A 57,671-nucleotide genomic window follows, 5' to 3' on the forward strand; every position below is an offset into this window, starting at 1 on the left:
ATCTCACCCGCCACAAACCCATGCTGCTCGCCAAGCGTACGCAACAGGCCGATGTCGCCGCTGCGTCGATGGCCGAAACGGAATTCCGGGCCAATCCAGACTTCGCGCGCGCGCAGCCGGCCAACCAGCGCCAGCCGCACAAAATCTTCCGCACGCATCTTGGACAGGCGACCGTCGAAACGGATCATGCCCACGCTGTCGGCGCCGAACCCGTACAAGCCTTCGATCTTGGCGCGCGCCAGGGTCAGACGCGGCGGCGGCGCGGCGGGTGCGAAGAATTCACGCGGTAGCGGCTCAAAGCTCACCGCCACTGCCGGCACACCGAGTGCGCGGGCACGCGCCACGGCGTGTTGCACCAGCGTCCGATGCCCCAGATGCAGGCCATCGAAGGCACCGATGCAGACCACGCTTCCGCGCGGGAACAGCGTCCCGCCTTCGACGTCTCTAAACAGCCTGCTCATTCCTCGATCCAAACAGATGCCGGCCCGCCGGCCGACCCTCGTTGATACATAACCTGCAAGTATAGCCGTGCCTGTCAAGCCGTATGGGCACCTTGGCGTGCCAGCGCTTCACCGCTTGCGGTGCGCGGGGATGCGCGATCTCTGGACAGTGCGGGCGGCCGGCAGCGCACGCGTTCGGCTGTCGCCTCAGCCTTCGCGCAGATGCCGCGGCCGCAGCCCCAGCGCCAGCTGCGCGACCAGATACGTCGCCCCGCCACTGCCCACCAGCACCGCCAGCCAGCCGATGCGGCTCCATTTGTCCATCTGCGTAAACGACGGCAGCCACCACAGCAGGCTCAACAGCACTGCCGCCATCGCCGCGCACGCCAACAGCAGACGCAGCGTATAGCCCCCCCAGCCCGGGCGGCGCTGGTACACGCCGGACTTGCCCAGCCAATACCACAGCAATCCCAGATTGAGATAACTCGACAATGCACTGGCGATACCCAACGCCAGATGCAGGCCCGGCTGCTTGCCCAGCGCCTGCATCACACCCTGGGCCTTGAGTTCGGGCGGCACCATGATCTGGTACACCACCGCCAGCAATGCGAAGTTGAACACCATGTTGGCGATCAGCGCCGCCACGCCCGCACGCACCGGGGTGCGGGTGTCCTGGCGCGCGTAGAAGGCCGGCAGCAGCACCTTCAGCATGGCGTAGGCCGGCAAACCGAAGCTCAGACCGTAGACCGACATCGCCGTCATGCGGGTGTCGAACGCGGTGAACTGGCGGTACTGGAACAACGTCGCCACCAACGGTTCGGCCAGCAGCAGCAGGCCGAGCATGGCCGGCATCGCGATCAGCAAGGTGGTGCGGAAGCCCCAGTCCAGCGCGCCGGAGAACGCGCTGCGATCGGTCTTGACGTGATGGCGCGCCAGCGCCGGCAGGATCACCGTGCCCAGCGCCACGCCGAACACACCCAGCGGCAGTTCCAGGAACCGGTCAGCCAGCGACAACCACGACTGCGACCCATCGGCCAGGCGCGCGGCGATCACCGTATCCAACATCAGGTTGATCTGCGCAATCGACGAGCCGAACAAGGTCGGGATCATCAAGGTCAGCACCTTGCGCACATCCGGGTGATTCCAGCCCCAGCGCGGCAGCGTCAGCAGGTCGATACCCTTCAGCGCCGGCAACTGGAACAGCAACTGCAACGCGCCTGCCACCAGGACCGCCCAGCCCAGCGCCAGGATCGGGACCTCCAACCGCGGCGCCAACCACAGCGCGCCGGCAATCATGCACAGATTGAGGATGACCGGCGTCAGCGCCGGAATGGCAAAGCGCTGGAAGCTGTTGAGCGCGCCGCCGGCCAGCGCCGTCAACGAGACGAACAGCAGGAACGGAAAGGTCAGGCGCAACAGATCGACCAACAAACCGTATTTTTCAGGATTGGTGGCCGCACCATCGGAAAACACCGCGGCCAGTTGCGGGGTGAAGATCAGCCCCAGCGCGGTGATCAGCAGCAACATCCCGCCCAAGGTGCCGGACACGCGCGCCATCAGCTCGCGCAGGTCGGCATGCGGGCGGGTCTCCTTGACCTCGGTGAACACCGGCACGAACGCAGTGGCGAACGAGCCTTCGGCGAACAGCCGGCGCAGGAAATTGGGAATGCGGAAGGCCACCCAGAACGCGTCGGTCACCGCATTGGCGCCGAAGGTGGTGGAAATCGCCTGGTCGCGGATCAGGCCCAGCACCCGCGAGATCATGGTCATACTGCTGAATGAGAGCAGGCCTCTCAACATGCCGGGCTTGCTCACTCTGCATCCCTCTTGACAACTGACTTGACGTACATATCCGGGTCCATCATACTTTCGCGCTTGCTTTTTCCACCATACCGATTTTTCAGGAACCCACCACCGTGGCCAATATCAAGTCCGCCAAGAAGCGCGCCAAGCAGACCATTGTGCGCAATGAGCGCAACACCGGTCAGCGCTCGATGCTGCGCACCGCCGTCAAGAAGGTGATCAAGGCCCTTGACGCCAACGATGCTGCAGGCGCCGAAGCTGCTTTCGCCGTTGCCCAGCCCATCCTCGACCGTTTCAGCGCCCGTGGCCTGATCCACAAGAACAAGGCTGCACGCCACAAGAGCCGCCTGACCGCGCGCATCAAGGCCATCAAGGCCGCGTAAGCGATCGGTTTGCGCATTGCCGGGAGCCTGGCTTCCGGCAATACAGAAAAACCCGGCCTTGGCCGGGTTTTTTGTGTGCCTGCGCCTGCACTCAGCCTGCATTGCGTGCATCGAGCTCGTCTTCGCGCTGGCGGTCGAAGAACGCCATCACGTCCTTCATGATCGGGAACGTGCCGTCACGCCCGAGAGCGGACACCAGGTACCACGGCGCCGTCCAGCCCAACTCGGCCACGATGCTCTCTGCGGCGGCACGCGCCTCGTCTTCGAACATCAGGTCGGCCTTGTTGAGCACCAGCCAGCGTGGCTTCTTGAGCAACTCGGGATCGTGCCGTTCCAGTTCGCGTTCGATGGTGCGCACCTGATCGGCCGGCGATACGCCGTCCACACCACCCTCGCCATACACGCCCAGCGCAGGCGAAATATCCACCAGATGCAGCAGCAGGCGGGTGCGCTGCAGATGGCGCAGGAACTGCGTGCCCAGACCGGCACCGTCGGCAGCACCTTCGATCAGGCCCGGAACGTCGGCAATGACGAAACTGCGGTACGCCTCGACACTGACCACGCCCAGATTCGGGTACAGGGTCGTGAACGGGTAGTCGGCCACCTTCGGTGTGGCCGAGGACACTGCGCGGATCAGGGTGCTCTTGCCGGCATTGGGGAAACCCAGCAGGCCAACGTCGGCCAGCAGCTTCAGTTCCAGCTTGAGCAAACGCTCCTCGCCCTCCTCACCGGTGGTGGCCTGGCGTGGCGCACGGTTGACCGAACTCTTGAAATGCATGTTGCCCAGGCCGCCCTTGCCGCCCTTGGCGACCAGCAAGCGGTCGCCGTGCCGGGTCAGGTCGCCGATCACTTCGTCGGTCTGCACATTGATCACCACGGTACCGACCGGCACCACGATGATGCGGTCTTCGCCGCCCTTGCCGTAGGCCTGACGGCCCATGCCGTTCTCGCCGCGCTGCGCCTTAAAGGTGCGCTCATGGCGGAAATCGACCAGCGTGTTGACGTTCTCGTCGGCCACGATCCAGACGCTACCGCCCGCACCGCCATCGCCGCCATCGGGCCCACCCAGCGGAATGAACTTCTCGCGGCGAAAGCCGACACAGCCGTTGCCGCCATTACCGGCGGTGACCAGGATTTCTGCTTCGTCGACTAACTTCATGGGATGACAACCGGGAATGGAGAATGGGGAATCGGGAATTGGCACAGCGAGTGGCCGCCTCCTGCCAGCAAGAATGCTTGCCAGCACAGCCGTGGAATCCGGTCGGGGGGGCAGAATCGCTTTTCCGATTTCCTACTCCCCATTCCCAATTCCCGGCCGTCAAACGAAAAACCCCGCAAAAGCGGGGCTTTCCGTCTTGCCCGTAAGGCATTACCGCCTCATGGACTGGCCTGCATGGAGCGGGCGATTACGCCTCGGCAACCACGCTGACGGTACGACGCTTCTTCGGACCTTTGGTGGAAAACTCCACCTTGCCGTCGACCAGCGCAAACAGCGTGTGGTCACGACCCAGGCCGACGCCGGCGCCCGGATGGAACTGGGTGCCGCGCTGACGCACGATGATGTTGCCGGCGTCGATGGCCTGGCCACCGAAGATCTTCACGCCGAGGTACTTCGGATTCGAATCGCGACCGTTGCGCGAGGAACCTACGCCCTTTTTATGTGCCATGACTGGTTCTCCTTACTTCTTGTCGCCACCGGCAATGCCGGTGATCTCGATTTCGGTGTAGTGCTGACGGTGTCCCTGACGCTTCATGTGGTGCTTGCGGCGGCGGAACTTGATGATGCGCACCTTATCGGCGCGGCCGTGGGCCACGACCTTGGCGGTGACCGAGGCGCCCTTCAGCGCATCGCCCAGCTTGATGCCATCGCTATCGCCCAGCATCAGGATGGTGTCGAACTTGATCTCGTTGCCAGCTTCGACTTCGAGCTTTTCCACGCGGAGCGTTTCGCCCTGCGCGACGCGGTATTGCTTACCGCCGGTTACCAGAACTGCGTACATGACCAGGTGTTCCTCTGTAGTTATTATGGTCGCCTGACTTACCCATGGGGCAGACAGGAGCGGAATTGTACTGGCCTAGCCGGTTTCGGGTCAAGTCGCAAGCGGCCTGGCCGCGACTGGCCCGCATTGGGCTGGTAGAACGCATCATCCGGCCGCCACAACGGCCCCGGCAGACTGGCATTTGGGGCAATTGCCCTCACCTAGGTCGGCGGGTAGGCTGATCGACTGCCACTCATTCCTGCTGAGCACGCTCGCACCACTGCCGGTTCGCCGGCCCGACATCGGATCCCCCATGGCGATGGATTTCATCCGCATCCGCGGCGCGCGGACGCACAACCTCAAGAACATCGACCTCGACCTGCCCCGCGACAAGTTGATCGTGATTACCGGCCTGTCCGGCTCGGGCAAGTCGTCGCTGGCGTTCGACACCATTTACGCAGAAGGCCAGCGCCGCTACGTCGAGTCGCTGTCGGCGTATGCGCGCCAGTTCCTCAGCGTGATGGAAAAGCCGGACCTGGACCACATCGAAGGCTTGTCGCCGGCGATTTCGATCGAACAGAAATCCACCTCGCACAACCCGCGCTCCACCGTCGGCACGATCACCGAGATCTACGACTACCTGCGCCTGCTGTACGCGCGCGTGGGCCAGCCGCGTTGCCCGGACCACGGCTTCCCGCTGGAAGCGCAGACCGTCAGCCAGATGGTCGACCACATGCTCACCCAGGATCAGGAGCAGCGCTACATGTTGCTGGCCCCGGTGATCCGCGACCGCAAGGGCGAGCATGCGCAGGTGTTCGAGCAACTGCGTGCGCAGGGCTTCGTGCGCGTGCGCGTGGACGGCGAGCTCTATGAAATCGATGCGGTGCCGCCGTTGGCGTTGCGCCAGAAGCACACCATCGAGGCAGTGATCGACCGCTTCCGTCCGCGCGAGGACATCAAGCAGCGTCTTGCGGAAAGTTTCGAGACCGCGCTCAAGCTCGGCGAAGGCATGGTGGCGGTGCAGTCGCTGGACGACCCGGCGGCCGCGCCGCACCTGTTCTCGTCCAAGTACAGCTGCCCGGTGTGCGACTACTCGCTGCCGGAGCTGGAACCGCGTCTGTTTTCGTTCAACGCACCGGTGGGCGCCTGCCCCAGCTGCGATGGCTTGGGCGTGGCCGAATTCTTCGACCCCGATCGTGTGGTGGTGCATCCGGAGCTGTCGCTGTCGGCCGGCGCGGTGCGCGGCTGGGACCGGCGCAATGCCTATTATTTCCAGCTGATTGCCTCGCTGGCCAAGCACTACAAGTTCGACGTGGATGCGGTGTGGAATACGCTGCCGGCCAAGGTGCGCCAGGCGGTGCTGTTCGGCAGCGGCGATGAGGTGATCAGCTTCACCTACTTCACCGATGCGGGCGGGCGCACCACGCGCAAGCACCGCTTCGAGGGCATCCTGCCGAACCTGGAGCGCCGTTACCGCGAAACCGAATCGCCAGCGGTGCGCGAAGAACTGACCAAGTACGTCAGCCAGCAGCCCTGCCCCGCCTGCAACGGCACGCGCTTGAATCGCGCTGCGCGCAACGTGTTCGTGGCCGATCGCCCGCTGCCCGAGCTGGTGGTGCTGCCGGTCAATGAGGCGTTGAATTTCTTCCGCGGCCTGTCGTTGCCGGGCTGGCGTGGCGAGATCGCGGCCAAGATCGTCAAGGAGATTGCCGAGCGGCTGGGCTTCCTGGTCGACGTGGGCCTGGATTACCTCACCCTGGAGCGCAAGGCCGACACCTTGTCCGGTGGCGAGGCGCAGCGCATCCGCCTGGCCAGCCAGATCGGTGCCGGCCTGGTCGGGGTGATGTACGTGCTGGACGAGCCCTCGATCGGCCTGCACCAGCGCGACAACGAGCGCCTGCTCGGCACGCTGACGCGGCTGCGCGACCTGGGTAACACGGTGATCGTGGTCGAGCATGACGAAGATGCGATCCGCCTGGCCGACCACGTGCTGGACATCGGCCCCGGCGCCGGCGTGCATGGCGGCGAGATCTGCGCGCAAGGCACGCTGGACGACATCCTGAAATCGCCACGCTCGTTGACCGGCCAATACCTGTCGGGCAAGCGCCGCATCGAGATTCCCAAGCAGCGCCACAAGCCCAACCCGAAGATGATGCTGCATCTGCGCGGGGCCACCGGGAACAACCTGAAGAATGTCGACCTGGACATTCCCGCCGGCCTGCTGACCTGCATCACCGGCGTGTCCGGCTCGGGCAAGTCGACGCTGATCAACGATACCTTGTTCACCCTGGCGGCCAACGAGATCAATGGCGCCTCGCACACCGTGGCGCCGCATCGCGAAGTCGAAAACCTGGACCTGTTCGACAAGGTGGTGGATATCGACCAGTCGCCGATCGGGCGCACGCCGCGTTCCAATCCGGCGACCTACACCGGCATGTTCACGCCGTTGCGCGAGCTGTTCGCGCAGGTACCGGAGGCGCGTGCACGCGGCTACTCGCCGGGGCGTTTCAGCTTCAACGTGCGTGGCGGCCGCTGCGAGGCCTGCCAGGGCGACGGCATGATCAAGGTGGAAATGCACTTCCTGCCCGATGTCTACGTGCCCTGCGATGTCTGCCACGGCAAGCGCTACAACCGCGAAACGCTGGAGATCCGCTACAAGGGTTTCAACATCAGCGACGTGTTGCAGATGACCGTGGAAGATGCGCTGCGCCTGTTCGAACCGGTGCCGTCGATCGCGCGCAAGCTGGAAACGCTGGTCGATGTGGGATTGAGCTACATCAAGCTGGGCCAGAGCGCGACCACGCTCTCCGGCGGTGAAGCGCAGCGCGTCAAGCTGTCCAAGGAACTGTCGCGTCGCGATACCGGGCGCACCTTGTACATCCTGGACGAGCCGACCACCGGCCTGCACTTCCACGATATCGAAGCGTTGCTCGGCGTGCTGCACAAGCTGCGCGACGAAGGCAACACGGTGGTGGTGATCGAACACAATCTGGACGTGATCAAGACCGCCGACTGGATCGTGGACCTGGGCCCGGAAGGCGGACATCGCGGCGGCACCATCCTGATTTCCGGTACGCCGGAAGACGTGGCCGCGCATAAGCCGTCCTATACCGGGCAGTTCCTGGCCAAGATGCTGCCATCGGTGAAGGCGCGCGAGACGCGTCCGGCGGCGATGGCCAACAAGCCCGATGCGCGCCCGCCGCGCAAGGTCAAACCGGAGAAGGTGGCCAAGGCCGCCAAATCCGCCACCAAGAAGACTGCGAAGAAGGCAAGCTGATGAGCGAACACAAGGTACTGGCACGCATTCCGATCAGCGTGCGCTGGCGCGACATGGACAGCATGGGCCATGTCAACAACGCCAAGTACATTTCCTATCTGGAAGAAGCGCGGGTGCGCTGGATGCTGGGCGTGCAAGGCGTGGCGATGACCGACCGCATCGCGCCGGTGGTGGCCGCCACCAATGTCAACTACAAGCAGCCGTTGATCTGGCCCAACGACATCACCGTCGAGTTGTTCGTCGAACGCCTGGGCACCAGCAGCGTGACCATCGGCCACCGCATCTTCGACCAGAAGGACGACAGCAAGCTGTACTCCGATGGCAACGTGGTGGTGGTGTGGATCGATACGCAGACCGGCAAGAGCGCCGCGCTGCCGGATGCGGTGCGCGCGGCCAGCAGCTGAATTCCTATCGGCCCATTCGCTGAGGTTGCAGCGCGAAAGATCGGCGGCGGCTCCGTATGGAGCCGCCGCTTTCATTTCAATGCTGGCGCAAGTGCGCAACAGCCATCAAACACTCAAGACCCGGGCGCGCGCTTGCGTGCTTCCAAGGTGGCCTTGATTTGGCGGCCGTCCTGCAGGGTGAAGCTCACCGGCACCTGCGCGCCTTCCTGCAGTGGCGCAGTGGCGTCCATCAACATCAGGTGCAGGCCGCCCGGCGCCAACGGCACCGATTTGCCGGCCGGCAATGCCAGTTCGGGCACCGCGCGCATGCGGCTGACGCCATTGACCTGGGTGGTTTCGTGCAAGGAGACATCGGCAAACACGCTGCTGTTGGCAGCGGTGATCTTCAGCGGCTGCGCACAGCCGTTATGAAATTGCCCGAACCCGGCCGCCATGCCCATGCCACCGGGCGGCGGGATGCGGATCCAGCCATTCTTGAATTCGGGCAGGCATTGCGCCGACACGCCCGCACTTGCCACCAGCGCCAACGCCGCGAGCACCACGCCGGCACACCTAACCCGCCTGCTTCGACTGCCGTCTATCATGACCTGACCTCCAGGAGCCCCGAATGAGCATCCAGATCTTAGACCATGGCCGTCTTCGCGAAATCCGTCTGGCGCGTCCGCCGGTCAATGCGCTGGACAGCGCGTTGTGCCAGGCGTTGAGCGTCGCGGTCCAGCAGGCGGGCGAGGAAGTCGATGGCATCGTGCTGTCGGGCAGCGAGCGGATTTTTTCCGGCGGCATGGATGTCCCCCATTTGCTGGCGCACGGTACCGACCGCGCCGCGCTACTGGCCAGTTGGACCGCGTTCTTCGATGCGGCGCAGGCGCTGGCCAACAGCCGCGTGCCGGTGGTGGCGGCCATCGGCGGGCATGCGCCGGCCGGCGGCTGCGTGCTAGCGCTGTGCTGCGACTACCGGGTGATGGCACGCAGTGCCGATACCGCAAGACCCTATACGATCGGCCTCAACGAGGTGCAGGTTGGCCTTGCTGCGCCAGAGGGGATTCAACGCCTGTTGCGCCGCGTGGTGGGCGCGCACCGCGCCGAACGCCTGCTGATCTCCGGGCAACTGCTGCCGGCCGAACAGGCGGTGGCGATCGGGCTGGTGGACGAACTGGTCGATGGCGAGCTGGTCACCGCGCGTGCGGTGGCGTGGCTCCAGGAGCTGCAGCAGCTCCCCCGCCAACCGATGTTGACCACGCGCGCGATTGCGCGTGCCGACCTGCGCGCGGCATTGGCGCCGGAGTTGATCCAGCTGGAGCGTTTCATCGATGGCTGGTACGCGCCGGATGCGCAGGCCGCGCTGCATGGCCTGGTGGCGCGCCTGCAAAAGGCCTGAGCCCTGCCTCGCGGCGCCCATTGGGCGGGCCGGTATACTCGCGTTCCGTCGCATGCCCAGGCCAACCCCTTGTCCGCCACCGCCGAACCCGTCGTCTCCGAACTGATCAGCCTGCTGTCGCTGGAGCGTCTGGAAGACAACCTGTTCCGTGGCCAGAGCCGCGACATCGGCACCAAATACGTGTTCGGCGGGCAGGTGCTGGGCCAGGCGTTATCGGCAGCGCAGGCCACGGTCGAAAACGGCCGCCAGGCGCATTCGCTGCATGCGTATTTCCTGCGTGCCGGCAATATCGACCACCCCATCGTCTACGACGTCGACCGCACCCGCGATGGCGGCAGTTTCTCGGTGCGCCGGGTTACCGCGATCCAGCATGGCAAGGTGATCTTTTTCTGCGCAGCTTCGTTTCAGGAGCGCGAAGATGGCGCCGAGCATCAGTCGGCGATGCCGGTGGTGCCGCCACCGGAAGACATCGAACCGGCCGCACCGCTGGCACCGGAAGTGTTGGCCAAGCTACCGGCCAAGGTGCAGCGTTGGCTGTCGCGCGGCGGCCCGTTCGAATTTCGCCATGTCTTTCCGCGCGACGAACTCAAGCCGCCCAAGCGTCCGCCGTTCCAGCAGATGTGGCTGCGCCTGAACGATCCCATCGGCGACGATGTGGGCCTGCATCAAGCGCTGCTTGCGTACGCGTCGGATTTTCAGTTGCTCGGTACCTCGACATTTCCGCACGGCATCAGCTATTACACGCCGAACGTGCAGATGGCCTCGCTCGATCATGCCCTGTGGTTCCATCGCCCATTCCGTACCGACGACTGGCTGCTGTACTCGCTCGACAGCCCCACCGCGCAAGGGTCACGCGGCCTGGCCCGCGGGCAGTTTTTCACCCGCGACGGCGTGCTGGTGGCAAGCACCACGCAGGAAGGCCTGATCCGGGTGGTGCCTGACGGCAGCGCGATTGCCGTGCCGGCCAAGGAGTAGACCTCACGCCGCGACGGTAAGGCACGCTGCTTGATGCCAGCACGCACCCTTGGCCGGGTCGAAGGCAGCCGAGCAACGCGCCCCGCGCACTGCAGACGCCGCAAGCTGGCATGCTTGCCTGCCATGGGCATGCGCATGCGATCACCTGACCACACCACCCGCACCTTGATGTTTCATCTTGAACTGGCGCCTCAACGGTGCCATCTGTTCCGGACCCAACGGCGTTTTCCACCATGCGCAAGATCTTCAGCAGTCAACGTATCGAAACCGCCGAAGGCGTGGCCAATCTGTTGCGCGATGCGGGAATCGAGATCCGCATCAGCAACGGTCGCTCTTATCAGAGCAAGCGCGGCGGCCAGTTCAGCTACCTGGAGCAGAGCAACGCCCAGGCGCAGCCCACCGTCTGGATCGTGCATGCCAACGACCAACCGCGCGCACGCGAGCTGATGCGCGACGCCCGCCTGCTGGACACCACCCGCCGCGACCTGCCGAATGTGGAATACACCTTCCGCGACGGCGAAAACGGCTCCAGCTCCAGTGCGCGCAGCTGGGCCTGGCGTATCCGCCTGGTGTTGCTGCTGGTGATCGGCGCCGTGGCGATGGTGGTGGTGATGCGCCATCGCAGCGCGCCGACGCAACTGGCACCAGCAGCCCAGCCGGCATCGCAACGGACGCCGACGCCAGATGGCGCACCACCGGCAGCAGAAGACGACCAAGTGCGCGTACGGATCCAGCCGACCCGCTGAACGCAGCTGGCCAGCGCGGCCATCCGCTGGTACGACAAGCATGCTCGTCGGCGCGGTCACATCCGTTGCCGGCCTGCGTCATGCTGGCACCAGGACATGGATTGCGCCGATGAACGCCGACACGCTGAATTTGATGTTGCAACGCGACCTGCCCAGCGCCGCGGCTGGCTGCCAGCAGGCTTACGGACGCATCGTGCTTGCCTGCCAGAACACGGTGACTGCGATCGCGCTGGCGATCACCCGCGACCTCGCGGCCAGCGAAGACATTGCCCAGGAGGCCTTCCTGCGTGCCTGGCAGCGGCTGGGGCAACTGCATCAGCCGGCCAGCTTCCTGCCCTGGCTTCGTCAGATCACCCGCAACCTGGCGCGCGACTGGCTGCGCGCCAACCGCCATCGTGCGCTCGGTGGTGGGGCGGCGGAGCTTGCCATCGCGATGGCAGCCGACCCGGCGCCCTCGCCCGCCGACCAGTTGCTGCAGGTGGAAGAAGAGATCGCGGCGCTCGACATCATTTCTGCACTGCCGGAAGAAAGTCGCGAAACGCTGCTGTTGTATTACCGCGAAGGCCAGCGCTCGCAACAGGTTGCCTCGCTGCTTGGACTCAGCGATGCAGCGGTGCGCAAGCGCCTGTCGCGTGCACGTGCCAGCGTACGCAGCGAGCTGCTGCGCCGGTTTGGCGAATTCGCGCGCGGCAGCGCCCCCGGCGTGGCGTTCGCCAGCGCAGTAAGCTCGGCCAGCCTGTTGGGCGCGCCGGGCAAGGCTAGCGCGGCCGTTGTGCTGACCGGCATCGGAGGCGCGGGAAAACTGGGCGCGAGCGGGTTGAGCGGCTCGGCGCTGGGTGGGGGCGGCGCCGCGGGCGCACTCAGCCTCTGGCTCGGCATGCCGGCCCTGTTCGCTGCGTGCGCAGTGCTGGTTGCCGGGATCGGCACCTACTGGTCGTACTGGTACCTGCTGCGCTTCGCACAGAGCGCCAGCGAGGCAGCGGCGATCCGTCGGTTCGTGCACGTCACCACGCTGACCTCGGTGCTGGCGTGCGGCAGCACGCTGGTGCTGAAACACCTGCAGGCGGGCGCATGGGCATCGGTTCTGGCGCTGTGCGCAGGCATGGCGGTGCTCAACTATCAATCCCTGCGCGTCCTGCCACGTGTCATGCGCCCCATGCTCAAGCGCGATGCGCGCAGACGCGGCGTCACCCGGGCACCGCTGTTATACCGCTGCATGTTCAGTCCAGGCGCGATGCTGGTGAGCACTGCGGCTGTCATTGTGCCCGTCGTGCGGCACTACATGCAGTTGGGAATGCTCTGAGCCGACCGGATATCACCGCAGGAGACGATGACACGCCGGTGCGGGCCAAGTGAGCGCAGACGGAGCAACCCTGCGTATGGCAGCCTGGTGGCATGGGCGATGAGAACCGGTTCAGTGCGATGCGCGTGCGGCGGTGAGCCCGTAGCAAGCAACGTCGCATGATCCGAAGTGATGGGTTCGTATCCGACTGTCGCCGTCATCGGGCAGCGCCCGCGCTGCTATAAGCAGGCAGGATTCAACAAGACTACGGAGTCATGAAGTGAAGGCAAGCCTGTTCACCAGTCTGCTGATGATGGTCAGCATGAGCGCGCATGCGGACGGACTCACCAAGTCCCCCGATGGCAAGACGCTATCGGTGAGTTTCGGAGCACCCACCTTCAAGCAGGTGCTTCACTACCGCAAGCTCTACGACAAGAAGCCCTTCCCCGATGCGGAAATCTATTATTTCAGCAACGGCATGTACAAGATCATTTCCCAGGGCGAAAACCATTACGGCGTTTATGTCCTGCAGGGAACGTTCGACGACCAGAGCTACACCATCCGGTTCATTTCCCTGCCCTCGGAAGACTGGGGCAACAAGACCGCGTTCCATCAGCTGACCTTCGTGCGCGGCGACAAGCAGAATGTCTTTATCCAGAACGCCATCGTCGACACCGGCGAAGCGATCGCGCAGCAGAACGGCACCTACACGCTGGAGAAGAACACCGTCTCCAATCCGGTTCCCACGTCCTGGAAGCACGACTGAGCGTTGTAGCCGCGCTCAGCGTCTGCCCCAAACGCAAGCGCCCTCCCGCCAGGCGGAAGGGCGCGGTCGATCGGCGCCTTGTTACGTACTGCAAATCGCGGGGTGAACTCACCGCTCACCCAAGCGGCACTCGCCGATACGCAGCGAGCGCCGCACTCGGCGATGCCTCAACGGTTGGCCGCAGGTGCGCTCGCCGGTGCCGGCTTGCCATCGTCGCCGTGCCTGCCCATCCCACCCGGTCCGTGCCCGCCACGCCACTTGGACGCGGCATCGAACTCGGCCTTGCTCAACTTGCCGTCCTTGTCGGTGTCGGCCTTGGCGAACCACGCATCGCGATGCTGCTGCATGCGCAACTCACGGTCGGCACGGTCGACGAAGCCGTCCTTGTTGAGATCCATCTGGTCGAAGCGCGCAGCGAACTTGGGGTCGGCCTTGGCTTCTTCGCGGCTGATACGGCCGTCCTTGTTGGTATCGAGCTTGGCCATCCATTCGCCACGTCCGCCGCGCCCCGGGCCACGATGGTGCGGGCGCTCGTCGCGCGACAGCTTGCCGTCCTTGTTGGTGTCCAACGTATCGAACTGCGCGGCCAGCGTCGGATCGGCAGCCGCTTCACTGCGGTCGATCACGCCATCGCCGTTCTTGTCGAGCTTGGCAGGCCGCGGCGCATCGCCGGGAGCCGGCACGGTGGCGGCGAATGCGGTGCCAGCGGACAGCGCGGCCAGCACGGCCAGGGCGAGAAAGGGTTTGCGTGACGTCATGAGACACTCCTGAAAGATAGGAACCACACGCGGCACCTGCATGGGCCGCATCGCGTGGGTGGTGCGTGCGGATCATCCGTGCGCTGCCACCAACACCCCCATCAACGAGCCATCGATGCGCGCGTTGACGCCCAGGCCGGACGTATTCATCCGGCGGACAGTCGCCGCTGATGCGACGCTCAGGCGCTATCCTTCGGCCATGGCCATCCATGCCGACACCCACGACGACCTGCGCCTGTTCCAGACCGGCGAGCATGCCTGTGGCTATTGGTCCGACCGGCAGGCGCGCGATCTGGTGCTGGATCCGCACGATCCGCGCCTGGGGGCGATCTATCCGCAAGCGCTGGCATGGGGCTTCCGTCGCTCCGGCGATCTGGTCTACCGGCCGCACTGCGAACGGTGCCGTGCCTGTGTGCCGGTACGCATCGCGGTGGATGCGTTCCACCCTGACCGCAGCCAACGCCGTTGCCTGGCGCGCAACCAGGATCTGATGGTCCGCGTGGTGGCCGCCGAGCGCACCGACGAACAACTGGCGCTCTATCGCCACTACCTCAAGCACCGGCATCCCGGCGGCGGCATGGACGAACATGGCGCCACCGAGTTCGACCAGTTCCTGATCGGCGGCTGGTCGCACGGGCGCTTTCTGGAGATCCGCGAACCGGCCATCGCCCACCTGCCCGGCCGGCTGCTGGCAGTTGCAGTGACCGATGTCACCGAGCATGCGTTGTCGGCGGTCTACACCTTCTACGCGCCGGAGGCGGCAGCACGCAGCCTGGGCACGTTCGCGATCCTGCAGCAGATCCAGTGGGCGCAACGCGAGCGACGCGCGCACCTGTATCTGGGGTACTGGATCGATGGCCACGCGAAGATGAACTACAAGCGCCGCTTCAGTGCACTGGAAGCCTACGATGGTCGCCACTGGCGCGGCTTGCCCGCTCACGCATCGGTCGACTGAACCGCCGGATTGCGACATCGGCGTGTCGCATCCCGCATGCGAGAATCTCGCAATGATCAAACCTTTCCTGCTGCTGACGCTGACCGCCTTGTGCGCGGCCTGCGCCCACCCCGCGCCCTCGCCCAAGATGCAGACCGACACCCTCGCCGCCCGGCCGGCCGCGGCACAGCTGCGCATCGCCACCTACAACACCTCGCTATATTCGGACGAGGCCGGCGGCCTGATTCGCGAGCTGCAGGGCGATAGCGCACATGCGCGCAAGATCGCTGCGGTCCTGCAGCGCGTGCGCCCGGATCTGGTGCTGCTCAACGAATTCGACTTCGACCCGGAACACCGCGCTGCCGATCTGTTCCAGCAACGCTACCTGCAGGTCGCCCAGCCGGGCGGCGGCGAGGCGTTGCGTTATCCTTACCGCTATCTGGCACCGGTCAACACCGGCGTGCCGAGCGGCCTGGATCTGGACAACAACGGCAGCACCGGCGGCGAAGGCCGCGCGCGTGGCAACGACGCGTGGGGCTACGGGCTGCATCCTGGCCAGTACGGCATGCTGGTGTTGTCGCGCTACCCGATCGATGCGCAGGCGGTGCGAAGCTTCCAGCTGCTGAAGTGGAGCGCGCTACCCGGCGCACTGCGGCCGATCGATCCGGCCAGCAAGACGTCGTACTACAGCGATGCCATCTGGGCACAGCTGCGGCTTTCGTCCAAATCGCATTGGGATGTGCCGGTGCGCACGCCGCTGGGCGTCGTGCATGCGCTGGTGTCGCACCCCACCCCGCCGGTGTTCGACGGTGCCGAGAAACGCAACGCCGCGCGCAACCACGACGAACTGCAGCTGTGGCGCGCGTATCTGGACAACGCACCCGAAAGCCAACGCTGGCTCTGCGACGACAAGGGGGGCTGCGGCGGTCTGGATAGCGATGCGCGCTTCGTCATCCTGGGCGATCTGAACAACGACCCGGTCGATGGTGCCGGCCGGCATACGGCGATCCGCGCCTTGATCGACCACCCGCGCGTCCTTCACTACCCCACCCCGCGCAGCGATGGCGGCCCGGAAAAAACCGCCGAATACGCCGCACTGGGCATCGCCCACAGCGGCGACCCGCACCAGGTCACCGGCGACTTCGGCCCGCAGGCCGGCACCATGCGCCTGGACTACGTGCTGCCGTCGCGCCAGTTCACCCTGATCGGCAGCGGCATTTTCTGGCCGGCCAGCAGCGCACCAGAAGCGGCGATTGCCGATGGCAGCGACCACCATGCGGTGTGGGTGGATGTGGCTAAGTAGCTGGGAATTGGGATTGGGGCTTCGGAACAGCAAGTCCTTGTCCGTGTGCAGTATCGGCACCTGGCTTGGAAAGATCCACGCATGAGCGGCTCGTCAGGCGCAGTGCTGCTTGCGGTGACCGATGACGTGGGCGTCACCAGGTATGGTCAGCACCTGACGTCGGGCAGCGTCGAGAGACATGTGCATAGACCCCGAGCGCCCTTGGCGCGTCGACGCAATGCAGCGGTGCGCTGCACTGCGTCTGACGTACGCGCTCAGGCCTGCAGCTGGATCGTCAACGCGGCAGCGGCGACGCGCGCCTTCTCACGCGCCGCATCGATGCTGTCCGCGCGCGCCAGGGTGACGCCGACGCGGCGATGGCCGTCCACCCGGGGTTTGCCGAACAGGCGTAGTGCGGTGTCCGGGTCGCGCAGCGCCTCGGCCACGTTGTCGAACACTGGCACGCCATTGCCGTGCGCCAGCAACGCGCACGATGCCGAGGGGCCGGCCTGACGGATCACGCCGCCGTCCTGCGCGCCCACCGGCAGGCCGAGAATGGCGCGGGCATGCAGCGCGAATTCGCTCAGGTCCTGCGAGACCAGCGTGACCAGACCGGTGTCGTGCGGGCGCGGCGAGACTTCGCTGAACCACACTTCGTCGCCCTTGACGAACAACTCCACGCCAAACAGGCCCCAGCCGCCGAGCTCGTCGGTGATGGCCTTGGCGATTTCCTGCGAGCGGCGCAACGCAGCGGCCGACATCGGTTGCGGCTGCCAGCTTTCGCGGTAGTCGCCGTCCTGCTGCCAGTGCCCGATGGGGGCGCAGTAAGAGGTGCCACCGGCATGCCGCACGGTAAGCAAGGTAATTTCGTAATCGAAATCGATGAAGCCTTCGACGATGCAGCGACCGGCACCGGCACGCCCACCGGTCTGCGCATACGCCCACGCCGCATCGATATCGGCCTCGCTACGCAGGGTGCTCTGGCCCTTGCCCGAGGACGACATCACCGGCTTGACCACGCATGGCACCCCCACCGCGGCGATTGCATCGCGATACTCCTCGAAGGTATCGACAAAGCGATACGGCGAGGTCGGCAGGCCCAGCGTTTCGGCTGCCAGGCGGCGGATGCCTTCGCGGTCCATGGTCAGGCGCGCGGCACGCGCCGTCGGGATGACCTTCTGGCCTTGCTCGCGTTCCAGCGCCACCAGGGTTTCGGTATGGATCGCTTCGATCTCCGGCACGATCAGATGCGGCTGCTCGCTGGCGATCAGCGCGCGCAATGCTGCGGGGTCGAGCATGTCCAGCACATGCGAGCGGTGCGCCACTTGCATCGCCGGTGCATTGGCATAGCGGTCGGCTGCGATCACTTCCACACCGAAACGCTGCAGCTCGATCGCCACTTCCTTGCCCAGTTCGCCCGAGCCCAGCAACAACACGCGGGTGGCGGAAGGCGATAACGGCGTGCCGAAAGTGGTCATGAGCGCGGTCCAGAACGAGAGGGGCCGCCATTCTAACGGTTGCCCACTGCCACGCCGACGAACGGCTGTTGTTTAACTGATATCACATTGATATCTTTTTACCATTCCACAAGGACTCGCGCTCATGAAAGAGAAGCCGATCGGTTCGTTACCCGGCATTCCCGTCGTTCTCGTCGCAGGCGCCGGCCTTGTCGGTACGTCTTGGTTTGTATTGACGAAGATGGCCAACAACAGCGTCACGCTGGGCGCGTTCGTCGCCGCGGTACTGGTCGCGGCGGCGTGCATTTTCATGCTGGCCGGGCTGTACACGCTGGAGCCCAACCAGGCCGCGGTACTGAGCCTGTTCGGCAAGTACGTCGGCACCGTCAAGGACGCCGGCCTGCGCTGGAATGTGCCGTTCTATGCCAAGCGCCGCGTCAGCCAGCGCGTACGCAATTTCGAAAGCGGGCGACTCAAGGTCAACGAGCTGGATGGCAGCCCGATCGAAATCGCTGCGGTGATCGTATGGCAGGTGCTCGATGCCTCCGAAGCGGTCTACAACGTCGACGACTACGAAAGCTTCGTGCATATCCAGTCCGAAGCGGCGCTGCGTGCGATGGCGACCAGCTATCCGTACGACCAGCACGAAGACGGCCAGATCTCGCTGCGCAGCCATCCGGCCGAAATCAGCGAGCAACTCAAGCGGCATCTGGACGAGCGCCTGACCCAGGCCGGCGTGGACGTGATCGAGGCGCGCATCAGCCACCTGGCCTACGCGCCGGAAATCGCCCAGGCCATGCTGCAGCGCCAGCAGGCCAATGCGGTGATTGCCGCACGCTCGCGCATCGTCGCCGGCGCAGTGGGGATGGTCGAAATGGCGCTGTCGGAGCTGCACAAGAATGGCGTGGTGCAGCTGGACGAAGAGCGCAAGGCGCATATGGTCAGCAACCTGCTTACCGTGTTGTGTTCCGATCGCGGGACCCAACCGGTGGTCAACGCCGGCTCGCTGTATTGAGGGCAGCCGATAAAACACCTGCGCTTACTGCCGCCGGGCGCAGCCACGGTTCGGCATCGGCATGCGCACTCGTACACTGCGCTTGTGGGCGCGCCCTCCACGCCACCTGGCGAGCGCTCGCTTCCGTTGCGTCAGCCACTCCGAGATCGATCTGATGAATATCATGGTGCCCCTGGTGGTTGCGCTTTCCGGCTTGCCCGCGCTTGCCATCGCCGCGTCCATCGGCGCCGACGATGACGACCGCGCACGCGGGCTGGGCCTGCGCTGGGCATTGATCAGCCTGGTGATCCTGGTCGGCGCCGCATGCCTGTACTGGGCCGGCGACAATCGCGCCGGCATCTATGCCGTGGTGATCGGCATGCTCATCGGCGTCAACGCGTTGATCGTGTCGATGGTGATGCACCTGCGCCGTCACGGCGGCCGCAGAGACGGCAAATGAGCGAAAAAAAAGCCTACCCGCTGCGTATCAACGCCGATGTGTTGGCCGCCGTGCAGCGCTGGGCCGACGACGAATTGCGCAGCCTCAATGCGCAGATCGAATACGTGCTGCGCGATGCGTTACGCAAGGCTGGCCGGCTACCGAAACCGCAGGGCGAAAAAGAACAATCCGAAAATTGATCACGCGCCTTTGATCATCCAGACGCGACTGCGCACCGGTGTAGCGGTTCGCCCATCTGGGTCGGTGCGGGTCACAGCGCCTGGCCGGACTGGCAGCGCTCACCTGGCAACCGCTAAGCTGCGTAGATGCATCATCTTCAACGTGTACTCCTCAATACCAGCGCGATCGAGCTGTGGCCGGCCGATCTGCTGCGCGCGCGCGGCAATGCGGATGCGCGTGTACTGGCACAGGCCGATTGGCTATTGCGGCGCAAACGCGATGGGCGCTATCTGGCTGCACATCTTCCGCAGGGTCTGATGCCGCTGATCCCGCGGCTGGCACGCGAGCATGGCCTGGACGAAGCATTGGACCGTCTGCAGACCGCAACCGGCCGCATCGGCCAGGTACGCGACGACACGCTGGCGATCGACGGATTGCAGCGCCGGCTGAGCCAGCTGGGGCTCGCCGCCGACGACTATGTGCAACGGACCGGCCTGCAGTTGATTGCCGAACCGGCCGCACTGCAGTTTGCCGGACGCGATCGCTTCGGCCGCCCGCTATGGCTCAGTGCCGGCGCTGCACGCGCATGGCGACAGATGCGTGCGGCTGCGCTGCGCGCAGACATCGTGATCGATGCGATTTCAGGCTATCGCAGCCACGACTACCAACTGGGCATCTTCGAGCGCAAGTTCGCGCGCGGACTCACCCTGGAACAGGTCCTGACGGTCAACGCAGCGCCGGGTTTCAGCGAACATCACAGCGGCGACGCACTGGATCTGGGCACACCGGGCGAGCCGCCGGCCGAAGAGTCCTTCGAAGCCACGCACGCATTCGCCTGGTTGTGCAGCAACGCACACGCATTCGGCTACCGCCTGAGTTATCCACGCGACAACCCGCATGGCATCGTCTACGAACCGTGGCATTGGCGTTGGTCGGCGGGATGAGCCGGTCGAACGTCATGCGCCACGCAGCGCGGCTGGACAGGACGGCCCGTCGCGTCTGCCCCGCGTGCGTTCGCCCTACTCCTGCGAACGCGGTGTCGGCACCTTGGTCGCCACACTGAAGTCGGCAATCTTCCACAGATAGAATGCGGCATAGGTGCGGTACGGGCCCCACCGTTCGCCGCGTGCGGCCAGTTCGCTAGGGGTGGGCATCTGCTCCTGCTTGTCCACGCGCTGCGCCCCTTTGCGCACGCCCAGGTCGTCGATGGGCAGCAGATCCGGGCGGCCCAAGCGGAACATCAGCATCATTTCCACCGTCCAGCGGCCGATGCCGCGCACCGGCACCAGCGCCTGCACGATGGCGTCCTCGTCCATGAAAGCGAGCCTGCGCAGCGAGGGAATCTCGCCTTCGCGTTCGCGCCGTGCCAGATCGCGCAACGCCAGCGCCTTGTTGCCGGAAACGCCGCAGGCACGCAGCGCTGCATCGTCGATACGATCGAGGGTGTCCGCATGCAGCCGCTGCGCACCGATCGCCACTTCCACCCGCGCCACGATGGTCGACGCCGCCTTGCCGCTGAGTTGCTGGAACAGGATGGCGCGTGCCAGCGCATCGACCGGGTCGAAGGGTTTGTGCCAGCCCGGTTGCGGGGCGATCGGGCCGATGCGCTTCATCCACGCACCCAGCGCGCGATCGCGCCGGGACACATGCGCGAACGCAGCCTCCACATCGAATCCGCGGGCATGGCGCGGCATGCTCAGCGCCTCAACGCACCAATGGCCAGCACCACCCAGCCCAGCATCAGGCCCACTCCGCCGACCGGCGCCAGGGTGGTCGGCCACTGCAGCAACGCGCCCCCGACCAGGCTGCCGGCAAACAGCAACGTGCCGAGCAACAGCAGGTGCAAGCCCACCCGGCCCAGCGCACGCGTTTCGGTGGCGCCCAGCACGGTGAGGACCGCGCCATGGCCGAATGCGTACAACGACGCCAGCTGCAGCCGCGACTGCACCACCGCATCGGCAACGCCGTGCGAGGCATAGGCCGATAGACCGACGGCAGTGGCCGCCAGCAGGCCGCCGCAGCAAGCCAGCAGCGAGGGGTGTTTCTTGCGACGATCAAGCAAAGACATGCAGGCAACTTCCATGGCAGCGCCGCAGCGCAAAAAAAAAACGCGCCGCAAGACTGCGGCGCGTTTTCGTCTGGATCAGCTCATCGTGGTGAGACGATTACTTGATGGCCCAGTAGACGTCGTAGGTGCCGTCCTGGGTGAACGACTTGTCCACGCCACCCTTCCACGCTTCGTACGGACGATCGGTCACGTCCATGCCGCTGGTGGCAGCCCAGGCGCGCAGCGAGTTACGCACTGCGTCCAGACCGGCCATGTGGCCTGCGTAGGTCGCAAAGGCCGAACGGTGCGCCGGAACCCGCTGGTACTTCACCGGTGCTTCGGACGGAATATTGAGCTTCAACTCGTCGCCCGTTGCAGCCACCGGGGTTGCATCGGCGGGTGCCGCGGCAGCCGCGTCGTCCTTCTTGGCGTCGGCCTTGGCGTCGGCCTTCGGAGCACCACCAGCGCGCTTGCGCACCGGCTGCACCACGTCGAAGGCGTACTTGTCCGAAGCGAAGTCGGTGGTCACGATGCGCACCGGACCAACCGCCTCAAGGCCGTTGGAATCCATCACGCGCTTGATCCACTCCTGGTTGTCCTTGATCGACTTCTTGATCGTCTCGTTGTCACGATCGATGTTGCCCGCGGTGACGACCAACAGGTCCTCGGCCGGCACATCGACGATCTTGAGGTCGCTCAACACCGGCTTGCCGTCAAGCTCGGCGCGGTAGTCGAAGTTCGGCACGGTGGCCAGCGCAGTCGCCAGACGCGACAGACCCAGCTTCAGGTCGTCGCCCACGTGGCGGCTGACGTACAGGCCGGCATAGCGACCAAACAGGTTCCAGCCGTACTTGACGCTGTAATCCTGGGTGATCTTGACGTTCTTGTTGTTCTTGCCGGTCGGCACCAGGGTGAAATTGGTGACCTTGTCGTAGCCCTTGGTGGGATCTTCGATTGCGATCTCAACACGCTCGTTCTTGACGCTGTTGGTGATCTCCCAGCTGCCGTTGCCGATATAGCCCTCGGTGGAGCTGTATTCGACGCGTGCACCCTTGCCCTCTTCCGGGCCGGCCAGCTTCAGCTGGATCTTCGGGTCACGCAGCACAAGCGGGTTCCAATCCTTGAAACGACGGAAGCTGTTCACGGTGTCGTAAACAATCGTCATCCTGCGGTTGGTCTCAACACTCTCGGACATCTGCCGCTCCGAGGGCAACACCAAGCCCACCACGACAAACAAGCCAGCCACGATCCCCAAGGCGATCAGGAACTCGATAATACGGGTCATTCAGGAGGTCTCCGGGGCCGATCCCACGGCCGGGTTGAGTGAAGCGAAGCCACCATCCTAGCAGGCTTCGAGAAAGATGTTCAGTTGTGCGACGGGTAGCGCGGTCTTGCGGTGTCATTCACCGCGCAACGCAGCGCGTGGGGGATGCGCAATCCCAACCTGCACAAGGGTTTGGGCGATTGCGCGCCGCTATCATGCACATCACGTGCTGCGTGCGTGTGATGTTGCAGTGGCCGGGCGGCACCGGTCCGCCCATTTCGCAGTCCGACCGGCGCCGCAGCGTCCTGAATGCGAGTCCGGTGCCTGCTGCAGGCCGGCTTGGCGTCGAGCTCGCCGGCGCAGGGCCGAGCTCACACCAGCTGCAGTTCGAATGCTTTCAGCACCGCGCGGGTGCGGTCGCGTACGCCGAGCTTGGAAAGGATGTTGGAGACGTGATTCTTGATGGTGCCTTCTGCCACGCCCAGCGAGTTGGCGATTTCCTTGTTGGAAAACCCGCTCGCCATCAGCCGCAGGATCTCGGTTTCGCGGTCGGTGAGCGGATCGGGGCGGTCCAGGCTGACGAACTCGTTACGCATGTGCTCCAGACCCGACAGCAGGCGCTGGGTCACCGCCGGCTGCACCAGCGAGCCGCCTTCGGCGACGGTGCGGATGGCGCCAACCAGTTGTTCCAGCGAGACGTCCTTGAGCAGATAGCCCTTGGCGCCGGCCTTGAGCCCGGCCAGCACCAATTGGTCGTCGTCGAAGGTGGTCAGGATGATCGTCGGCGGCAGGGTGCCGTTGCGCGAGAGCATCTGCAGCGCTTCCAGCCCGGACATCACCGGCATGCGCATGTCCATCAGCACCACGTCCGGCTGGATCTGCGGAATCTGCTCCACTGCCTGCTTGCCGTCGGAGGCCTCGGCCACCACCTCGATGCCGTCGTCCAGCGCCAACAGCGAGCGGATCCCCTGGCGCACCAGGGTTTGATCGTCGACCAGGCACACACGGATCATCACAACACTCCTTGGGTCACGGCCGCAGGCATCAGTGCCGGCGCGCCTGGAACAGCGATGCGCAGGCCAAAGCCCTCACCCCGCCGGGTTTGAATTTCGAGCTTCCCACCATACTGGTTCAGCCGCTCACGCATGCCGCGCAGCCCGTTGCCGGGCGCGACCGCATCGGCGCCGTGGCCGTCGTCGCGGGCGTCGATCAGCACCGTATCGGCATCGCGGCGCACCTGGATCCACAGGTTGCGCGCGCCGGCATGGCGCACCGCATTGGTGATGATTTCCTGGGTACAGCGCAGCAGCACGTGGGCGCGCTCGGGGTCGTCCAGGGTCAGCGGCTGGGCGATGTCCAGGTGGATATCCAGCGACGGCACCTGGGTGACCAGCGGGCGCAGCGCCGCTTCCAGGTCGATCGCGCCGCTGTCGCGCAGGTGGCTGACCGCCTCGCGCACATCGGTGAGCAACAATTTGGCCAGCGTGTGCGCCTGGCGCACGTGCTCCTGGGCCTGGCCCTCGGTGATGTGGCCGGCCACTTCCAGGTTGAGGCTGAGCGCGGTGAGGTGGTGGCCGAGCAGGTCGTGCAGCTCGCGCGAGATGCGGGTGCGCTCGTTGATGCGCGCACTCTCGGCCAGCAACGCGCGGGTGGCGCGCAGTTCGGCGTTGAGCCGGCGCTGCTCTTCGCGCGCATCGGTCTGCTGGCGGGCCACCAGGCTGGTGACGAAGATGAACATCGAAAAGCCGCCGTACAACAGCGACTGCATCAGCGCCGCGAACAGGGTGAAGTCCGGGCGCAGGTAGTAGAACACCGGCAGCACCGCCAGCTGGCTCAGCACCAGCCATAGCACGCCCACGCGCAGCGGCAGCAGCCACGGGATCACCCCGGCCGCCACCATCATCAGGATGCTGCCGAGCCCGGTTCCGCTCAGATAGCTCACTGCCAGCGCGCAGATGGTGAGCAGCAACAGGATCAACCGGTCGTACCAGTGCGCGTGGCCGCCGCTGTTCAAGCCGCGGGTCAACCAGAAGTAGCTGGCGCCGAAGCCGATGAAGAATGCCGACATCATCACCGCCTCGGCCACGCTGCGGTGGTCGCCCTCTTCGGCCGGCGGCCAGTAGGTGTACACCAAGGGCATGACGATCATCGCCCAGGTGAACAGGCCGGCAAAGCGCAGGACGCGCGTGTGACTGAGGTATCCCAACATGCCCGCATCTTAGGCGTAAGCGACCGCGCTGCCCTCTTGCCGGAAGTCATGCATGCCGGCAGGTGCACGGGTGGCGGATGTCGGACCCGCACAGCGCCTGTGCCGACGCGCCGTTGCACGCCGGCACCTGCCGCGCGCCGGCCGATCGCATGCGCTGGGTCGCCGCTTCAGGCCCCGCATGTAATAATCCGACGCAGATCCGATTTCGGGTCGACGCGTTACCCCACGGAGTCCCAATGTCGATCGTCATCCGCGACGTGCGCGAGCACGAGCTCGATTCCGTCCTGGCCCTGAACAACAATGCCGGACTGGCGATCCTGCCGCTGGATTCAACCAGGCTGCAACGTTTCTACGAGCAGGCCGAGTATTTCCGCGTCGCCGAGCGCGACGGCAACCTGGCCGGGTTTCTGGTCGGTTTCGGAAGCGGCAGTGCGCACGACAGCAGCAATTTCGCTTGGTTCCGGGACCGTCACCCGGAATTCTTCTATATCGACCGCATCGTGGTCGCCAGCCGCCGCCGCGGCGGTGGCGTCGGGCGGGCGTTCTATGCCGATGTGCAGAGCTATACCGAGCTGCGTTACCCGCAGCTGGCGTGCGAGGTGTTCCTGGACCATGGCGCAGATGCGGCCTTGCTGTTCCATGGCAGCTTCGGCTTCCGCGAGGTTGGCCAGAACACCATGCCCGATGTGGAAGTGCGCGCCAGCATGCTGATGAAAGACATGTGCAGCTATCGGTGGGTCAAGGAGACCTATGGCGGCAAGTTGCCCGACCACTTGCCGTGGGTGGGCCGGCCGCGTCATGCCGCCACCACCGCTAGCCCATCGACGGGGAGCTGAGTTGTGGCAAGTGTGAATGTGGATTTTGAACAGGCCGGCGAACTGAAGATCGGCCAGGTGGGCATCGCCAACCTGCGTGTGCGGACGCTGGATGTGCCGCGGCTGGTGCAGGAAATGCGCGAGCGCGTGAGCCGCGCGCCCAAGTTGTTCGGCCGTGCGGCGGTGATCCTGGATTTCGGCGGGCTGTCGCAGGTGCCGGACCTGGCTACGGCCAAGGCGCTGCTGGACGGCCTGCGCGATGCCGGCGTGCTGCCGGTGGCGCTGGCCTACGGCACCAGCGAGATCGACCTGCTGTCCCAGCAGTTGGGCGTGCCGCTGCTGGCCAAATTTCGCGCGCAGTACGAGCCGACCGCGGTCAGTCCGCCACCGCCACCGCCGCCGCCCGCACGTGCCGAGCCGGCACCGCCGGCCGCGCGACCGGCGCCGGGCCGGATGCAGCGCACCGCGGTGCGTTCGGGTCAGCAGCTGTACGCGGAGAACTGCGACCTGACCGTACTCAGTACGGTCGGTGCCGGGGCCGAGGTCATCGCCGACGGAAGCATCCATATCTACGGTACCCTGCGTGGCCGCGCTCTGGCCGGCGCGCAGGGCAATCCCGACGCGCGCATCTTCTGCCGCGACTTCCACGCCGAACTGGTTGCCATCGCTGGCCACTACAAGGTGCTGGACGATGTTCCCATGGACCTGCGTGGCAAGGCCGTCCAGGTCTGGCTGGAGCAGGATCAGATCAAGATCGCTGCGCTTGATTGACGCGGCCCAACCACAGAAATATTCGGAGAAATCCTTTGGCTGAAATCATCGTAGTCACCTCCGGCAAGGGCGGCGTCGGCAAGACCACCACCAGCGCAAGCCTGGCTTGCGGGCTGGCCAAACGCGGCAAGAAGGTGGCGGTCATCGACTTCGACGTCGGCTTGCGCAACCTGGACCTGATCATGGGCTGCGAGCGGCGCGTGGTGTACGACTTCGTCAATGTCGTGCACGGCGAAGCCACGCTCAAGCAGTCGCTGATCAAGGACAAGCGGTTCGAGAACCTGTACGTCCTGGCCGCCTCGCAGACCCGCGACAAGGACGCGCTGACCCAGGAAGGCGTGGAAAAGGTGCTCAAGGACCTGGCCGCCGACGGCTTCGACTACATCGTCTGCGATTCGCCGGCCGGCATCGAAAAAGGCGCGTTCTTGGCGATGTATTTCGCCGACCGCGCGGTGGTGGTGGTCAATCCGGAAGTCTCTTCGGTGCGCGACTCGGACCGCATCATCGGCCTGCTCGATTCCAAGACCCGCAAGGCCGAAGAAGGCAAGGCCGTGCCGGCGTTCCTGCTGCTGACCCGCTACAGCCCGGGCCGCGTGGAAGGCGGCGAGATGCTCAGCATCACCGACGTGGAAGAAGTGCTGGGCCTGAAGGCGATCGGCGTGATTCCCGAATCCGGCGACGTGCTCAACGCCTCCAACAAGGGCGAGCCGGTGATCCTGGATGCCGAGTCCCCGGCCGGCCAGGCGTATGACGACGCAGTCGCCCGCATCATGGGCGAGGAGCGCCCGATGCGATTCACATCCGTGGAGAAGAAAGGCTTCTTCAGCAAGCTGTTCGGAGGGTAAGCATGGGCCTGCTCGATTTTCTCAAGAGCAAGAAAAACACCGCCGAGACGGCCAAGAACCGCCTGCAGATCATCATTGCGCAGGAGCGCAACCACCGCGGCGGGCCGGATTACCTGCCGCTGATGCAGCGCGAACTGCTGGAAGTGATCAAGAAGTACGTCAACATCGATGCCGATGCGGTGCGCGTGGATCTGGTCAAGGACGGCGAACACGACGTGCTGGACATCTCGGTCGCCCTGCCGGAAGACGGCGACAAGTAAGCGCCGACAACGGCACCGCGTTCGCACGGTGCCGTTGTTGCATGTGACCCGACCGCGAGCCATTGCGCGTGACCACCGCCCCCACTGCCACACCCACCGCTACCGATGTCCTGTGCGTGGCCGATATCGGCCTGGACGCACCTGCCGCCCTGCTCGCGCGCTATGGCTTGCGCCTGCATCGCGTGGACAGTGGTGCAGCGATTCCAGGCAGTTTCTGGGGCGAACCGGAAGCCGGCATCATCGGCTGCGACGTTTACGTGCGCGACGACACACCGGTGCATTCGCTCCTGCACGAAGCCGGACATCTGATCGTGCTGCCTGCGGAAAAACGCGCCGCCGTGCATACCGACGCCACCGATTCGGTGGAGGAAGAAGACGCCACCTGTTACCTGCAGATCCTGCTGGCCGAGCAACTGCCCGGCGTGGGCAGCGCGCGCCTGATGGCGGACATGGACAGCTGGGGCTATACGTATCGGCTGGGCTCCACCCGTGCCTGGTTCGAGCAGGACGCGGAGAACGCGCGCAGCTGGCTGGACGCACGCGGCCTGTTGCCTGCCTGAGCTTGCGCGGCGCGTTCAAGTGGCTGCCCAACCGCAGCGAGCAGTGGTCAGCAGCGACGGGCATCAGGGCGGTGCGGCGTTCGCAGCAGCCACGGCGAACGTGTGGCACCTGCAGTACCGAGTAGCGGACGCACCGTCTGGCCTGAGCGCAGTCGGTCGAATGATCGGCCTCAGGATCCCGTTGCCGTGGCGCCGGAGAGATCCAGCGTGGCCACCGTGCCCTGCCCTGCATTGGAATCCAGCTGCAGATGCCAGCCCAGGTGCTCGCACAACCGTCCGATCAGCTCCAGCCCGATGCCACTCCCCTGGCGTGCGTTGCCGCGCGCCAGGCGCGTATAGATGGCGCTGATCTCTTCGGGCGTCATGCCATGGCCGGGGTCGGCAATGCGGACCACGCCGGGCGCCGACAGCGAGATGCGAATGATGCCGCGGTCGCTGTTTTCGATGGCGTTGCGCAGCAGGTTGCCGATGGCCGTCTGCACGATGGCGACCGGGGCGACCAGGCTGCACGGCGGCAACGGGTCCACGACCAGTTGCAGATCCTTGTCGGCGCACAGGTGCGTGTGGTCGGCCACGATGTCCGGCAGCAACTGATCCAGCCGCAACGCATCGCTGCTGCGCACCAGCCGGCCGGGGTCCTTGGCCAGCACCAGCAGCAAGGTGATCAACTGCTCGACCGAGGCGCTGGTCTGGGCAATGCGCTGCAGCTGGTGGCGTACCGCCGGCGGCGTGCCGGGTTGCTCCAGCGCCAGCTCCACCGCATTGCCGATCACCGCGATGGGCGTGCGCAATTCGTGGCTGGCGCTGTCGATGAAGGCCCGCTCTCGGTCGACGAACTGGCTGTTGCGTTCCAGATAATCGTTGAGCGCATCGGCAATCACGTACAGTTCGGCGCTGCCCTGTGGCCCGACCGCAATCTGCTGCGCACGCTGCCCTGGACGCAACGCCCCGATGTCGCGCGCAAGTTCCACCAAAGGGCGCACCAGCCGGGCCATCGCATACGTGCCCATCAGCAAGGTGATGCCGATCAGCGCGATGCCAGCGGCCAGCATCCAGCGGGTCAGGAACTTTTCCAGCGCTTCGAAATCGGTGATGTCCAGCACCAGGGCCAGGCGGCCGGCATGCGCGGTGTCGCGCACCATCACGGCACTCTGGCGGCCGGCGATCTCCAGACCGTCGTGCAGGCCGGGATGCAGAGTGCGCAAGACCGGAGGCGTGCGCGCGACATCGTCGACGCGGTACAGCCGCAAGGTGTCCGAGTCCTGCCAGTGATACTCCGGATTCTGCACGCTGCGCTCGAGAATGCTGTCCAGTTCGGAATTGAGCAGCGAGCGCCACACGCCGTGTTCGGCGCGTTCGTGCAGGTACTGCGCGGTACCGAACACCGCCAGGGTCATCAGCAGCGTGTAGCCGAACAACCACACCAGCACGCGGCGACCCAACGGGCGCTGTTTAGACATCGCTGCAGTCGCCAGCGCCAGGTGCATCGGCCGCATCCAGCTGCGCCAGCCGGTAGCCGAGCCGCGGCAAGGTATGGATCAGTTTTTGCGCGAACGGGCCGTCCACGCTGCGACGCAACTCATAGATATGCGAGCGCAGCATGTCGCCGTCGGGCGGATCGTCGCCCCACAACGATTGCTCCAGGCGTTGCCGCGTCACCGCGGCCGGGCTGGCCTGCATGAGCACCTCCAGCAACTTGCGGCAGGCCGGATACAGATGCAGCACCTGGCCGGCGCGCGTCGCTTCCAGCGTGGCCAGGTCCAGGCGCAGGTCGGCCACTTGCAGCAGTTTGCCGCGGCGACGGCCGTGCGCACGCGCCAGCAAGGCTTCGATGCGCACCTCCAGCTCGGGCAGTGCGAAGGGTTTGGTCAGGTAGTCGTCGGCGCCGGCGCGGAAGCCGGCGATCTTGTCCGGCAGTTCGTCGCGTGCGGTGAGCATGATCACCGGCAATTCGGACTGGTGCTGCTCGCGCAGCCGACGCAGCACTTCCGGTCCATCCATGCGCGGCATCATCCAGTCCAGGATCAATGCGTCGTAATGCTGGGTGGTCGCCAGATGCAGGCCGGTGACGCCATCGGGCGCGGCGTCCAGGGTATGCCCGCGCGCTTCGAAATAGTCGAACAGGTTGGCAACCATATTGCGGTTGTCTTCAATGACCAGCAGCCGCATGAGCGGGGTTCCAGGACGGCCCGGCAGGCACAGTGTGCGCATCCTAACCGAGGCCGGCCAAACGCGACCGCTATCGCCGGTACGGCCTTCCAACCGGTTGCGCTTCGGCAGCCGCGCATGGCGATGCCTGCGCTGCGATGCGCGATCACGCAGGCTCGGCTCCGACAAATTTCCGACCCACTTGCCAGATAGTGTCTGCCCGCATTTACTCAGGGCGTGCGCGTGTCGCCTGCCATCGCTGCCTCCTTATCCCGCCAGCGTGCACTGCTGGCCGCGCTGCTGTTGATCGTCGTCAGCTTGCTGGCCGGGCTGGGCATGCGCCAACCCAATCCGCCGGACGAGCCGCGCTTCGTGCTGGCCGCGCGCACCATGGTCGAGACCGGCCAGTGGCTGCTGCCGCACCGTGGCAGCGAGTTGTATGCAGAAAAACCGCCGGTCTTCATGTGGCTGCAGGCGGCCACCTACGAACTGGTACCGCACTGGCCGGTGGCCTTCGTGCTGCCGTCGCTGCTGGCCGCGCTGGCCACGTTGTGGCTGACCTGGGATATCGCGCGCCGGCTCTGGACGCGGCGCGTGGCGGCCCACGCGGTGCTGGCCTTGTTCACGGTGCTGCAGTTCGGCCTGATGGCCAAGCGTGCGCAGATCGATATGGTGCTGGTGGCGCTGACCACACTGTCGTTGTGGGGACTGCTGCGGCACCTGCTGCGCGGGCCGGACTGGCGCGCCTGGACGCTGGGCCTGTTTGCTGCCGGCGTCGGCACGGTGACCAAGGGCGTCGGTTTTCTGCCGCTGCTGCTGTTGCTGCCGTGGATGGCGCTGCGGCGTACGCATTGGCGCGTATTGCCGGCGCGCGCGCTGGCAGGACGCAGCTGGGCACTGGTGCTGCCGGCGTTCGTGGCCGGTACGGCGGTGTGGCTGGGGCCGCTGGGCATCGCGCTGTGGCACAGCGACGACCCGCAGCTGCATGCCTATGCGCACGAGCTGTTGTTCAAGCAGACCGGCACGCGCTACGCGCACGCCTGGCATCACGTCAAACCGTTCTGGTACTACCTGCAGGTGATCGCCACCTTGTGGCTGCCCGGATGCCTGTTGTTGCCGTGGCTGCTGCCGGCCTGGTGGCGGCGACTGCGCCGCGGCGACCCGCGCTATGTGCTGCTGCTGGCCTGGAGCGTGCTGGTGCTGCTGTTCTTCAGCGCCAGCCCGGGCAAACGCGAGGTCTATATCTTCCCGATGCTGCCGGCACTGTGCATTGCCGCGGCGCCGTTGCTGGCGGGGTTGTTGCGCCGGCGCGGCGTGCGGGCGCTGCTGACCGGGTATGTGCTGCTGCTTGCCGTCGCCGGCCTGGCGCTGGGCGGCGGCATTGCGTTGCATCTGCACTGGGCCGAGAACACCGCAGTCAAGCGCGGCATGGAGCTTGCCTCGCTGCAGCCGGTGGGTTTCTGGTTGATCGGCCTGGGCGTGGTCGGCCTGGCGGCGAGTGCATGGTCGCGCGGTAAACGCGCGGGCACCGCGTTGGTGGTGATGACCGCCGCGCTGTGGACGGTGTTCGGCCTGGGGTTGATGCCGGCGCTGGATCCTTATAGTTCGTCCTCACGTCTGATGCAGCGCGTGGGCCAGCGCATCGGCCCGGACGCGCAGCTGGGCATGCTGGCCTGGCGCGAGCAGAACCTGCTGCAGGCCGATCGCCCGGTGACCGATTTCGGCTTCAAGGCGAGCTGGCAGGACCAATGGGCCAAGGCCGGCCCGTGGCTTGCGCAAGCGCCGCACACTCGCTGGCTGTTCGTGCTCAAGCAGGCGGTGCCGGCATGTATCGATCCGGCGCAACGCATCGATATCGGCGAGTCCAATCGCAATCAATGGCAGTTGCTGCCCGGCACGGCGTGGCATGCCGGTTGCATCACCGCTGCGTCCGACGCCGAACAAACCGGTAGCGAAGGCGATGCAGACTGAACGCTTGGTGTCGGGTTAACGGCCGGGCAACCCCGGTCCGACCGCTTTCCGACATCCGGGTTTCGAAGATGTCGGGCATTGACACAGGCCGCCATCTCGATGACAACGCTTCCCATCCGTGCGCCGACCGTGGCGCATACCGCCAGCGGCGTGGAGACGCACTTCCTCGTACGCCATCTGTGGCTGCCCCTGGCCTGCGTCCTGTTGGCGAGCGCGCTGCTGATGGGCGCCGGTGGCGACCAATGGATCGCCGATGCGCTGTATCGGTTGGAAGGCGGCCACTGGTTACTCAAGGACCACTGGTTCACCAGCGGCGTGATCCACCGCGTGGGTAAATGGTTGAGCACGGCAGCCGGAGTCGGCGTGCTGGTGCTGGCCATCGTTGCGTGGTGCAGGCCGCGCCTGAAGGTGTTGCGCTGGCCGCTGACCTACCTGGCCGCTTCCGTCGCGCTGTCGACCTCGCTGGTGTCGCTGCTCAAGTCGTGGACGGCGATGGATTGCCCATGGGATCTGAGCCGCTATGGCGGTACGCAAGCGATGATCGGGCTATTCGAATCGCGCCACGGCATCGCCGCGTCCGGGTGTTTTCCTGCCGGCCATGCCAGTGCCGGTTATGCGTGGGTGGCACTGTATTTTTGTGCGCTGGCGCTCCGTCCTGCATGGCGGTTTGCAGGTTTGTTCATAGGCTTGGCAGCAGGTCTCATTTTCGGTGTTGCGCAACAATTGCGCGGCGCGCATTTTCTCTCGCATGACCTGTGGTCGCTGGCGGTTTGCTGGGTGAGCGCACTGGCGCTGTACTGCGTGATGCTGCAACGGCCGCGTCGCGCGCTTGGATTGGTGTTGCTCTCGGGGGATGCAGCATGAGTACCTGGTTGCCGGAACCGCGCAGGCGTGGTGGCCTGCGCGCGCTGACGTGGAGTACGCGGCCGACGGTGTCGACCGAAGCGTTGGTGCTGCTGTCGAGCCTGTTTTTTGCGTTGGTGTGCAATCAGTTGTTCTGGCGCACGGCCATGGCCACGCATCCGGGCAGCATCGGGTTTGCGATCTCGTTGATGGCGCTGTTGGTGGCTGTGCATGCGCTGCTCCTGGGCATCCTGGTCTGGCGCTGGAATGCAAAGCCGCTGCTGACGCTCTTGCTGTTCACCACCGCGCTGGCCGCGCACTACATGGACAGCTACAACGTCTATCTGGATGCGGACATGCTGCGCAACGTGCTGCATACCGATCACAAGGAATCGCGCGAGTTGCTCACGCCGGGCCTAATCCTGCCGCTGGTGTGCTACTTCCTGATTCCGACCGCATTGCTGTGGCGCACACGTTTGCGCGCACGCAGTGCGGGCAAGGCGGTGCTGGTGCGATCGGGCTTCCTGCTGGTGGTCGCAGTGGTGGGCGCTGCTGGCGCCATGCTCTCGTCGCAGGATATTTCCGCACTGATGCGCAATCACCGCGAAGTGCGTTATTTGGCCACGCCGATCAATTACATCGTGGCATTGCGGCAAAACCTCAAATCCGAATCGCCGATCAAGCGTGCTCCCAAACAGCCGATCGAACACGACGCCATGGCCACGCCGCGCGCGCCGGGCAGCCGCCCGCGCTTGTTGCTGGTGGTGCTGGGGGAAACCGCACGCGCGCAGAACTGGGGACTCAACGGCTATGCCAGACAGACCACGCCGGAGCTGGCACAGGCAGGGGTGATCAACTTCCCCGACATGCATTCGTGCGGGACCAGCACCGAAGTCTCGGTGCCCTGCATGTTCTCGCCCTACGGGCGTCGCGACTACAACGAAGACATGATTCGTGGCCATCAGTCGTTCCTGCATGTGCTGGAACATGCCGGCATTTCGACGCTGTGGCGCGACAATCAGTCCGGCTGCAAGGGCGTGTGCGACGGGTTGGAGATCCAGAAGCTGGACGATGCCACCACACCGGGCCTGTGCGCCGATGGCCGCTGCATGGACGAGATCCTGTTGAGCGACCTGGCTGCGCAGGTGCGCGCAAAGCCTGGCGACCGCGTGGTGGTGCTGCACCAACTGGGCAGCCATGGCCCGAGCTACTTCGAACGGTACCCGGCGCAGTTCGAACGCTTCAAGCCGGTGTGCAAGACCGCGGATCTGGGCAGCTGCGGCCGCCAGGACATCGTCAACGCCTACGATAATTCGATCCTGTACACCGACCATTTCCTCAATCAGGCCATCCACGCGCTGCGTGGCCTGCCGGACTACGACACGGCGATGATCTATCTCTCCGATCACGGCGAATCGCTTGGCGAAAAAGGCCTGTACCTGCATGGCGTTCCGTATGCCATCGCGCCCAAGGAGCAGACCCATGTGCCGATGGTGATGTGGTTCTCGCCGGAGTTCGCGCGCGATCGCGGCCTGGATGAAGCCTGCCTGCGCCACCGTGCAGGGCAATATACCGATCAGGATGCGCTGTTCCCGTCCGTGCTTGGGTTGATGCAGGTCAAGACCAGCGTCTATGCGCCCGAGCGCGACCTGTTCGCCAAGTGCACCGGCACCACGCTGCGCTGATCGCCAACGCCTGCGTCTGCCCGCGCCGCACATCGCATGCGTGGCGTGCGTTGCCCCTTGCCCTGAACCCCGGCGCGCTCTAGCCTTCGCCGGACTTCACTGCAAGGACCACCCGTGAATCCTCGTTTGCTGTTGCTGGCGTTGGCTGTGGCTGCCGGCACCCTGAGCTTGTCGGCCTGCCGCCGGGATGCGGCACCACCGGACACACCTGTGGCGAGCAAGACCGCGCTGGCCGAAAGCGCCGACCAGTTCGTTGCGCGCATCAGCGCCGAATACAAGGCGGCCTATCCGGAAATCACTGCGGCGCAGTGGCTGTCGTCGACCTACATCAACGGCGATTCGCAGTTGCTGGCGGCCAAGGCCAACGAACGCTCGCTGGCGCAGCTGGACCGGTGGATCGAACAATCCAAGCAGTACGCCGGCACACCGATGTCGGCCGACAGTGCGCGTGCGCTGCAATTGCTGAAATTGATGAGTGCCCTGCCCGCACCGCGCGACCCGGCCAAGCTGGCCGAACTCACCCGCATCGCCGCCAAGATGGAAGGCGATTACGGCGCGGGCAGCTACTGCGTGGGCGAAGGCGAGCAGCGCCGCTGCCGCCAGCTCGGCGAGTTGGAGCAAGTGCTGGCCAGCAGCCGCGACTACAACGAACAACTCGACGCCTGGCAGGGCTGGCACAGCACTGCGCAGCCCATGCGCAAGGACTACCAACGCTTCGTCGAACTGGCCAACGAGGGCGCACGCGGGCTGGGTTTCGCCGACGTCGGGGTGCTATGGCGCAGCGGCTACGACATGCCGCCGGCGCAACTGGCCAGCGAAACCGACCGTCTGTGGGAACAGGTCAAACCGTTGTATGCGCAGTTGCAGTGCTATGCGCGCGGCAAACTCGATACGCAATACGGCAAGGACAAGGGCGAGGTCGCCGGCGGCCTGTTGCCGGCACACCTGATGGGCAATATGTGGCAGCAGGACTGGAGCAACCTGTGGGATCTGCTGCAGCCCTACCCTGGCGCCGGTGATCTGGACATCACCTCCGCGCTGGAAAAGCAGTACCAAGGCAACCTCAGCGCAGTGCTGGCGCGCAACACCGGCGGCGATGGTGGCGCGGCCGCACGCTTCAACGCCGAACGCGAGGCGCAGCTGCGTACCGCCAAGCAGATGACCGAACGCGCGCAGGATTTCTACACATCGCTGGGCATGCCCAAGCTGCCGGACACGTATTGGCAGCGCTCGCAGTTCATCAAGCCGCTGGACCGCGATGTGGTGTGCCACGCCAGCGCCTGGGACATGAACATGGGCGGCGAGCCGAACCAGAACATCGGCGCGGACGTGCGCACCAAGATGTGCATCAAGCCGACCGAAGAAGACTTCACCACCATCTACCACGAACTGGGCCACATCTATTACGACCTGGCTTATAACCCGTTGCCGCCGCTGTTTCAGAACGGCGCCAACGATGGCTTCCACGAAGCGATCGGCGACACCATCGTGCTGGCGATGACGCCCAAGTACCTGCAGTCGATCGGCATGGTGGGCGAGCAACAGACCGGCCGCGAGTCGTTGATCAATTCGCAGATGCGCATGGCCCTGAGCAAGGTGGCGTTCCTGCCGTTCGGTTTGATGATCGACCGCTGGCGCTGGGGCGTGTTCGACGGCTCCATCACGCCCGAGCATTACAACCAGGCCTGGTGGGAACTGAAAGCCAAGTACCAGGGCGTGGCGCCGGTCGGCGCGCGCGGCGAAGAATTCTTCGACCCTGGCGCCAAGTACCACGTGCCGGGCAACACGCCGTACACGCGCTATTTCCTGGCGCATATCCTGCAATTCCAATTCTACAAAGGCCTGTGCCAGGCCGCCGGCCATCAGGGGCCGCTGTACGAATGCAGCTTCTACGGCAACAAGGACGCCGGGCAGAAGTTCTGGTCGATGCTGCAGCGTGGTTCCAGCCAACCCTGGCAGACCACACTCAAGGAACTCACCGGCAACGACAGACTCGATGCGGGCCCGATGCTGGAATACTTCGCGCCGATGAGCGAATGGCTCAAGCAGCAGAATCAAGGGCAGATGTGCGGGTGGCAGGCAACGGCCGCCACTCCGGCAACCACGACGACTGCGCCTGCGACGGCGCGCTGATGACGCATGGCAAGGGAAAGCGTCGACCACTGGCCAACCGTCGCTTCGGCAGATTGCTCAGGCGCAGCGCTCTCTGACAGCGAGGTGTTGCGTCGATGATCGGTCAGCGTTGCACGCGGTGGTTGCTGGTCTGTATGACGGCAGGTGGGTGCATCGCAGCGTTGGCGGTGCTGTTGTCGCTGGCGTGGCACCTGACGATTGCTTATTGCTGGCAGTGGCCGGGATCGATCGGCTCGCAACACAGCGCGCAGCTGCCAGCGTTTCCCGCCTGCATGGCGCGGTGGCATCTTGCCACTGATCAAACCGTGATCGCGATGAGCATGCTCATCGCTTTGGCGACCTGCGGCAGGCTGCTGCACCATCTACTTCGGCATCGTCCACCCGCTGTTGCGCGTCCAGTGACACGCCCTGACTGACACCCAACGCTGTCGTGGACAGCAGACGTGTCAGGCAGTGCGTCTAGCAGCGCTTGTTCCAGCAGGATCAGTTGAGCTTGGTGCCGCCCTGCAACCGTTCGCTCAACCTGGTCTTGAACTGCTCGAACTCCATGCCGTCGGCACGGGCTTCGGCGTGCGCGGCGTCCTTGAGGGCGTCCGAGTAGGTCAGCCGCACGGGGGTGCCCTGGCGTTCGTGCAACTCGGCCGCGCGCATGATCAGCGCCAGCACCTGGGCGGCGCTGGTGCTTTCGCCGGCGATGCGGCCATCCATGCCCAGCACCCATTCACCGTCGCGGCGGACGATGCCGGCCAACAGGGTGCGTTGCTGGTCGCGGAGTTCGGCATGCGGTTCGATCGGGGACACCGGCGCGGGATTGGCGGCGGCCTGGTTGCGCTGGCGCTCGGCGGCGCGCTTGCGGGCATCACGGCGCAACTTGGAATCGGTGGACATGCAGGCTCCTGTGAGGTCAGAGGTGGTCGGCCGGCTCCAGAGGCACTGCCTCGGTGGCCTGGCGGTGCCGTAGACGGCGGCCGCTGCGGCGCTCCCAGCGCCAGAATAGCCAGCCCAGCAAGAAAAAGCCGGTCATGCCGATCGCCAGATGCCGCGGATGCTCACTCAGCAGCGGCGACAGCACCCCGGCCACCACCGTATTGGTCATCAACTGCGTGAAGGCCTGCAGCGAAGAGGCCAGGCCGCGCTGCTGCGGGTACATGTCCAGCACCGCCAGCGCCAGGATCGGGAAGATCAGCGCCATGCCCACGCCGGCCAGGAAGATCGGCAGCACCGCCCACGGCAGCGCGATCTGCGCCACCGCAAAGGTGTAGGCCAGATTGGCCAGCGCCGCCGCCCCGCAGCAGATGAAGCCGATGCGGATCTGCCGCACCGGCTGCATGCGCCCGGCCATGCGCCCGGACAGGAACGAGCCCAGCGTCATGCCGCCGATGGTGGGAATGAACAGCCAGGCGAAATCGCCTTCGCCCAGCTTCAGGTGCTGCATGATCAACACCGGCGCCGACGCGATGTACAGGAAGATGCCGGCGAAGTTGAACGAACCGGCCGCGGCCAGGCGCTGGAAGCGCGGGTTGAAGCCGATGCGCACGTAATCCTGCAACAGGCGTTTGAACTGCAGCGGCGTGCGCGCCTCCACGGGGTGGGTCTCGGGAAGCCAGGTCAGGGTTGCGATGAGCAGCACCAGGCCGAACACCACCAGGAACCAGAAGATCAACGGCCAGCCGCCGCCACTGAGCAGGATCCAGCCGCCGATGATCGGCGCGATGGCCGGCGCAATCCCGAAGATCATCGACACCTGGCTCATCAGCCGTTGTGCGTCCGGGCCATGGAACAGGTCGCGGATCACCGCCCGCCCGACGATCATGCCCACGCCGGCTGACAGGCCCTGCAGCGCGCGGAATGCCAGCAGCGTGGGCAAGTCTTGCGACAGCGCACAGCCGATGGAGCCGGCGATAAACAAGGCCAGCCCGCCCAGGATCACCCGTTTGCGGCCCCAGGCATCGGACAACGGCCCGTGCGCGATGCTCATCAGGCCGTACGCCAGCAGATAGACGCTGATGGTCTGCTGGATCGCCACCTGGTCCACCGCCAGGCTGCGGCCCAGCTGCGAGAACGCCGGGAAGATGGTGTCGATCGAAAACGGGCCGAACATCGCCAGCCCGGCCAGCAGCAGCGCCATGCGACGGGTGGAGGGAACAGCAGAAGTCATGCGCAACGGTACCCGGAGGACTCCCCACGCGCAGGCACCGGCAGCGGTGGTCAGGCCAACGAGCGCAGCGGCAGGCATGGGGCAAACAAGCCGACACTTTACGCCAACTGCCACCGCATGCGGCCAGCGATGGAGCGCATGCGCGGCACGCAGGCACATAAATCGCAGCCGCGTCCGCTTCGTCCTAGCACGGCATCGTCATCCTGCCCAGCCGAGCGGCTGCGCACCCGGCAATGACGGCGCCGGCAGTGCTCGGCGCCAGCGGCCAACGGCAGCGATCAGTTGGCTGCGGCGGAGCGCTCCTGCAGCCGCTGCCAATCGGCGATCGGCTGATCGCTCACCACCCGGCCCTGCTCCAGGGTAATGACGCGCGCGGCCATGGCCACGGTTTCGCACCGATGCGCCACGATGATCCGGGTGACCTGCATTGCCTGGATGGCGCGATTGACGCGCTGCTCGTTCATGACGTCCAAATGGCTGGTCGCTTCGTCCAGCACCAGGATGCGTGGCGACCTGTACAGCGCGCGTGCCAGCAAGACGCGTTGCCGCTGCCCGCCCGACAACCCGGTACCCGCCTCGCTCAACAACGAGGCGTAGCCTAGCGGCATCTGCTCCACCTCCTGGTGCACGCCGGCGATGCGCGCGCAACGTTCGACCTGCGCCTGATCCGGCTCCGGGTCGAAGAAACTGATGTTTTCGCTGACCGATCCAGTGAACAGCAGATCGTCCTGCATCACCGTGCCGACGATGGCGCGATAGGGCGTCAGCGCCGTCTCGCTCAGCGGGCGCCCGCCGATCTTTACGTGTCCGGCGCTGGGTTTCAGCAGCCCGAGGATCACTTTGACCAAGGTGGTCTTGCCGCACCCTGACGCGCCGGTGATGGCCACGCATTCCCCGCTGGCGATGCGCACGCTGACGTCTTCGAGCACGGCCGGGGTATCGTCGGCATAGCGGAAGCCGATGCCGCACAGTTCGATGGTGGTGTCGTTCCAGGCAGGCGCATCGATGCGCTGATCGGCGGCCTCCTCGCGCGGCTGGTGGACGATGTCGGCCACCCGCTCCAGATGGACGCGCAACAGGCGGAACTCCACCAGCCGATCGATCAGCTCTGACAAGCGCATGGCGAACTGCTCGCGATAGGCCATGAATGCCAACAGCATGCCCAGCGAAAGCTCTGCGCGCAGGATCGCGAACGCGGCGAGCCAGATCACCAGCACCCGCTCGCATCCGAACAGCAGGCGCTTGAGTGACGACTGCCAGACCTCGCCCTGCGCCAGGCGCAGTTGTGCATTGGTCTGTTCGGCCAGCAGATGGGTCCAGTCCATGCGCCGCACCTGCTGGCGCCCGAACAGCCGCACGCCCTGGATGCCGCGCACGCTCTCCAGCAGGTGGGTGTGCTGGCGCGCGTCCCACAACAACTGCTCGGCGGCAGCTTCGCGCATCCTCCGCAGCCACAGCCAGCGTGTCGCCGCATACAGCGTTACCGCCACCAGCGTGATCGCGCTGAGGCCGACGCTGTAGACCAGCATCAGGCCGAGGGTGCCGATCACCAGCACGCCATCGACCAGGGTCTGGGTGAATCCGGTCGTCAAGGTGCGTTGCACCTGCACGATCGAGGCGAATCGCGACTGGATTCCGCCGAGGTGACGCTTCTCGAAATACGCCAACGGCAGCGCGAGCAGGTGCGCAAACACCTGCCCCATCCATTGAAAACCCAGCTGTGCCGACACGCTGGCGATCAGCCATCCGCGCAGCAGGGCGATGCAGGATTGCAGGACCACCAGCAACAGGAACCCGGCGCCAAGGACATGGATCAACCCGATGTCGGCCGACGGCACCGCCTGATCGACGATCCACTGCAGTTGGAACGGCATTCCCAGGCTGAGTACCTCGAGCGCGAATGCCAACGCAAGCACCTGCCAGACCGCACGTCCAAGCCCGTGGACACGACCGATCAACGAGGACAACGCCACTGCCGGCGCCGCAGCTTGCGGACGGAAGTCGGCGGCCGGGCTGAGTTCCAGCGCGATCCCGGAGAAATGCCGGGAGAATTCGCCCGGCGTCAGGCTCCGCGGCCCGCTGGCCGGATCGTGGATCTGCAGACGACGGGTGCCCACCCGCTTGAGCACGACGAAATGATTGAGATCCCAATGCACGACGCAGGGCAGCTGCAACTCCGGCAGCGCGTCCATTTCCAGCCGCAACGCGCGCGCCTGCAGACCGAGCGCCTGCGCGATCGCGACCAGATTGGCCAGGTTGGTGCCCTGTCGCGATAGCAGGAAGCGGCGGCGCAGTTCGGCCAGGCCGATGTGGCAACCGTGATAGTGGGCGATCATGGCCATGGCCGCCAATCCGCATTCGCCGACTTGCCCCTGCAGGATCATCGGCAATCCACGCACGCCGGACGCTCGGCGCAACTGCGCCCACCAGCGGCTCATCGCAGCGTGCCGTGCAAACTGGACAGCGGCTCGAATGCCCACTGCGAGAAGCGCCGCCATTCCAATGCCAGCGTGCCCTGCACGCGCATACCCGGTCGCAGGACCGCCGTGCGTCCTGCACGCAGCGCGGCATCCCCGGCCAGGCGCACCCGCACGCGGTACAACGGCTCGCTTACCGAGACCGAGTCGACACGCGGCGGTTCGGGCGCGACGGCGATCTCGACCACCTGCCCGGCGAACTGACCGTAGTGCTGGTAGGGCAAGGCATCGAAGCGCAGTTGCACCGGCATGCCGGGGCCGATCAGCCCGGCGGCCCTGGAGGGCGCATACAACACGACCTCGGTCGCCATCGACGTCGGCAGCAGATCGGCCAGGCGTTGCCCCTGCGCGACCGCCTGCCCGCGCTGCAGCGGTCGCAGCGCTACACGCCCGGCACGCGGCGCGCGCACTTCCCAACGCGACGCGGCCGCCTGCTCGATCGCCGCACGCCGGTCCTCCTGCAGGCCGGCACCGGCCATCGCCAATTGTTGGCGCAAGTTCGACGGTAACTGCTGCACCTCGGCCTGGGCCTGCGCAAGCGCATCGGCCAAGGCCATGCGCTCGCGCTGCAGCTCCAGGGTATGCGCGCGTTGGTCGAGCACGTCGGCCTGTTTCTCATCGACGAATTGCTGGCTGACCAGGCCGCGCGTCAACGCGGTACGGTAACGTTGCTCGATCGATTGGGTCAGTTGCTGCCGATGGCGCAGCAAGTCCAGCTCGGCGTCGATCTGCTGCAAGCGGTCGCGCAGGCCGGCCAGCGCCCGCGCAGCCGCCTGCTGCTGCACGCGCCCCTGGGCACGCAACTGCGCCATCGCCTCGACGGCCAGGCGCTGCTGTTCGGCCAGCACCACAGCAGCGCGCTGGGTCGGCCGCCCGCGATCGTCGCGATGTTCGGCCGACAACACGAACAGCAGCTGGCCCGCAGCGACGCGCTGGCCCTGCACGGCGCCGACCTGCACCACCACGCCCGACTGCGGTGTGGTGACGGAGATCAGTCCGCCCGCCGGGACGACCGTGCCATACAAGGTCTCGCTGCGCGCGAAGCCCAGGCGGAAGAATCCGACCAGCAGCAGGATCACGGTCGTCATCAGCAGGCCTACGCACCAACGTAGCGCGCCATGCTGGCGCAGCACCACCGGCCCGAGCCGACTGCGCTGCCGGTAGTCCACCGCCTCGCGTCGAAACAGGGTCGTCATCCGCCGGCGGCCGCCGACGCCGGCCCGTGCTGGCCGCCTGCTCGGCAGTGCCGCCGCGTCGCCGTGCGCTGCCACGCCACGCGCCTGCTCATACCAGCAGGGCTCCATGCGAGGGCCCGCGTTCCCAGAAGGCCAGCTCCTGCAACCGCTCGAACAGCGCCGGCGGCAACACGCTGCGCCGGGGGACATACTGCACCCCGCGACGGACGCGATGCAGGCCCGGCATCTGCAACGCGGCATCGAAGCGTTCGGCCTCGGCCTGGACACCAGCATAGTCGTGCGCGAACGCCGGCAGTTGCAGGAAGGCGTAGACCTGCTCCATCGCCTGCGCCGGCCGCTGCGCCAGCGTTTCGTAGCGCAACAGCAGCAGTCGATCGGCATGTTCGCCGTAGAACGCCTGGCGCAGCCCGTCCAGTGCATAGCCCACCACGCCGCGCGGCGCGGTCAGCAGGTCCGCGCGCAACGAGACCGAATCTTCCGGGTCGTAACCGAACAACGCCGACAAGCGCAGCGGCTGGGTCTGCGCCAGGCGCTCGAAGCTATCGACGACCCAGCCAACATCGCGAACGCAACAGATGAGGCGGCTGTGCGGGAACAGCGTCGCCAGCCCTGTCAGGCGGCTGCACCAGGCGCGATTGGTGTCGAACACCGTGCCCAGCCCCTGGCGATCCTGGTAATAGGCGTCGAAGACCGAACGCAGCAGCCGCACCCGCTGTGCGTCGTCGATCTGCACGTTGGAGGGATGTTCCTCGCTCATGCCCATCAGCATCGCCGCGTACAGTCGCGCCACCGGCGAGGTGACATCGGCGTGCACATGCGGGTTCTGTCGCAGCAACGCGGCCAGCAAGGACGAGCCCGCCCGCGGCAGCCCGGAAATGAAATGGTAGTTCACCTCGCGCCTCCCCTGTCCGATGCTGGTCGGCGGCGGCATGCCGGCCAGACGCATCGCCAGCCAAGCCTGCATCGCGTGCCACTGCACACGCGGACGCGCTGCGCAAAGGCGCTGCGCTTTGCGAATGCCAGCGATCCGGCCGAGCGGTCGGGAGCGCTTGCCGTGACCGGCATCACATCGGCACATGCCGGCACGGACCTGGCGGATGCGACGTTCGTTACCGCGCACACAGCGTCGTGCGCCGGCCCTGGGTCGCAACGGCACCCGCGCACGCTGGATCGCATGGTGCTGTCCCCGGCTCTGCGGTCCAGCGACCACTGTCGCCTCACCGGCCAACGGGCAGATGGCCGAGGCGGTCACGCAGTCGTCCCTTCGGGCGGCGTGACGCTGCGTACGAAGGGAAAACCCGTGAGGACGTCAACATGAATCTGTCGAAAAAATCGCCAACCAATGGTGCGCAAGCGCTGCAGCGGCCCGCCGGGGCCAAGGGCCAGCTGGAGCCCCTGGACCAGCGTCTGTGGAAGCATGTCGGCGGTGGGGACTATCCCCCGCCGGGCGCCAATACCAAGCACGATCCGCCGCCCAAGAACGGGCACCACTGATCCGCCTGCGCGGGCAGTCGCGAGCGGGCGCTGCCGTTGCCGGACCACCCGGTAGCGGAGAACAGCAGCCGCTCAAACCCCGGAGGCCGGACGAGGCGACTCGCCCGGCCTTTGGCATTTCATGGCGCCGAAAAGCGTTTCGCCAAGCGGCTGGGCGCTGGCTATACTAGCCAGGCAACACGGTGGGAGAAGCGGCACTGCCGCTGCCGAAGGCGCAACAGCCCGTAATCGCTCAGGCCCGATACCATCCGCAGTACAACTCTGGAGAGACCGGCCGATGCCGGCGCCGAAGGGGCACGAAACGCAGGCAGGCCGCGGGCCAGGCCGCGTTTTTAAACTCTCAGGCAAAAGGACAGAGGGGCGCGAGGAAGACTGCTGCTGCGGCAGGTCGTGGTGCGCGCATGCGCGTCATACCGGCCGTGATGCGGGTCGACCATTCGTCTGCCCCTACTCCGGATGCCCGCCATGTCCCAGACCCCGTCTTCCCTGCGCGACCTCGAACACCACAGCGCGTTCGTCGAGCGCCATATTGGCCCCAACGACGCGGAAATCGCCCAGATGCTGGACGTGGTCGGCCACGCCTGCCTGGATGCGCTGACCGATGCCATCGTGCCGGGCAACATCAAGTCGCCGGCGCCGCTGGCGCTGCCCGAGGCGATCACCGAAGAAGAAGCGCTGGCCAAGATCCGCGCCATCGCCGACAAGAACACCGTGTTCCGCAACTTCATCGGCCAGGGCTACTACGGTACCCACACGCCGAAGGTCATCCTGCGCAACATCCTGGAAAACCCGGCCTGGTACACCGCCTACACACCGTACCAGGCGGAAATTTCGCAAGGCCGCATGGAAGCGCTGATCAACTTCCAGACCCTGTGCGCCGACCTCACCGGCATGCAGATTGCCAACGCCTCGCTGCTGGACGAAGCCACCGCCGCGGCCGAGGCGATGACGCTGGCCAAGCGTTCGGCCAAGTCCAGGTCCAACACGTTCTTCGTGCATGACGCAGTGCATCCGCAGACGCTGGAACTGCTGCGCACACGCGCCGAGCCGCTGGACATCGTGCTGCGCGTCGGCACGCCGGAAGAAGCGCTGCAGGCCGAGTGCTTCGGCGTGCTGCTGCAGTACCCGGACAGCTTCGGTCATATCGGCGATCACGCTGCACTGGCAGACGCCGTGCACGCGCAAGGCGGCCTGGTCGCGGTGGCCACCGATCTGCTTGCACTGACGCTGATCGCCGCCCCGGGGGAATGGGGCGCCGACATCGTGGTCGGCAACTCGCAGCGCTTCGGCGTGCCGTTCGGTTTCGGCGGCCCGCATGCCGCGTTCATGGCCTGCCGCGATGCCTACAAGCGCTCGATGCCGGGCCGTTTGATCGGCGTGTCGATCGATGCCGCCGGCAACCCGGCGTATCGCCTGACCTTGCAGACCCGCGAGCAACATATCCGCCGCGAAAAGGCCACGTCCAACATCTGCACCGCGCAGGTGCTGCTGGCGGTGATGGCGTCGATGTATGCGGTCTACCACGGCCCCGATGGCCTGACCCGCATTGCGCGCCGCACGCACCGCCTGGCGGCGATCCTGGCGGCGGCACTGCGCAGCGCCGGCATTACCGTCGGCGAGCGCTTCTTCGACACCCTGCACGTCAAGGCGATCGATGCCGATGCCATCCACGCCCGTGCGCGTGCGGCCGGCATCAACCTGCGCGCCATCGACAGCGAAGCGGTGGGCATCAGCCTGGACGAAACCACCACGCGCGCCGATGTGGTCGCACTGGCTGCGTTGTTCGGTGCGCAGGCGGATGTGGACGCGCTGGATGCAGCCACCGCCGACGCATTGCCGCAAGGCCTGCTGCGCACCACCCCGTTCCTGACCCACCCGGTATTCAACACCCACCATAGCGAGCACGAGCTGTTGCGCTACATGCGCTCGCTGGCCGACAAGGACCTGGCGATGGATCGCACCATGATCCCGCTGGGCAGCTGCACCATGAAGCTCAACGCCACCGCCGAGATGATCCCGGTGACCTGGCCGGAGTTCGGTGCGATCCACCCGCTTGCACCGGCCGAGCAGTCTGCCGGCTATGCGCAGCTGATCGACGAGCTGGAAGCGATGCTGGTCGAGTGCACCGGCTACGACGCGGTCAGCCTGCAGCCGAACTCCGGCGCGCAGGGCGAATACGCCGGCCTGCTGGCGATCCGCGCGTATCACCGTTCGCGCGGCGAAGCGCACCGCGACATCTGCCTGATCCCCGAATCGGCGCACGGCACCAACCCGGCGTCGGCGCAGATGTGCGGTATGACCGTGGTGGTGACCAAGTGCGATGCCAACGGCAATGTGGACGTGGATGACATCCGCGCCAAGGCGGAAAAATATTCCGACCGCCTGGCGGCGCTGATGATCACCTACCCGTCCACCCACGGCGTGTTCGAAGAAGACGTGGTGGCGATCTGCGAAGCGGTGCATGCGCATGGCGGTCAGGTCTACACCGACGGGGCCAACATGAACGCGCTGGTCGGCGTGGCCAAGCCCGGCAAGTGGGGCTCGGACGTGTCGCATCTGAACCTGCACAAGACCTTCTGCATTCCGCATGGCGGCGGCGGCCCGGGCGTGGGCCCGTGTGCGGTGAAGTCCCACCTGGCCCCGTATTTGCCGAAGACGCTGGGCGGCGAAGGCGATGTCGGCATGGTGAGCGCAGCAAGTTACGGCTCGGCCTCGATCCTGCCGATCAGCTGGATGTACGTGACCATGATGGGCAGCGCCGGTCTGCGCAAGGCCACGCAAGTGGCATTGCTCAACGCCAACTACATCGCCAAGCGCCTGGCGCCGCACTACAAGACGCTGTATACCGGCCGCAACGGGCTGGTGGCGCACGAGTGCATCCTCGACGTGCGCCCGCTGGAGAAGACCAGCGGCATCGGCGCCGAGGACATCGCCAAGCGGCTGATCGACTTCGGCTTCCATGCGCCGACCTTGAGCTTCCCGGTCGCCGGCACGCTGATGGTGGAGCCGACCGAAAGCGAATCGCAGCATGAACTGGACCGCTTCATCGACGCGATGATCCAGATCCGCGAAGAGATCCGCGCCATCGAAGACGGCCGCCTGGACCGCGAGGACAACCCGCTCAAGCACGCGCCACATACCGCAACGCAGGTGTCGGCCAGCGAGTGGACGCATGCCTACCCGCGCGAACTGGCCGCCTTCCCGCTGCCCAGCCTCAAGCAGCAGAAGTACTGGCCGCCGGTGGCGCGCGTGGACAACGTCTACGGCGACAAGAACGTGATGTGCGCCTGCATCCCGGTGGATGCATACAAGGAAGACGTCGAGGCCTAATCGCCGTACCCGCGATGGCCGACAAAACCCAGTCGGTGACACGGCTGGGTTTTTTATTGCGCTGCGTGTGAATGCCCGGATGCCATACACGCCCCAGCGCGCTGCCAGCCGTTTTCCTGGCCTACACGTGCCACCAGGATGATGACGGACGCTTTCATCCCACAGCAGACCCTGGCGCATGCGTGAACTGAACTTTCTTGGTGCCGTTCTGGTGGCAGCCTGCCTGCTGATTGGCTGCGCACCGCGCCGTCCCGGCGAGGTGCCGGCGCTGGTGCACGCGCCCGATGCGCGTGCCGAAGTGGTGCAGACAACGGCCGGCCCGGTGCGCGGTGTGGCCAGTGCACAGGGTCGGGCATTCCTGGGGGTGCCGTTCGCGGCGCCGCCGGTGGGTGCACTGCGCTTTCGCGCACCGCAACCGCCAGCCGCATGGACGCAGGTCCGCGATGCCACCCAGGCCGGCCCGGCCTGCCTGCCGCGCTATCGCTTCGGGCAGAAGCATGTGTCCGAAGATTGCCTCACGCTCAATGTCTACGCACCGCCCGGCCCGGCAGCAGCGCATCCACGCGCGGTGATGGTGTGGATCTATGGCGGTGCGCTGGAATTGGGCAGCAATGTCGACTACGACCTGAGCGCGTTGGCTGCGCGCCAGGATGTCATTGTGGTGGCACCCAACTATCGGCTGGGCGTGTTCGGTTTCTTCGCGCATCCAGGCCTGCGTGGCGAAGGCGAAGGCGCCTATGCATTGCTCGACCAGCAAGCGGCCTTGCGCTGGGTACAACGCAATATCGCCGCGTTCGGCGGCGATGCGCACAACGTCACCGTGTTCGGCGAATCGGCCGGTGCGTGGAGCATCTGTTATCAGCTCGCCTCGCCCGGCGCGGCGGGGTTGTTTCAACGCGCCATCCTGCAAAGCGGCAGTTGCCTGGCGAGCGATTCCAGCGTGCCACAGCGCGAGGCAGAAAGTGGCGGCGTCCGCATGGCGCAACGCCTGGGTTGCGCACGCACGCACGATGTTGCCGCATGCCTGCGCGCACTGCCGGCCGAAACGCTGGCCGATGCAGTACCACAACGGCGCGGCCTGACCGGCAGCGATGCGTGGGCGCCGATGTCCGGCGGCCAGGCGTTGCCGCTGCCGCCGGCCGCCGCAATCGCCAGCGGTCGGCATGCGCAGGTGCCGGTACTGATGGGCACCAATCGCGATGAAGGGCGTTTGTTTGCGCAATTGCTGTCCTACATCGGCAAGCTCAACCTGCGCGGCGGATATGAAGCGCGCGTGCAACGCATGCATGCCTCTCCAGCCCCGGTGCTGACGCAATACGCAGCCGTTGCCGCGCAATCGCGCTGGGAGGCGTTCGCCGACATCGTGACCGATGGCGGCTTCGCCTGCCCCACACGCCGGCTGGGGCGGGCATTGCGCACGCATGCGCCGGTGTACGCCTACGAGTTCGACGACCCGCACGCGCCGTACGGTCTGTTACGCCTGCCGTTTTCGCCTGCATTGGGCGCGTTCCACGCCTCTGAACTGGTGTATCTGTTTCAGCGCCCGTGGGTACTCAGTGGCCGGGCGCAGTTCAGTCCGGCGCAGCAGGCGTTTGCCAACACGGTGCAGGATTATTGGGGTGCGTTCGCGCGCACCGGCGATCCCAACGGTGGCGGGCGGCCGCGGTGGCCGCTGTTTGATGGCGACACGCCACTGACGCTGTCGCCACACAGGATCGGCGCAACGCCCGACTTCGTGCAGCGTCATCGTTGTGCGTTCTGGGATGCGCGTGCAGACACTGCGACAACATCGGTGCAGCCATCGTCGCCGTGACAGGGCGATCGGTGTGATGCGACCGCCACCCTCATTCCAACGCGACAGGAACCCATCATGTCCGAATCGTCTTCCCCTTCCTGCGCACAGGTGCGCCTGCGCAACGGGCGTCGCGTGCCCGCGTTAGGTCTGGGCTCCTGGAACCTGGGCCAGGGCCGGCATGCGCCCGAGCAGGAAATTCAGGCGCTGCAACTCGGTCAGCAATTGGGGATGCAGCTGATCGACACCGCCGAGATGTACGGCAATGGCCGCTCTGAGCAACTGATCAGCCAGGCCATCGGCCGTGCGCAGCCGCCCTACGTGGTGTCCAAGGTGTTGCCCGGCAATGCCAGCGCCCGCGGAATCGCACGCGCCTGCGAAGCCAGCCTGCAACGGCTGGGGGTGCGCACCTTGGATCTGTATTTGCTGCACTGGCGTGGCGGCAGCGATCTGGCCGAAGTGGTGGATGCATTCGAAGCACTACGCGATGCCGGCAAGATCCGCGATTGGGGCGTGTCCAACTTCGATGTCGATGACATGGAGGAGCTCTGGGCAATCGATGGCGGCTCGCGTTGCCTGGTCAACCAGGTGCTGTACCACGCTGGCAGCCGCGGTATCGAATTCGACCTGTTGCCGTGGTGCGCCGCGCACGAGGTGGCCGTGATGGCCTATTCGCCGCTTGGCAGCCGCGCGTTGCTGGATCATCCGGTCTTGCACGCCATCGGCGAGCGTCGTGGCGTTGCAGCCACCGCGGTGGCGCTTGCGTGGGCGATCCGCAGCGGCAATGTCATCGCCATTCCCGAATCCGGAACGCCGGCGCATGTGCGTGCCAATGCCGCGGCCTGCACGCTGCAATTGCACGCAGACGATCTTGCCGAGATCGATCGCGCCTTCGCGCCGCCTACCCGCAAACAGCCGCTGGATCTGCTGTAAAACATGGATAGTCGCGCCCGCTTGTCTGCGCATCTGCACGGCTGCGCGTGTGCGTGCTCGTGATCGCTGCAACATGCAACTGCGACGTCGCGCAATGTTTGCTGCACATGTGAGTTTTCGTTCGCAAGCAGACACATGCAATTAACAGCGCCACTCCCAGGCTTCATTGCTCAGCCCGCATCCCAAGCCCGCCAGAGTGGAGTTCCTATGGCCAAGTCCCCCAGCAAATCCGCGCAGGTCCCTGCCCTCGCACCTGCCAACACCACCGTCGATGGGTCGCGCGGTACTGGCGATGAATTGCACCAGAAGGCAGGCGGCACGCACCCGCAGCTGACCACCAACCAGGGCATTCCGGTAGGTGACAACCAGAATTCGCTCCGCGCCACCCCGCGCGGCCCGACGTTGCTGGAAGATTTCATCCTGCGCGAAAAGATCACCCACTTCGATCACGAACGCATTCCCGAGCGCATCGTGCATGCGCGCGGCAGTGCCGCCCACGGCTATTTCGAGCTCACCAAGTCGTTGAGCCAGTACACCACCGCCAAGATCTTTACCGAGGTGGGCGAAAAGACCCCGTTATTCACCCGTTTTTCCACTGTCGCAGGCGGCGCCGGCTCGGTGGATACGCCGCGCGATGTGCGCGGGTTTGCGGTGAAGTTCTACACCAAGGAAGGCAACTGGGATCTGGTCGGCAACAACATCCCGGTGTTCTTTATCCAGGATGCGATGAAGTTCCCGGACCTGATTCATGCGGTGAAGATGGAGCCGGACCGGGGCTTCCCGCAGGCTGCCAGCGCGCATGACACGTTCTGGGATTTCATTTCGCTGACACCCGAATCGATGCACATGGTGATGTGGGCGATGAGCGACCGCACCATTCCGCGCTCGCTCCGCATGATCGAGGGTTTCGGCATCCACAGTTTCCGATTCCTCAATGACAAGGGCGAAAGCACCTTCGTCAAGTTCCATTGGCGGCCCAAGCTGGGCCTGCAATCGACGATCTGGGACGAGGCGGTCAAGATCGCCGGCGCCGATCAGGATTTCCACCGCCGCGACCTGTTCGAAGCAATCCAGAACGGCGATTTCCCCGAGTGGGAACTCGGCGTGCAGTTGTTCACCGAAGCCCAGGCAGCAACGTTCCCGTTCGATCATCTGGATTCGACCAAGGTCATTCCCGAAGAGCTTGTGCCGTTGCAAATCGTCGGCCGCATGGTGCTCGACCGCTGGCCGGACAACTTCTTTGCCGAAACGGAGCAGGTTGCCTACTGCCCGGCCAACATCGTGCCCGGCATCGACTTCAGCAACGACCCGCTGCTGCAAGGCCGCCTGTTCTCGTATCTGGATACGCAGCTGAGCCGCCTGGGCGGGCCGAACTTCCATCAGATTCCGATCAACGCACCCAAGTGCCCGTTCGCCAACAACCAGCGCGACGGTCACATGCAGATGAACGTACCCAAGGGCCGCGTCGCCTATGAGCCCAGTTCGCTGCAGGCCGATGCGCCGCGTGAAGCGCTGCGTGGCTTCCCCAGCCATGCAACTGCGGCCGAAGAAGGCACCAAGGGCCGAGTGCGTGCAGAAAGCTTTGCCGATCATTACAGCCAGGCGCGGCTGTTCTTCCGCAGCCAGACCGCACCGGAACAGGCGCATATCGCCTCGGCATTGGTGTTCGAGCTGTCGAAGGTGGAAACCGCCCACGTACGCGAGGCCATCGTGGGTCATCTGCGCCACATCGACCAGGAGCTGGCGCAACGTGTGGCCGATGGCATGGGCATGACCGCCCTGCCGCCAGCACCGCCGGCTGCAGTGGCGCCGATCGACATGCCGCTCTCGCCTGCCTTGCAGGTCATCGGCAAGATGAAGGACACCCTGAAAGGGCGCACGGTGGGCATCCTGATTCACGACGGCTCCGATGCCGCGGCGATCAAGGCCGTACGCAAGGCGGCCGAAGCTGCGGGTGCGACGGTCAAGATCGTTGCGCCCAAGCTCGGCGGCGCCAAGCTGAGCGACGGCAAGCAGTTGGCCGCCGATGGGCAGCTGGCTGGGACGCCTTCGGTGGTGTTCGACGCGGTGGCGGTATTGCTGTCCTCGGAAGCGGCCAAGCTGCTGACACGCGAATCGGCGGCGCTGGATTTTGTGAGCTTTGCCTGGGCGCATCTGAAGGCCATCGCATTCGACGAAGGCGCGCAGGTGTTGTTGAAGGCCGGCAACGTCGGCAAGGATGCGGGCGTCGTTCCCGCCGCCGATACCAAGGCATTCATTACCGCAGCAAAAACCCGCCAGTGGGCACGCGAGCCGAAGGTGCGCATGCTGGCGTAACCGCGGGAAGACCCGGTACCCGGGTTTGAAACCGAGGCACGCCACATTCGCCGCGCTGACGGCCCCCAACCCTCGGTTTTCGCCGCTCCCGCGCGTTTGCGCGGTAGCGGCAGGTTACTGCGCATTTCCACGGCAAGCGCTAGCTGTTTCGCGTTAGCCACAGCTTCGATCGCGCTACCAGCATGCGCACTGCGCGATGTTCGTTACCAGGCCGCGATGGAGCACCCTGACGCGAGCGAGGTTTACCTGTCGCTCGCGTCCAAGGTCATGTAGGTCGGGTCGATGACGACGCTCGGTCGCTATTCGCTTCCCGGATGACGATTACGCCAACTGGCGTTGCTTGGGATTGGCCGCATTGCAGAATGTGCCGCTAGTCACTGGAGCACGGTATGGAATCTCGGATCACCCCGACCTCTGGCACAGCAAACTTGCCGCTTCCTGCAGCCGATGACGCGGCGTTACCACGCAGCCCGGCGACCGACGACGATCGGCACCACCGCACTGATGCCCGATTGGCTGGACTAACGCCCCGCCGCAGCGCGGCGCGGACCAGCGCAGCCACCGCGCTCGATTGCGTAATGCCGGACGCCGCGGGCAGCAGGAGCATCGGTGCGCCTGCCTCGGCTCCCGTCGTAAACCGGCCGGATAGACCTCTATTCTCGATCATTCGGCCTATCGCGTTTCTAGCCACCAGGGCCGACATCGGCGGCCATCGCCACCCGATGAGCCTGTCCGAAAGCGCTGTTGTCTTCTCGCGCTCCAAGGCGACATTGGGAGGCAGCGATGTGGGCATGGTCGGGATGCTCGATGGCCAGGAGCATCTTGTCAAAACCGGAATTTCGCGCAGCCTGCTGGGTCAGGCAGTGAAATGTTGCGCGAAGGGGCAAGGCGCGGAGGCCAGCAAGCGCTTGGGCTACATCGTCGGCTCGGCAGCCAGGCTGCTTGAGGGCAGCATGGACAAGCAGGCCACGCAGCAATGGCTGACACTGGCCTTCCATGCCTTTCTCGATACCGAAAAAGGTAAGAGATTGACGGAAAAAGCGAAGACGGATGCGTTGGACATCGACGATGTCTGCGAGATTCACGAAAGCCTGGTTGCTGCAGATCCTCGTCTACGCAATCCGCTTGGCATCCCGGCCTTGTTTGACATCATCAACGTCGCTGCCGCGCAGGATTTGGTCAACGCGCTACAGGCACGCCATCTTCCGCGGCAACACATTCCGGACTCAACGCTGCTGACACTGCCCGACAACGCCTTCATCGCCTCGCGACTGATTCATGATGCAGAGCCGCTGGATACATTCCTGACCAAGGCGTTCTTGCCGCCTGACGTTTCGCTTGCGCAGGCCAAGCAAGCCGCTGCCCGTGTGAAAAGCGCAGCCGGCAGCGGTGCGCAGGCCGATGAACTCGCCGCAGACCACGCGCTGCTTGCGCGGATCAACGATCCGGTCAATCTTCGTTCGGGCAAACAGGCGTTGATCGATACCTTGCGCCACAGCGGTCTGGACGGGCTGTTCGCCTCGTTGCTGGCCAGGCTGACCCTGGGCGAAGCGTCTGATCTGGGCCCTGACAATATGCTGGTCATTCCCGGAGAAGATGCACGCCACAAGGTCGTCAGCATTGACGTAACCGGCTTTCGCTACGACCGGGAGAAAGATACCCCGGCAAATCCACGAGAGCCGCTTCGGTATGGTTGGGGAGACGTCGTCCAGAACCCGGCACGGGCGCTGCAAGTGCTGCTTGATGCCAGCGTGATGAGCAGCCGTTATGCGAAAGGCCTGGATGGCGTACATGCCATGGTGATTGAGGCGATACGCGAGGCGCTTGCCTGGCAAGCCACGCCTGAAGTGGAAATGGTCAAGCAGTGGTACGCCGCGCTCGATGTGGACTCCGTCACGTCCTCCTTGCACTCGCTGGGCGATCAATTGAAAGACATGTCTGGCGCGGGTTGGATGCCGGATGCCGCGCTGGTGAATCAGGTGTTGGCACGCAATTCCTCCTTCCTCAGCAATGTGATTCAAAAATCCCGGACATGACGACTGCGACCAGTACGCGCCACGGGCTGCACGTGCGCGATACCAGTACCGCCCACGGCGACGGTCAGGCGAACCACGCCTGGCCTCGCGCCAATGCCTGCGCGTGCGCGGCTCGGGCGTCGACACCGGCTTCATTCCGCACGGCGTTGGCGGGCAAAAAGACCGAGCTCCCTGCCCGCCGAATTGCCTCTATCAGATGCTCACCGTTTTCAGGTTCCTGCCTGGCCCGCTGCAACTGGCCACTCACGTTGAGCGATCCGTGGAGCTTTGAGCCGTGTGTTCGAGGATCTCTTCCTTGGTGAGGACAGGCGACGCGTCGTGATTAGCGCTCCCCACCAGCGCCAGCCACCCAAAGCTGGCCAAGCAGCTTGGAGCCGATGGTTGCCCGGTGCACCTTGGCCTCGGTATTTCCGAGGGCGCGCATCATCTCTTCCCAGCGTGCGCCCAGGTTGACTTCTCTCTCCGTCTTCAGGTGGACGGCGGCCAAGTCCTTATAGTCGAGCGCGCGCAGCGCGTCGGGGGTGACCGGTCTTTTGGCATGTACGTGGACGAACCAGGGCCGCGGGATGTTTCCATTCGACTGCGGCGTGTGCTCGATACGCACTTCGAATAGCCTGCCACGGTCGCCAATGTCGTCCTCCGAGCGAAGGCGGCGCGGCGACGTGACGCGTGCCAGTCCATTCATCGCCAACAGGCGCTCCAGATGCGGCGCACGTGGCTGCGGATCGGTCTTGAGCGCATCGGCTTCGCGCCGTTTGAAATCGTGCTCGATCCTCTGGAGAAGACGCAGCCGCGTGTCGAGGTGTTCGATGCGCGCGTCTCCTGCACCGAGCTTGCCTTTGAGCTGCAGCACACGCTCACTGGATCCGAACCAGCCCTGCATGGTGATCCTGGCAGAATCGAAGGCCGTCGCCGCGTCATATCTGGAGTCGCCGATCAGGCGCTCTACGTCGGTGGTGTCCTTGCCAAGGCGCTTGGCGAGCGCGATGAAATCACCGCCGAGTTCTGCCACCGGCAACGACTCCAGACGCGTGCCTTTCAGTATCTCGTCGGCCTGCTTTTGCGCTGCGCTGCGCTCATCCATGGCCCGCCGCGCAGGCGCTGCCGCCGAGCTGGAAGCGTCAGGCGTGCGCACGCGTGCCTTGCGCGACCGGCTCGATTTACCTGTTGCCGTCGTGGTTGTCGGCACGCTTGATGTTGTCGACGCCGGTGCCTGCCCGGGCGAGGCCGCTGCTGTGCCAATCAGCTGTCTGTCCTGGACGGCGAACTCACACATGTCAACAATCGCCTGACGTTGGTCGGCAAGTGCCTGTGCAAGATCGAGCATCGTCGGCCATAGATGATCTCTGGCATGTTCACCTGCTTCGATGAGCGCGGCGGCATCCATACACAGCTGCGTCGCCGCTCGGCCACGCAGCTCGGCGTATTCGATAAGCACTTGCTTGTACATGGCCAGCATCTGCGGCGTCAGCGAGTGCTCGGTTGATAGAAAGCGTTCAAGATGGATCTTGGTCAGCTCCGTAAACGCTTGTCCGACCTTGGCTTCCATGCATCTGTCTACTTCTTCGAGCGCGCTCAATCGATCCATCACCTGTCGCAACCCGCAACAACTGGCTTGATCGGAAAGCCTTCTTGAATATATTTCGTACAGCACTCCACGAACGGTTTGCATCCGCGTGTGACAAGATCCCATCGTGATCCTGATGATCGGCAGCTGGGCCTTCAGCACGTCGGGTGGCGCCCGATTCGTCATCGGCGACTTGATACGCCGGAAAACCTCTTCCAATGCTGCAATGACATCAAGAAGATGCGTGCGTAACGCATGCCATGATTCCGGCTGCTGCAGACGGATGGCCTGGACATTAAACCGTGCAAACTGGCTGCTTTCCGCAAGCACAGACCCCAATTCCTGGGTCAATTTGTGATCGATCATTTTTTCGCATGACAGATAGTTCATCGCTGCGGCTTGCCCGAGAGACGAAATCAATCGATCCTCATGGGCTTCGATGTCGGAGGATGACATGCGGCGTTGGATCTTGAGCTCGCTCAGCGCCTGCAAGCCTTGTCGCGCGGATGCGATCGCCGATGCGCCTGACTTGAGCCTTGCTTCAAGGGATCTTGTGTCTGCCACCCCCCTTGGCGCCACGTTTGTGACCAGGTGATTGAACAGTTGCAGCCTGGCCGAGGCCGTGTGCAATACCTCGAGCTGATCTGGTCCTGCTGAGACAGACGCCGAGGTGAAGAGCGGTCCGCGGACGCCCCTGGCGTTAGCGGATGATGATGCAGGCGCACTGGCCCTGGAAGCTCTGGCCGGTCGCGGCGTTCTGATGGCAAGCCCGCTGAGTTGCGTGGAGCGCGCCGCTACCTCGTCAGGCACGCTCGCGTTGGTTGATGCATCCTGTGGCGGCGCCGCTGGTTGAGCGGACCGCGCGGGATCCACTGGGGCTTGATTGGTCGCTCGAACTCTCGGCACGGTGCATCCTCCGACATTGCTATTCTATTGCCACGCATGGACGCCCAGATGCGCCTGTTCTCCGCAGATCCGAGACCTGGTGGTCTGGGTATGCGACGGCACCTGGACCGTTGTGGCTATCGCTGTCCACCAGAGCCAAGCGCCCAAAGCTGGCCAAGCAGCTTGGAGCCGATGGTTGCCCGGTGCACCTTGGCCTCGGTGTTTCCGAGGGCGCGCATCATCTCCTCCCAGCGTGCGCCCAGGTTGACTTCTCTCTCCGTCTTCAAGTGGACGGCGGCCAAGTCCTTATAGTCGAGCGCGCGCAGCCCGTCGGGGGTGACCGGTCTTTTGGCATGTACGTGGACGAACCAGGGCCGCGGGATGTTTCCATTCGACTGCGGCGTGTGCTCGATACGCACTTCGAATAGGCTGCCACGGTCGCCAATGTCGTCCTCCGAG

At 65.3% G+C, this 57,671-nt stretch carries 51 protein-coding genes and 1 riboswitch (2 of these 52 cut by a window edge); of the genes, 29 read left to right on the top strand and 22 right to left on the bottom strand.

What is annotated here, in order from left to right:
• On the bottom strand, positions 1 to 461 hold the 5' portion of the coding sequence (locus AC1POX_RS15835; protein ID WP_372356372.1) for a bifunctional riboflavin kinase/FAD synthetase. Its footprint begins 592 nt before the window's first position; 461 of the gene's 1,053 nt are visible here — the first part of the coding sequence; its start codon is at positions 459 to 461; its stop codon lies off the left edge, out of view.
• Positions 462 to 647: 186 nt separating this feature from the next.
• Positions 648 to 2,240, bottom strand: a complete 1,593-nt coding sequence (gene murJ / locus AC1POX_RS15840; protein WP_031421598.1) for a murein biosynthesis integral membrane protein MurJ — start codon at positions 2,238 to 2,240, stop codon at positions 648 to 650.
• A 116-nt stretch (positions 2,241 to 2,356) separates the two neighbouring features.
• Here murJ and rpsT point away from each other — a divergent pair, with 116 nt between their 5' ends.
• Complete coding sequence (rpsT, locus tag AC1POX_RS15845; RefSeq protein ID WP_003484323.1) at positions 2,357 to 2,626, top strand: 30S ribosomal protein S20; 270 nt, start codon at positions 2,357 to 2,359, stop codon at positions 2,624 to 2,626.
• 91 nt (positions 2,627 to 2,717) lie between these two features.
• On the opposite strand, the gene obgE is transcribed toward rpsT, so the two are convergent.
• The 3 genes from obgE to rplU all read right to left on the bottom strand — a co-directional run bounded on the left by obgE (position 2,718) and on the right by rplU (position 4,626).
• Complete coding sequence (gene obgE, locus AC1POX_RS15850; RefSeq protein WP_011346750.1) at positions 2,718 to 3,785, bottom strand: GTPase ObgE; 1,068 nt, start codon at positions 3,783 to 3,785, stop codon at positions 2,718 to 2,720.
• A 247-nt stretch (positions 3,786 to 4,032) separates the two neighbouring features.
• On the bottom strand, positions 4,033 to 4,293 hold the full coding sequence (gene rpmA, locus AC1POX_RS15855) for a 50S ribosomal protein L27 (RefSeq protein ID WP_003484326.1): 261 nt from the start codon (positions 4,291 to 4,293) through the stop codon (positions 4,033 to 4,035).
• A 12-nt stretch (positions 4,294 to 4,305) separates the two neighbouring features.
• Positions 4,306 to 4,626 carry a 50S ribosomal protein L21 gene (gene rplU, locus AC1POX_RS15860; RefSeq protein WP_003484328.1) on the bottom strand — a complete coding sequence of 107 codons (321 nt, stop codon included), beginning with the start codon at positions 4,624 to 4,626 and terminating at the stop codon, positions 4,306 to 4,308.
• 292 nt (positions 4,627 to 4,918) lie between these two features.
• On the opposite strand from rplU, the gene uvrA reads away from it, so the two are divergent.
• On the top strand, positions 4,919 to 7,882 hold the full coding sequence (gene uvrA, locus AC1POX_RS15865) for an excinuclease ABC subunit UvrA (RefSeq protein ID WP_011346749.1): 2,964 nt from the start codon (positions 4,919 to 4,921) through the stop codon (positions 7,880 to 7,882).
• Positions 7,882 to 8,286 carry an acyl-CoA thioesterase gene (locus AC1POX_RS15870; protein ID WP_007967522.1) on the top strand — a complete coding sequence of 135 codons (405 nt, stop codon included), beginning with the start codon at positions 7,882 to 7,884 and terminating at the stop codon, positions 8,284 to 8,286. The genes uvrA and AC1POX_RS15870 overlap by 1 nt, the downstream gene beginning before the upstream one ends.
• A gap of 113 nt (positions 8,287 to 8,399) precedes the next feature.
• Here the strand turns inward: AC1POX_RS15870 and AC1POX_RS15875 are convergent, their stop codons facing one another.
• Positions 8,400 to 8,828 carry a copper chaperone PCu(A)C gene (locus AC1POX_RS15875; protein WP_014089634.1) on the bottom strand — a complete coding sequence of 143 codons (429 nt, stop codon included), beginning with the start codon at positions 8,826 to 8,828 and terminating at the stop codon, positions 8,400 to 8,402.
• A 65-nt stretch (positions 8,829 to 8,893) separates the two neighbouring features.
• On the opposite strand from AC1POX_RS15875, the gene AC1POX_RS15880 reads away from it, so the two are divergent.
• From AC1POX_RS15880 to AC1POX_RS15900, 5 genes are all read left to right on the top strand, one after another.
• The gene (locus AC1POX_RS15880) at positions 8,894 to 9,664 is read left to right on the top strand and encodes an enoyl-CoA hydratase/isomerase family protein (RefSeq protein WP_008574729.1); all 771 of its coding nucleotides are present in this window, start codon (positions 8,894 to 8,896) and stop codon (positions 9,662 to 9,664) included.
• A gap of 69 nt (positions 9,665 to 9,733) precedes the next feature.
• Positions 9,734 to 10,639 carry an acyl-CoA thioesterase II gene (tesB, locus tag AC1POX_RS15885; protein ID WP_029818913.1) on the top strand — a complete coding sequence of 302 codons (906 nt, stop codon included), beginning with the start codon at positions 9,734 to 9,736 and terminating at the stop codon, positions 10,637 to 10,639.
• A gap of 233 nt (positions 10,640 to 10,872) precedes the next feature.
• Positions 10,873 to 11,385 (top strand): putative signal transducing protein, encoded by a 513-nt coding sequence (locus tag AC1POX_RS15890; protein WP_372356373.1) that lies wholly within the window; start codon positions 10,873 to 10,875, stop codon positions 11,383 to 11,385.
• A 109-nt stretch (positions 11,386 to 11,494) separates the two neighbouring features.
• Positions 11,495 to 12,688 carry an RNA polymerase sigma factor gene (locus AC1POX_RS15895; RefSeq protein ID WP_218488353.1) on the top strand — a complete coding sequence of 398 codons (1,194 nt, stop codon included), beginning with the start codon at positions 11,495 to 11,497 and terminating at the stop codon, positions 12,686 to 12,688.
• Between the two features lie 259 nt (positions 12,689 to 12,947).
• Positions 12,948 to 13,433: a hypothetical protein gene (locus tag AC1POX_RS15900; RefSeq protein WP_008574722.1), complete on the top strand. Its 486-nt coding sequence runs from the start codon at positions 12,948 to 12,950 to the stop codon at positions 13,431 to 13,433.
• Positions 13,434 to 13,600: 167 nt separating this feature from the next.
• On the opposite strand, the gene AC1POX_RS15905 is transcribed toward AC1POX_RS15900, so the two are convergent.
• Positions 13,601 to 14,191, bottom strand: coding sequence for an EF-hand domain-containing protein (locus tag AC1POX_RS15905; RefSeq protein ID WP_011346743.1), 591 nt, complete (start codon positions 14,189 to 14,191; stop codon positions 13,601 to 13,603).
• A 40-nt stretch (positions 14,192 to 14,231) separates the two neighbouring features.
• Between AC1POX_RS15905 and AC1POX_RS15910 the strand changes: the two genes are divergently transcribed.
• The gene (locus tag AC1POX_RS15910) at positions 14,232 to 15,146 is read left to right on the top strand and encodes an arginyltransferase (RefSeq protein WP_031421588.1); all 915 of its coding nucleotides are present in this window, start codon (positions 14,232 to 14,234) and stop codon (positions 15,144 to 15,146) included.
• Positions 15,100 to 16,428 (top strand): endonuclease/exonuclease/phosphatase family protein, encoded by a 1,329-nt coding sequence (locus AC1POX_RS15915; protein ID WP_372173386.1) that lies wholly within the window; start codon positions 15,100 to 15,102, stop codon positions 16,426 to 16,428. Before AC1POX_RS15910 ends, AC1POX_RS15915 begins: the two co-directional genes overlap by 47 nt.
• Before the next feature lie 254 nt (positions 16,429 to 16,682).
• Here AC1POX_RS15915 and purT read toward each other — a convergent pair whose 3' ends face one another.
• Complete coding sequence (gene purT, locus AC1POX_RS15920; protein ID WP_372356374.1) at positions 16,683 to 17,885, bottom strand: formate-dependent phosphoribosylglycinamide formyltransferase; 1,203 nt, start codon at positions 17,883 to 17,885, stop codon at positions 16,683 to 16,685.
• Between the two features lie 220 nt (positions 17,886 to 18,105).
• Here purT and AC1POX_RS15925 point away from each other — a divergent pair, with 220 nt between their 5' ends.
• From AC1POX_RS15925 to AC1POX_RS15940, 4 genes are all read left to right on the top strand, one after another.
• Positions 18,106 to 18,879: an SPFH domain-containing protein gene (locus tag AC1POX_RS15925; protein WP_372357184.1), complete on the top strand. Its 774-nt coding sequence runs from the start codon at positions 18,106 to 18,108 to the stop codon at positions 18,877 to 18,879.
• Positions 18,880 to 19,033: 154 nt separating this feature from the next.
• Positions 19,034 to 19,318, top strand: coding sequence for a hypothetical protein (locus AC1POX_RS15930; RefSeq protein ID WP_008574709.1), 285 nt, complete (start codon positions 19,034 to 19,036; stop codon positions 19,316 to 19,318).
• Positions 19,315 to 19,497 carry a type II toxin-antitoxin system antitoxin gene (locus AC1POX_RS15935; protein ID WP_008574708.1) on the top strand — a complete coding sequence of 61 codons (183 nt, stop codon included), beginning with the start codon at positions 19,315 to 19,317 and terminating at the stop codon, positions 19,495 to 19,497. The genes AC1POX_RS15930 and AC1POX_RS15935 overlap by 4 nt, the downstream gene beginning before the upstream one ends.
• Before the next feature lie 126 nt (positions 19,498 to 19,623).
• Positions 19,624 to 20,421, top strand: a complete 798-nt coding sequence (locus AC1POX_RS15940) for a M15 family metallopeptidase (protein ID WP_039418947.1) — start codon at positions 19,624 to 19,626, stop codon at positions 20,419 to 20,421.
• Positions 20,422 to 20,496: 75 nt separating this feature from the next.
• Here the strand turns inward: AC1POX_RS15940 and AC1POX_RS15945 are convergent, their stop codons facing one another.
• The 5 genes from AC1POX_RS15945 to AC1POX_RS15965 all read right to left on the bottom strand — a co-directional run bounded on the left by AC1POX_RS15945 (position 20,497) and on the right by AC1POX_RS15965 (position 24,997).
• Positions 20,497 to 21,171, bottom strand: coding sequence for a DNA-3-methyladenine glycosylase family protein (locus AC1POX_RS15945; RefSeq protein ID WP_031421578.1), 675 nt, complete (start codon positions 21,169 to 21,171; stop codon positions 20,497 to 20,499).
• A 2-nt stretch (positions 21,172 to 21,173) separates the two neighbouring features.
• Positions 21,174 to 21,560, bottom strand: coding sequence for a DUF423 domain-containing protein (locus AC1POX_RS15950; protein ID WP_031421575.1), 387 nt, complete (start codon positions 21,558 to 21,560; stop codon positions 21,174 to 21,176).
• Between the two features lie 82 nt (positions 21,561 to 21,642).
• Complete coding sequence (locus tag AC1POX_RS15955) at positions 21,643 to 22,809, bottom strand: polyketide cyclase (protein WP_218540611.1); 1,167 nt, start codon at positions 22,807 to 22,809, stop codon at positions 21,643 to 21,645.
• Positions 22,810 to 23,159: 350 nt separating this feature from the next.
• Entirely contained in the window at positions 23,160 to 23,801 is a 642-nt protein-coding gene (locus tag AC1POX_RS15960; RefSeq protein WP_008574699.1) for a response regulator, read from the bottom strand.
• Positions 23,801 to 24,997: a sensor histidine kinase gene (locus AC1POX_RS15965; RefSeq protein WP_008574698.1), complete on the bottom strand. Its 1,197-nt coding sequence runs from the start codon at positions 24,995 to 24,997 to the stop codon at positions 23,801 to 23,803. The genes AC1POX_RS15960 and AC1POX_RS15965 overlap by 1 nt, the downstream gene beginning before the upstream one ends.
• A 236-nt stretch (positions 24,998 to 25,233) precedes the next feature.
• Here AC1POX_RS15965 and AC1POX_RS15970 point away from each other — a divergent pair, with 236 nt between their 5' ends.
• The 5 genes from AC1POX_RS15970 (at position 25,234) to AC1POX_RS15990 (ending at position 28,248) form a co-directional block, all read left to right on the top strand.
• Positions 25,234 to 25,833, top strand: a complete 600-nt coding sequence (locus tag AC1POX_RS15970; protein ID WP_008574695.1) for a GNAT family N-acetyltransferase — start codon at positions 25,234 to 25,236, stop codon at positions 25,831 to 25,833.
• Positions 25,834 to 25,836: 3 nt separating this feature from the next.
• Positions 25,837 to 26,583, top strand: a complete 747-nt coding sequence (gene minC, locus AC1POX_RS15975; RefSeq protein WP_011346732.1) for a septum site-determining protein MinC — start codon at positions 25,837 to 25,839, stop codon at positions 26,581 to 26,583.
• A 35-nt stretch (positions 26,584 to 26,618) separates the two neighbouring features.
• Entirely contained in the window at positions 26,619 to 27,428 is an 810-nt protein-coding gene (gene minD / locus AC1POX_RS15980; RefSeq protein WP_005930297.1) for a septum site-determining protein MinD, read from the top strand.
• A gap of 2 nt (positions 27,429 to 27,430) precedes the next feature.
• A complete protein-coding gene (gene minE, locus AC1POX_RS15985) occupies positions 27,431 to 27,688 on the top strand; it encodes a cell division topological specificity factor MinE (protein WP_003484370.1) in 258 nt (85 codons plus the stop codon).
• Between the two features lie 68 nt (positions 27,689 to 27,756).
• Positions 27,757 to 28,248, top strand: a complete 492-nt coding sequence (locus AC1POX_RS15990; protein ID WP_372356375.1) for a hypothetical protein — start codon at positions 27,757 to 27,759, stop codon at positions 28,246 to 28,248.
• A 170-nt stretch (positions 28,249 to 28,418) separates the two neighbouring features.
• On the opposite strand, the gene AC1POX_RS15995 is transcribed toward AC1POX_RS15990, so the two are convergent.
• Together AC1POX_RS15995 and AC1POX_RS16000 are read right to left on the bottom strand one after the other, a co-directional pair.
• Positions 28,419 to 29,735 carry a sensor histidine kinase gene (locus AC1POX_RS15995; protein WP_029818902.1) on the bottom strand — a complete coding sequence of 439 codons (1,317 nt, stop codon included), beginning with the start codon at positions 29,733 to 29,735 and terminating at the stop codon, positions 28,419 to 28,421.
• Entirely contained in the window at positions 29,701 to 30,417 is a 717-nt protein-coding gene (locus AC1POX_RS16000) for a response regulator transcription factor (protein ID WP_003484375.1), read from the bottom strand. The genes AC1POX_RS15995 and AC1POX_RS16000 overlap by 35 nt, the downstream gene beginning before the upstream one ends.
• Positions 30,418 to 30,633: 216 nt before the next feature.
• Here AC1POX_RS16000 and AC1POX_RS16005 point away from each other — a divergent pair, with 216 nt between their 5' ends.
• The 4 genes from AC1POX_RS16005 to AC1POX_RS16020 all read left to right on the top strand — a co-directional run bounded on the left by AC1POX_RS16005 (position 30,634) and on the right by AC1POX_RS16020 (position 37,028).
• Positions 30,634 to 32,367: an ArnT family glycosyltransferase gene (locus AC1POX_RS16005; protein WP_136733002.1), complete on the top strand. Its 1,734-nt coding sequence runs from the start codon at positions 30,634 to 30,636 to the stop codon at positions 32,365 to 32,367.
• A gap of 99 nt (positions 32,368 to 32,466) precedes the next feature.
• Complete coding sequence (locus AC1POX_RS16010; protein WP_029818899.1) at positions 32,467 to 33,231, top strand: phosphatase PAP2 family protein; 765 nt, start codon at positions 32,467 to 32,469, stop codon at positions 33,229 to 33,231.
• On the top strand, positions 33,228 to 34,895 hold the full coding sequence (locus tag AC1POX_RS16015; protein WP_014089619.1) for a phosphoethanolamine transferase: 1,668 nt from the start codon (positions 33,228 to 33,230) through the stop codon (positions 34,893 to 34,895). The genes AC1POX_RS16010 and AC1POX_RS16015 overlap by 4 nt, the downstream gene beginning before the upstream one ends.
• Positions 34,896 to 35,009: 114 nt before the next feature.
• Complete coding sequence (locus tag AC1POX_RS16020) at positions 35,010 to 37,028, top strand: M2 family metallopeptidase (RefSeq protein WP_372156916.1); 2,019 nt, start codon at positions 35,010 to 35,012, stop codon at positions 37,026 to 37,028.
• Positions 37,029 to 37,511: 483 nt separating this feature from the next.
• Here AC1POX_RS16020 and AC1POX_RS16025 read toward each other — a convergent pair whose 3' ends face one another.
• The 5 genes from AC1POX_RS16025 to raxST form a co-directional block, all read right to left on the bottom strand.
• Positions 37,512 to 37,916 (bottom strand): hypothetical protein, encoded by a 405-nt coding sequence (locus AC1POX_RS16025; RefSeq protein WP_003484384.1) that lies wholly within the window; start codon positions 37,914 to 37,916, stop codon positions 37,512 to 37,514.
• A gap of 16 nt (positions 37,917 to 37,932) precedes the next feature.
• Positions 37,933 to 39,186, bottom strand: coding sequence for a multidrug effflux MFS transporter (locus AC1POX_RS16030; protein WP_057680976.1), 1,254 nt, complete (start codon positions 39,184 to 39,186; stop codon positions 37,933 to 37,935).
• Between the two features lie 278 nt (positions 39,187 to 39,464).
• The gene (raxB, locus tag AC1POX_RS16035; RefSeq protein ID WP_372356376.1) at positions 39,465 to 41,624 is read right to left on the bottom strand and encodes a peptidase domain-containing ABC transporter RaxB; all 2,160 of its coding nucleotides are present in this window, start codon (positions 41,622 to 41,624) and stop codon (positions 39,465 to 39,467) included.
• Complete coding sequence (locus AC1POX_RS16040; RefSeq protein ID WP_078537057.1) at positions 41,621 to 42,967, bottom strand: HlyD family secretion protein; 1,347 nt, start codon at positions 42,965 to 42,967, stop codon at positions 41,621 to 41,623. The genes raxB and AC1POX_RS16040 overlap by 4 nt, the downstream gene beginning before the upstream one ends.
• Positions 42,948 to 43,751: a RiPP modification sulfotransferase RaxST gene (raxST, locus tag AC1POX_RS16045; protein ID WP_029818891.1), complete on the bottom strand. Its 804-nt coding sequence runs from the start codon at positions 43,749 to 43,751 to the stop codon at positions 42,948 to 42,950. The genes AC1POX_RS16040 and raxST overlap by 20 nt, the downstream gene beginning before the upstream one ends.
• A gap of 422 nt (positions 43,752 to 44,173) precedes the next feature.
• Between raxST and raxX the strand changes: the two genes are divergently transcribed.
• The 6 genes from raxX to AC1POX_RS16075 all read left to right on the top strand — a co-directional run bounded on the left by raxX (position 44,174) and on the right by AC1POX_RS16075 (position 54,760).
• Entirely contained in the window at positions 44,174 to 44,353 is a 180-nt protein-coding gene (raxX, locus tag AC1POX_RS16050) for a RaxX family RiPP (RefSeq protein WP_014089614.1), read from the top strand.
• A 251-nt stretch (positions 44,354 to 44,604) separates the two neighbouring features.
• Positions 44,605 to 44,719: riboswitch (glycine riboswitch) on the top strand.
• A 90-nt stretch (positions 44,720 to 44,809) separates the two neighbouring features.
• Positions 44,810 to 47,683: an aminomethyl-transferring glycine dehydrogenase gene (gene gcvP / locus AC1POX_RS16055; protein WP_372173381.1), complete on the top strand. Its 2,874-nt coding sequence runs from the start codon at positions 44,810 to 44,812 to the stop codon at positions 47,681 to 47,683.
• Between the two features lie 178 nt (positions 47,684 to 47,861).
• Positions 47,862 to 49,496 carry a carboxylesterase/lipase family protein gene (locus AC1POX_RS16060; protein WP_008576585.1) on the top strand — a complete coding sequence of 545 codons (1,635 nt, stop codon included), beginning with the start codon at positions 47,862 to 47,864 and terminating at the stop codon, positions 49,494 to 49,496.
• Between the two features lie 57 nt (positions 49,497 to 49,553).
• A complete protein-coding gene (locus AC1POX_RS16065) occupies positions 49,554 to 50,408 on the top strand; it encodes an aldo/keto reductase (RefSeq protein WP_011346718.1) in 855 nt (284 codons plus the stop codon).
• A gap of 207 nt (positions 50,409 to 50,615) precedes the next feature.
• Positions 50,616 to 52,724 (top strand): catalase, encoded by a 2,109-nt coding sequence (locus AC1POX_RS16070; protein WP_008576589.1) that lies wholly within the window; start codon positions 50,616 to 50,618, stop codon positions 52,722 to 52,724.
• 800 nt (positions 52,725 to 53,524) lie between these two features.
• Positions 53,525 to 54,760: a hypothetical protein gene (locus AC1POX_RS16075; protein WP_031421550.1), complete on the top strand. Its 1,236-nt coding sequence runs from the start codon at positions 53,525 to 53,527 to the stop codon at positions 54,758 to 54,760.
• A gap of 322 nt (positions 54,761 to 55,082) precedes the next feature.
• Here the strand turns inward: AC1POX_RS16075 and xopP (AC1POX_RS16080) are convergent, their stop codons facing one another.
• Entirely contained in the window at positions 55,083 to 57,233 is a 2,151-nt protein-coding gene (gene xopP / locus AC1POX_RS16080) for a type III secretion system effector XopP (protein WP_372353762.1), read from the bottom strand.
• Positions 57,234 to 57,349: 116 nt separating this feature from the next.
• On the bottom strand, positions 57,350 to 57,671 hold the 3' portion of the coding sequence (xopP, locus tag AC1POX_RS16085; protein ID WP_218489167.1) for a type III secretion system effector XopP. Its footprint extends 1,823 nt past the window's final position; the window shows 322 of its 2,145 coding nt (coding positions 1,824–2,145); its start codon lies off the right edge, out of view; the stop codon is at positions 57,350 to 57,352.

Source organism: Xanthomonas sp. NCPPB 3442 (assembly GCF_056725145.1).

Coding starts and splice junctions, on each gene's coding strand:
- AC1POX_RS15880 (WP_008574729.1), top strand. CDS start 8,894: ATGAGCATCCAGATCTTAGACCATGGCCGTCTTCGCGAAATCCGTCTG.
- AC1POX_RS15890 (WP_372356373.1), top strand. CDS start 10,873: ATGCGCAAGATCTTCAGCAGTCAACGTATCGAAACCGCCGAAGGCGTG.
- minE (WP_003484370.1), top strand. CDS start 27,431: ATGGGCCTGCTCGATTTTCTCAAGAGCAAGAAAAACACCGCCGAGACG.
- obgE (WP_011346750.1), bottom strand. CDS start 3,785: ATGAAGTTAGTCGACGAAGCAGAAATCCTGGTCACCGCCGGTAATGGC.
- AC1POX_RS15895 (WP_218488353.1), top strand. CDS start 11,495: ATGAACGCCGACACGCTGAATTTGATGTTGCAACGCGACCTGCCCAGC.
- gcvP (WP_372173381.1), top strand. CDS start 44,810: ATGCCCGCCATGTCCCAGACCCCGTCTTCCCTGCGCGACCTCGAACAC.
- AC1POX_RS16030 (WP_057680976.1), bottom strand. CDS start 39,186: ATGACTTCTGCTGTTCCCTCCACCCGTCGCATGGCGCTGCTGCTGGCC.
- AC1POX_RS15925 (WP_372357184.1), top strand. CDS start 18,106: ATGGCCAACAACAGCGTCACGCTGGGCGCGTTCGTCGCCGCGGTACTG.
- AC1POX_RS15950 (WP_031421575.1), bottom strand. CDS start 21,560: ATGGAAGTTGCCTGCATGTCTTTGCTTGATCGTCGCAAGAAACACCCC.
- AC1POX_RS16065 (WP_011346718.1), top strand. CDS start 49,554: ATGTCCGAATCGTCTTCCCCTTCCTGCGCACAGGTGCGCCTGCGCAAC.
- AC1POX_RS15995 (WP_029818902.1), bottom strand. CDS start 29,735: ATGCACCTGGCGCTGGCGACTGCAGCGATGTCTAAACAGCGCCCGTTG.
- AC1POX_RS15945 (WP_031421578.1), bottom strand. CDS start 21,171: ATGCCGCGCCATGCCCGCGGATTCGATGTGGAGGCTGCGTTCGCGCAT.
- AC1POX_RS16010 (WP_029818899.1), top strand. CDS start 32,467: ATGACAACGCTTCCCATCCGTGCGCCGACCGTGGCGCATACCGCCAGC.
- murJ (WP_031421598.1), bottom strand. CDS start 2,240: ATGTTGAGAGGCCTGCTCTCATTCAGCAGTATGACCATGATCTCGCGG.
- raxB (WP_372356376.1), bottom strand. CDS start 41,624: ATGAGCCGCTGGTGGGCGCAGTTGCGCCGAGCGTCCGGCGTGCGTGGA.
- rpmA (WP_003484326.1), bottom strand. CDS start 4,293: ATGGCACATAAAAAGGGCGTAGGTTCCTCGCGCAACGGTCGCGATTCG.
- purT (WP_372356374.1), bottom strand. CDS start 17,885: ATGACCACTTTCGGCACGCCGTTATCGCCTTCCGCCACCCGCGTGTTG.
- AC1POX_RS16060 (WP_008576585.1), top strand. CDS start 47,862: ATGCGTGAACTGAACTTTCTTGGTGCCGTTCTGGTGGCAGCCTGCCTG.
- AC1POX_RS15965 (WP_008574698.1), bottom strand. CDS start 24,997: ATGTTGGGATACCTCAGTCACACGCGCGTCCTGCGCTTTGCCGGCCTG.
- rplU (WP_003484328.1), bottom strand. CDS start 4,626: ATGTACGCAGTTCTGGTAACCGGCGGTAAGCAATACCGCGTCGCGCAG.
- AC1POX_RS15930 (WP_008574709.1), top strand. CDS start 19,034: ATGAATATCATGGTGCCCCTGGTGGTTGCGCTTTCCGGCTTGCCCGCG.
- AC1POX_RS15955 (WP_218540611.1), bottom strand. CDS start 22,809: ATGACCCGTATTATCGAGTTCCTGATCGCCTTGGGGATCGTGGCTGGC.
- AC1POX_RS16025 (WP_003484384.1), bottom strand. CDS start 37,916: ATGTCCACCGATTCCAAGTTGCGCCGTGATGCCCGCAAGCGCGCCGCC.
- AC1POX_RS16070 (WP_008576589.1), top strand. CDS start 50,616: ATGGCCAAGTCCCCCAGCAAATCCGCGCAGGTCCCTGCCCTCGCACCT.
- AC1POX_RS16040 (WP_078537057.1), bottom strand. CDS start 42,967: ATGGAGCCCTGCTGGTATGAGCAGGCGCGTGGCGTGGCAGCGCACGGC.
- raxX (WP_014089614.1), top strand. CDS start 44,174: ATGAATCTGTCGAAAAAATCGCCAACCAATGGTGCGCAAGCGCTGCAG.
- AC1POX_RS16000 (WP_003484375.1), bottom strand. CDS start 30,417: ATGCGGCTGCTGGTCATTGAAGACAACCGCAATATGGTTGCCAACCTG.
- AC1POX_RS15960 (WP_008574699.1), bottom strand. CDS start 23,801: ATGATCCGTGTGTGCCTGGTCGACGATCAAACCCTGGTGCGCCAGGGG.
- AC1POX_RS15940 (WP_039418947.1), top strand. CDS start 19,624: ATGCATCATCTTCAACGTGTACTCCTCAATACCAGCGCGATCGAGCTG.
- AC1POX_RS15870 (WP_007967522.1), top strand. CDS start 7,882: ATGAGCGAACACAAGGTACTGGCACGCATTCCGATCAGCGTGCGCTGG.
- AC1POX_RS15910 (WP_031421588.1), top strand. CDS start 14,232: ATGGGCCGCATCGCGTGGGTGGTGCGTGCGGATCATCCGTGCGCTGCC.
- AC1POX_RS15970 (WP_008574695.1), top strand. CDS start 25,234: ATGTCGATCGTCATCCGCGACGTGCGCGAGCACGAGCTCGATTCCGTC.
- AC1POX_RS16015 (WP_014089619.1), top strand. CDS start 33,228: ATGAGTACCTGGTTGCCGGAACCGCGCAGGCGTGGTGGCCTGCGCGCG.
- uvrA (WP_011346749.1), top strand. CDS start 4,919: ATGGCGATGGATTTCATCCGCATCCGCGGCGCGCGGACGCACAACCTC.
- AC1POX_RS15935 (WP_008574708.1), top strand. CDS start 19,315: ATGAGCGAAAAAAAAGCCTACCCGCTGCGTATCAACGCCGATGTGTTG.
- AC1POX_RS15915 (WP_372173386.1), top strand. CDS start 15,100: ATGGTCGCCACTGGCGCGGCTTGCCCGCTCACGCATCGGTCGACTGAA.
- AC1POX_RS15905 (WP_011346743.1), bottom strand. CDS start 14,191: ATGACGTCACGCAAACCCTTTCTCGCCCTGGCCGTGCTGGCCGCGCTG.
- AC1POX_RS16075 (WP_031421550.1), top strand. CDS start 53,525: ATGCTCGATGGCCAGGAGCATCTTGTCAAAACCGGAATTTCGCGCAGC.